At 67.4% G+C, this 56581-nt stretch carries 52 protein-coding genes and 1 tRNA gene (1 of these 53 cut by a window edge); 30 read left to right on the top strand and 23 right to left on the bottom strand.

The window, feature by feature from the left end:
• From DID96_RS16470 to DID96_RS16450, 5 genes are all read left to right on the top strand, one after another.
• A protein-coding gene (locus DID96_RS16470) for a hypothetical protein (protein WP_124600355.1) crosses the window boundary here: on the top strand, positions 1–107 show its end. Its footprint begins 289 nt before the window's first position; 107 of the gene's 396 nt are visible here — the last part of the coding sequence; its start codon lies beyond the left edge, outside the window; the stop codon is at positions 105–107.
• A 164-nt stretch (positions 108–271) separates the two neighbouring features.
• Positions 272–565, top strand: a complete 294-nt coding sequence (locus DID96_RS16465) for a hypothetical protein (protein ID WP_124600354.1) — start codon at positions 272–274, stop codon at positions 563–565.
• A gap of 129 nt (positions 566–694) precedes the next feature.
• Positions 695–1183, top strand: a complete 489-nt coding sequence (locus DID96_RS16460; protein WP_260463917.1) for an energy transducer TonB — start codon at positions 695–697, stop codon at positions 1181–1183.
• A 130-nt stretch (positions 1184–1313) separates the two neighbouring features.
• Complete coding sequence (locus DID96_RS16455; RefSeq protein ID WP_124600352.1) at positions 1314–2624, top strand: MFS transporter; 1311 nt, start codon at positions 1314–1316, stop codon at positions 2622–2624.
• A 118-nt stretch (positions 2625–2742) separates the two neighbouring features.
• Positions 2743–2922, top strand: coding sequence for a hypothetical protein (locus tag DID96_RS16450; RefSeq protein ID WP_124600351.1), 180 nt, complete (start codon positions 2743–2745; stop codon positions 2920–2922).
• 22 nt (positions 2923–2944) lie between these two features.
• Here DID96_RS16450 and waaC read toward each other — a convergent pair whose 3' ends face one another.
• Entirely contained in the window at positions 2945–3940 is a 996-nt protein-coding gene (waaC, locus tag DID96_RS16445) for a lipopolysaccharide heptosyltransferase I (RefSeq protein WP_124600350.1), read from the bottom strand.
• 177 nt (positions 3941–4117) lie between these two features.
• Between waaC and DID96_RS16440 the strand changes: the two genes are divergently transcribed.
• The gene (locus tag DID96_RS16440) at positions 4118–5656 is read left to right on the top strand and encodes a chloride channel protein (protein WP_124600349.1); all 1539 of its coding nucleotides are present in this window, start codon (positions 4118–4120) and stop codon (positions 5654–5656) included.
• Positions 5657–5772: 116 nt separating this feature from the next.
• Here DID96_RS16440 and DID96_RS16435 read toward each other — a convergent pair whose 3' ends face one another.
• The 5 genes from DID96_RS16435 to DID96_RS16415 form a co-directional block, all read right to left on the bottom strand.
• Positions 5773–6174 (bottom strand): YXWGXW repeat-containing protein, encoded by a 402-nt coding sequence (locus DID96_RS16435; RefSeq protein WP_124600348.1) that lies wholly within the window; start codon positions 6172–6174, stop codon positions 5773–5775.
• Between the two features lie 160 nt (positions 6175–6334).
• Complete coding sequence (minE, locus tag DID96_RS16430; RefSeq protein WP_010091676.1) at positions 6335–6589, bottom strand: cell division topological specificity factor MinE; 255 nt, start codon at positions 6587–6589, stop codon at positions 6335–6337.
• Positions 6590–6601: 12 nt separating this feature from the next.
• Positions 6602–7417: a septum site-determining protein MinD gene (gene minD, locus DID96_RS16425; RefSeq protein ID WP_124600347.1), complete on the bottom strand. Its 816-nt coding sequence runs from the start codon at positions 7415–7417 to the stop codon at positions 6602–6604.
• A 59-nt stretch (positions 7418–7476) separates the two neighbouring features.
• A complete protein-coding gene (minC, locus tag DID96_RS16420) occupies positions 7477–8256 on the bottom strand; it encodes a septum site-determining protein MinC (protein WP_124600346.1) in 780 nt (259 codons plus the stop codon).
• A gap of 140 nt (positions 8257–8396) precedes the next feature.
• A complete protein-coding gene (locus tag DID96_RS16415; RefSeq protein ID WP_409333781.1) occupies positions 8397–9044 on the bottom strand; it encodes a GNAT family N-acetyltransferase in 648 nt (215 codons plus the stop codon).
• 558 nt (positions 9045–9602) lie between these two features.
• On the opposite strand from DID96_RS16415, the gene DID96_RS16410 reads away from it, so the two are divergent.
• Entirely contained in the window at positions 9603–10763 is a 1161-nt protein-coding gene (locus DID96_RS16410; protein ID WP_124600344.1) for an alkane 1-monooxygenase, read from the top strand.
• 39 nt (positions 10764–10802) lie between these two features.
• Here DID96_RS16410 and DID96_RS16405 read toward each other — a convergent pair whose 3' ends face one another.
• Both DID96_RS16405 and DID96_RS16400 read right to left on the bottom strand, forming a co-directional pair.
• The gene (locus tag DID96_RS16405) at positions 10803–12344 is read right to left on the bottom strand and encodes a methyl-accepting chemotaxis protein (RefSeq protein ID WP_124600343.1); all 1542 of its coding nucleotides are present in this window, start codon (positions 12342–12344) and stop codon (positions 10803–10805) included.
• A 148-nt stretch (positions 12345–12492) separates the two neighbouring features.
• Positions 12493–13614 carry a LysR family transcriptional regulator gene (locus DID96_RS16400; RefSeq protein WP_260463916.1) on the bottom strand — a complete coding sequence of 374 codons (1122 nt, stop codon included), beginning with the start codon at positions 13612–13614 and terminating at the stop codon, positions 12493–12495.
• On the opposite strand from DID96_RS16400, the gene DID96_RS16395 reads away from it, so the two are divergent.
• Positions 13498–14388 carry an NmrA family NAD(P)-binding protein gene (locus DID96_RS16395; RefSeq protein ID WP_124600341.1) on the top strand — a complete coding sequence of 297 codons (891 nt, stop codon included), beginning with the start codon at positions 13498–13500 and terminating at the stop codon, positions 14386–14388. The two genes, DID96_RS16400 and DID96_RS16395, sit on opposite strands and share 117 nt — an antisense overlap.
• A gap of 72 nt (positions 14389–14460) precedes the next feature.
• Positions 14461–14961: a hypothetical protein gene (locus DID96_RS16390; RefSeq protein ID WP_124600340.1), complete on the top strand. Its 501-nt coding sequence runs from the start codon at positions 14461–14463 to the stop codon at positions 14959–14961.
• A gap of 124 nt (positions 14962–15085) precedes the next feature.
• Here DID96_RS16390 and DID96_RS16385 read toward each other — a convergent pair whose 3' ends face one another.
• Positions 15086–16003 (bottom strand): LysR family transcriptional regulator, encoded by a 918-nt coding sequence (locus DID96_RS16385; protein ID WP_124600339.1) that lies wholly within the window; start codon positions 16001–16003, stop codon positions 15086–15088.
• 149 nt (positions 16004–16152) lie between these two features.
• On the opposite strand from DID96_RS16385, the gene DID96_RS16380 reads away from it, so the two are divergent.
• Positions 16153–17337: an NAD(P)/FAD-dependent oxidoreductase gene (locus DID96_RS16380; protein ID WP_124600338.1), complete on the top strand. Its 1185-nt coding sequence runs from the start codon at positions 16153–16155 to the stop codon at positions 17335–17337.
• 190 nt (positions 17338–17527) lie between these two features.
• Here DID96_RS16380 and DID96_RS16375 read toward each other — a convergent pair.
• Both DID96_RS16375 and serS read right to left on the bottom strand, forming a co-directional pair.
• Positions 17528–17618, bottom strand: a tRNA-Ser gene (locus DID96_RS16375).
• 128 nt (positions 17619–17746) lie between these two features.
• Positions 17747–19048, bottom strand: coding sequence for a serine--tRNA ligase (gene serS, locus DID96_RS16370; protein WP_124600337.1), 1302 nt, complete (start codon positions 19046–19048; stop codon positions 17747–17749).
• A 253-nt stretch (positions 19049–19301) separates the two neighbouring features.
• On the opposite strand from serS, the gene DID96_RS16365 reads away from it, so the two are divergent.
• Positions 19302–19568 (top strand): DUF2164 domain-containing protein, encoded by a 267-nt coding sequence (locus DID96_RS16365; protein WP_124600336.1) that lies wholly within the window; start codon positions 19302–19304, stop codon positions 19566–19568.
• A gap of 43 nt (positions 19569–19611) precedes the next feature.
• Here the strand turns inward: DID96_RS16365 and DID96_RS16360 are convergent, their stop codons facing one another.
• From DID96_RS16360 to DID96_RS16350, 3 genes are all read right to left on the bottom strand, one after another.
• A complete protein-coding gene (locus DID96_RS16360; RefSeq protein WP_124600335.1) occupies positions 19612–20922 on the bottom strand; it encodes a replication-associated recombination protein A in 1311 nt (436 codons plus the stop codon).
• A 184-nt stretch (positions 20923–21106) separates the two neighbouring features.
• On the bottom strand, positions 21107–21796 hold the full coding sequence (gene lolA, locus DID96_RS16355) for an outer membrane lipoprotein chaperone LolA (RefSeq protein ID WP_124600334.1): 690 nt from the start codon (positions 21794–21796) through the stop codon (positions 21107–21109).
• Positions 21797–21842: 46 nt separating this feature from the next.
• Positions 21843–24152: a DNA translocase FtsK gene (locus DID96_RS16350; RefSeq protein WP_124600333.1), complete on the bottom strand. Its 2310-nt coding sequence runs from the start codon at positions 24150–24152 to the stop codon at positions 21843–21845.
• Between the two features lie 294 nt (positions 24153–24446).
• Here DID96_RS16350 and trxB point away from each other — a divergent pair, with 294 nt between their 5' ends.
• The 3 genes from trxB to DID96_RS16335 all read left to right on the top strand — a co-directional run bounded on the left by trxB (position 24447) and on the right by DID96_RS16335 (position 26927).
• Positions 24447–25409, top strand: a complete 963-nt coding sequence (gene trxB, locus DID96_RS16345; RefSeq protein ID WP_124600332.1) for a thioredoxin-disulfide reductase — start codon at positions 24447–24449, stop codon at positions 25407–25409.
• 128 nt (positions 25410–25537) lie between these two features.
• Complete coding sequence (locus DID96_RS16340) at positions 25538–26317, top strand: Smr/MutS family protein (protein ID WP_124600331.1); 780 nt, start codon at positions 25538–25540, stop codon at positions 26315–26317.
• Positions 26304–26927 carry a trimeric intracellular cation channel family protein gene (locus DID96_RS16335; protein ID WP_124600330.1) on the top strand — a complete coding sequence of 208 codons (624 nt, stop codon included), beginning with the start codon at positions 26304–26306 and terminating at the stop codon, positions 26925–26927. The genes DID96_RS16340 and DID96_RS16335 overlap by 14 nt, the downstream gene beginning before the upstream one ends.
• An 83-nt stretch (positions 26928–27010) precedes the next feature.
• Here the strand turns inward: DID96_RS16335 and DID96_RS16330 are convergent, their stop codons facing one another.
• The 4 genes from DID96_RS16330 to DID96_RS16315 form a co-directional block, all read right to left on the bottom strand.
• The gene (locus tag DID96_RS16330) at positions 27011–28129 is read right to left on the bottom strand and encodes an ABC transporter ATP-binding protein (RefSeq protein ID WP_124600329.1); all 1119 of its coding nucleotides are present in this window, start codon (positions 28127–28129) and stop codon (positions 27011–27013) included.
• A 110-nt stretch (positions 28130–28239) separates the two neighbouring features.
• Positions 28240–29097 carry a carbohydrate ABC transporter permease gene (locus DID96_RS16325; protein ID WP_124600328.1) on the bottom strand — a complete coding sequence of 286 codons (858 nt, stop codon included), beginning with the start codon at positions 29095–29097 and terminating at the stop codon, positions 28240–28242.
• On the bottom strand, positions 29087–30022 hold the full coding sequence (locus DID96_RS16320; RefSeq protein WP_124600327.1) for a carbohydrate ABC transporter permease: 936 nt from the start codon (positions 30020–30022) through the stop codon (positions 29087–29089). Before DID96_RS16320 ends, DID96_RS16325 begins: the two co-directional genes overlap by 11 nt.
• A 148-nt stretch (positions 30023–30170) precedes the next feature.
• Positions 30171–31418 carry an ABC transporter substrate-binding protein gene (locus tag DID96_RS16315; protein ID WP_124600326.1) on the bottom strand — a complete coding sequence of 416 codons (1248 nt, stop codon included), beginning with the start codon at positions 31416–31418 and terminating at the stop codon, positions 30171–30173.
• Between the two features lie 438 nt (positions 31419–31856).
• On the opposite strand from DID96_RS16315, the gene zwf reads away from it, so the two are divergent.
• The 3 genes from zwf (at position 31857) to DID96_RS16300 (ending at position 35992) form a co-directional block, all read left to right on the top strand.
• Positions 31857–33326, top strand: a complete 1470-nt coding sequence (gene zwf, locus DID96_RS16310; RefSeq protein WP_124600325.1) for a glucose-6-phosphate dehydrogenase — start codon at positions 31857–31859, stop codon at positions 33324–33326.
• 79 nt (positions 33327–33405) lie between these two features.
• Positions 33406–34086 carry a 6-phosphogluconolactonase gene (pgl, locus tag DID96_RS16305; protein ID WP_124600324.1) on the top strand — a complete coding sequence of 227 codons (681 nt, stop codon included), beginning with the start codon at positions 33406–33408 and terminating at the stop codon, positions 34084–34086.
• On the top strand, positions 34064–35992 hold the full coding sequence (locus tag DID96_RS16300; protein WP_124600323.1) for a bifunctional transcriptional regulator/glucokinase: 1929 nt from the start codon (positions 34064–34066) through the stop codon (positions 35990–35992). Before pgl ends, DID96_RS16300 begins: the two co-directional genes overlap by 23 nt.
• Before the next feature lie 132 nt (positions 35993–36124).
• Here DID96_RS16300 and DID96_RS16295 read toward each other — a convergent pair whose 3' ends face one another.
• Positions 36125–37342 (bottom strand): Bcr/CflA family multidrug efflux MFS transporter, encoded by a 1218-nt coding sequence (locus DID96_RS16295; protein ID WP_124600322.1) that lies wholly within the window; start codon positions 37340–37342, stop codon positions 36125–36127.
• Positions 37343–37635: 293 nt separating this feature from the next.
• Between DID96_RS16295 and DID96_RS16290 the strand changes: the two genes are divergently transcribed.
• The 5 genes from DID96_RS16290 (at position 37636) to DID96_RS16270 (ending at position 43597) form a co-directional block, all read left to right on the top strand.
• Positions 37636–38088, top strand: coding sequence for a hypothetical protein (locus tag DID96_RS16290; protein ID WP_124600321.1), 453 nt, complete (start codon positions 37636–37638; stop codon positions 38086–38088).
• A 232-nt stretch (positions 38089–38320) separates the two neighbouring features.
• Entirely contained in the window at positions 38321–39604 is a 1284-nt protein-coding gene (gene hemL, locus DID96_RS16285) for a glutamate-1-semialdehyde 2,1-aminomutase (protein ID WP_124600320.1), read from the top strand.
• Positions 39605–39619: 15 nt separating this feature from the next.
• On the top strand, positions 39620–40741 hold the full coding sequence (ribD, locus tag DID96_RS16280) for a bifunctional diaminohydroxyphosphoribosylaminopyrimidine deaminase/5-amino-6-(5-phosphoribosylamino)uracil reductase RibD (protein ID WP_124600319.1): 1122 nt from the start codon (positions 39620–39622) through the stop codon (positions 40739–40741).
• Between the two features lie 14 nt (positions 40742–40755).
• Positions 40756–41391, top strand: coding sequence for a riboflavin synthase (locus DID96_RS16275; protein ID WP_124600318.1), 636 nt, complete (start codon positions 40756–40758; stop codon positions 41389–41391).
• 622 nt (positions 41392–42013) lie between these two features.
• Entirely contained in the window at positions 42014–43597 is a 1584-nt protein-coding gene (locus tag DID96_RS16270) for an isocitrate lyase (protein WP_124600317.1), read from the top strand.
• Positions 43598–43716: 119 nt separating this feature from the next.
• Here DID96_RS16270 and DID96_RS16265 read toward each other — a convergent pair whose 3' ends face one another.
• Complete coding sequence (locus tag DID96_RS16265; protein WP_124600316.1) at positions 43717–44907, bottom strand: GGDEF domain-containing protein; 1191 nt, start codon at positions 44905–44907, stop codon at positions 43717–43719.
• A 424-nt stretch (positions 44908–45331) separates the two neighbouring features.
• On the opposite strand from DID96_RS16265, the gene DID96_RS16260 reads away from it, so the two are divergent.
• The 5 genes from DID96_RS16260 to DID96_RS16240 all read left to right on the top strand — a co-directional run bounded on the left by DID96_RS16260 (position 45332) and on the right by DID96_RS16240 (position 49470).
• The gene (locus DID96_RS16260) at positions 45332–45838 is read left to right on the top strand and encodes a DUF1993 family protein (protein WP_124600315.1); all 507 of its coding nucleotides are present in this window, start codon (positions 45332–45334) and stop codon (positions 45836–45838) included.
• Positions 45839–46047: 209 nt separating this feature from the next.
• Complete coding sequence (ribBA, locus tag DID96_RS16255) at positions 46048–47193, top strand: bifunctional 3,4-dihydroxy-2-butanone-4-phosphate synthase/GTP cyclohydrolase II (protein ID WP_124600314.1); 1146 nt, start codon at positions 46048–46050, stop codon at positions 47191–47193.
• 54 nt (positions 47194–47247) lie between these two features.
• On the top strand, positions 47248–47763 hold the full coding sequence (gene ribH / locus DID96_RS16250; RefSeq protein WP_010091647.1) for a 6,7-dimethyl-8-ribityllumazine synthase: 516 nt from the start codon (positions 47248–47250) through the stop codon (positions 47761–47763).
• Positions 47760–48197, top strand: coding sequence for a transcription antitermination factor NusB (gene nusB, locus DID96_RS16245; RefSeq protein WP_124600313.1), 438 nt, complete (start codon positions 47760–47762; stop codon positions 48195–48197). The genes ribH and nusB overlap by 4 nt, the downstream gene beginning before the upstream one ends.
• Before the next feature lie 76 nt (positions 48198–48273).
• Positions 48274–49470: a pyridoxal phosphate-dependent aminotransferase gene (locus DID96_RS16240; protein WP_124600312.1), complete on the top strand. Its 1197-nt coding sequence runs from the start codon at positions 48274–48276 to the stop codon at positions 49468–49470.
• A gap of 194 nt (positions 49471–49664) precedes the next feature.
• Here the strand turns inward: DID96_RS16240 and DID96_RS16235 are convergent, their stop codons facing one another.
• Positions 49665–50771 carry a transglycosylase SLT domain-containing protein gene (locus DID96_RS16235; protein WP_124600311.1) on the bottom strand — a complete coding sequence of 369 codons (1107 nt, stop codon included), beginning with the start codon at positions 50769–50771 and terminating at the stop codon, positions 49665–49667.
• 594 nt (positions 50772–51365) lie between these two features.
• Here DID96_RS16235 and DID96_RS16230 point away from each other — a divergent pair.
• Positions 51366–52922, top strand: coding sequence for a UbiD family decarboxylase (locus DID96_RS16230; protein ID WP_124600310.1), 1557 nt, complete (start codon positions 51366–51368; stop codon positions 52920–52922).
• Positions 52923–52992: 70 nt separating this feature from the next.
• On the opposite strand, the gene DID96_RS16225 is transcribed toward DID96_RS16230, so the two are convergent.
• Together DID96_RS16225 and DID96_RS16220 are read right to left on the bottom strand one after the other, a co-directional pair.
• Complete coding sequence (locus tag DID96_RS16225; protein ID WP_124600309.1) at positions 52993–53961, bottom strand: threo-3-hydroxy-L-aspartate ammonia-lyase; 969 nt, start codon at positions 53959–53961, stop codon at positions 52993–52995.
• 146 nt (positions 53962–54107) lie between these two features.
• On the bottom strand, positions 54108–54407 hold the full coding sequence (locus tag DID96_RS16220; protein ID WP_124600308.1) for a hypothetical protein: 300 nt from the start codon (positions 54405–54407) through the stop codon (positions 54108–54110).
• Between the two features lie 433 nt (positions 54408–54840).
• Here DID96_RS16220 and DID96_RS16215 point away from each other — a divergent pair, with 433 nt between their 5' ends.
• Positions 54841–55770, top strand: coding sequence for a Rossmann-like and DUF2520 domain-containing protein (locus tag DID96_RS16215; protein WP_124600429.1), 930 nt, complete (start codon positions 54841–54843; stop codon positions 55768–55770).
• Between the two features lie 77 nt (positions 55771–55847).
• A complete protein-coding gene (locus DID96_RS16210) occupies positions 55848–56411 on the top strand; it encodes a YggT family protein (protein WP_124600307.1) in 564 nt (187 codons plus the stop codon).
• The last annotated feature ends 170 nt before the right edge of the window (positions 56412–56581 follow it).

Raw genomic sequence — 56581 nt, 5'->3', positions numbered from 1 at the left:
ACTCCGACCCGACGACGCTGTCCGTCGTCGCGCGCGTGGAACTCGACCGGGGAACGTACCCGGTGATCATCGTCGTGCCGAGAAAGAACGTGCAGTGCGTGCAGTAACGCAGGCCGCGACGACCGCCTGACTGCCGCCGTCCGGCTCGCGCCGAACGTGACTCCGGTTGCGCCGCCATCGCCTAGAATTCGGATCAGAACGGCGACACGAACGCCGCCGCGAACCCGAAGCCGCGCGAATCCACCCGTTCACGCGGCGCATGGAGGCCGTCATGTCCGAACAGTCGACACCTACCCGCCACGTCGATTACGAAGGCTTCGAGATCCACGTCGTGCCGGGCCCGATGCCGGGCGACGACACGCGCTTCACCTATACAGGCTACGTCTGCCATCCGGGCGCGAATCCCGCGCTGCCCGGTCATGCGGTGCCGTTCCATGCGGACGGCGAAGAAAGCTTTGCGACGCTCGACGAGGCGGCCCACGAAGCCGTGCACATCGGCAAGAGCATCGTCGACGGCACGCATCCGGACCTGTCGGTACTGTCGCTCGTCACGCACGGATATTGAAGCGACGCGCCGATTCACCGGCATCATCAGCAGACGCAGCGTCGCGCAACGCGCGCTATGCGTTTGTCCCGATGTCGGGTCACCCGCGCGCGACTATCATTTTTATATCGTGTTCTTCGGCGCCGCTCCATGTCCGCCCTTCCCGTTCCGAGCGTCGTACGGCTGCGCGTCGCCGCGCTGGCCGCCGTCGCCATGCTTTCCGCCTGCACGATTACGCTGCCCACGCCGCATGCGATCCTGACGCTGCCGTCGATCACGCGCAGCGCGAACCTCGACCAATATCGCACCGAAGTCGCCGAGCGCGTCGCCGAACGCAATCCTTCAGGGATGCTGCACGGCACGCCGCAGGCGATGCTGCGCTCGCTCGTCGTGCTCGCGTTCACGCTCGATCGCGACGGCCAGATCGTGCACGCGTCGGTATACCGCAGCAACGGCGACAGCGAAGCCGAAGCGCTCGCGCTCGAGTCGCTGCGCCGCGCCGCGCCACTGCCGCCGCCGCCCGCGAAGCTGCTCGACGGCAAGGGCCAGATCGAGCTGATGGAAAGCTGGCTCTTCAACGACAACGGCAAATTCCAGCTGCAGAGTACGGCGTCCGCGCAAGCGCAGTCGATCGACTGAGCCCCTCACGCCGCGTCATTGCCGGTGCGCGGCGCCGCTGGCTATAATTTTCCGCATTCGCGCGGCCATCTCGCCGTGCACGCGTTCGCGCGCCTCACCGAACATCCCCAAAAACAAACCGGAGACACTCATGTCCGCATCCCCACCGGCCGTTGCGCACGCAACCGATTCGGCCGGCGCGCTCAGCCACACGCGCATCGTGTTCGCAAGCTTCATCGGCACCGCGATCGAATTCTATGATTTCTACGTGTACGCGACCGCCGCCGCGCTCGTGATCGGCCCGGTGTTCTTCCCGCACGGCTCCGCGACCGCGCAGGCGCTGTCCGCGTTCGTCACGTTTGGCATCGCATTCATCGCGCGGCCGATCGGCGCGTTCCTGTTCGGCCATTTCGGCGACCGCATCGGCCGCAAGTCGACGCTCGTCGCGTCGCTGCTCGTGATGGGCCTGTCCACCACCGCGATCGGCCTCGTGCCCGGCTACGACGCAATCGGCACGCTCGCGCCGGTGCTGCTGTGCGTGCTGCGCTTCGGCCAGGGGATCGGCCTCGGCGGCGAATGGGGCGGCGCCGCGCTGCTCGCGACCGAGAACGCGCCGCAAGGCAAGCGCGGCTGGTTCGGGATGTTTCCGCAGCTTGGGCCCTCGGTGGGCTTCCTGATGTCGAACGGGCTGTTCTTCGCGCTCGCGCTGTCGCTGTCCGATGCGCAGTTCCGCAGCTGGGGCTGGCGCATCCCGTTCCTCGTGAGCGCGGTGCTCGTCGCGCTCGGGCTGTACGTGCGGCTCAAGATCGCCGAAACGCCCGCGTTCCAGGCCGCGCTCGACCGCAACGAACGCGTGCGCGTGCCCGTCGCGACGCTCGTCACGCAACACTGGCAGCCGACGCTGCTCGGTGCGCTCGCGATGGTCGTCTGCTACACGTTGTTCTATATCTCGACCGTGTTCTCGCTGTCGTACGGCGTCGCCACGCTGCATATCCCGCGCCAGAGCTTCCTCGGCCTGCTGTGCGTCGCGGTGGTGTTCATGGGGCTCGCGACGCCGCTGTCGGCCTGGGCGTCGGATCGCTTCGGCCGCAAGCCGGTGCTGGTCGCGGGCTCGAGCGCCGCGCTGCTGTCCGGCTTCGTGATGGCGCCGCTGCTCGGCAGCGGCTCGATGCCGCTCGTCGCGCTGTTCCTGACGCTCGAGCTCTTCCTGATGGGGGTGACGTTCGCGCCGATGGGCGCACTGCTGCCGGAGCTGTTCCCGACCCACGTCCGCTATACGGGGGCCGGCGTCGCATACAACCTCGGCGGGATCCTCGGCGCGTCGATCGCGCCTTACATCGCGCAGCTGCTGGCCGCCCGGGGCGGCCTGTCGTGGGTCGGCGGCTATGTGTCGATCGCGGCGGCGATCAGCCTGCTCGGCGTGCTGATGATGCGCGAAACGCGCGACACGTCGCTCGTCTGACCCCAGGGCAGCCCCGGTTGTGTGCCGGCCGGCGGTGCCTATACTCGAACTGAGCTGGAACTGAGCTCCAACCGAGGCGCGCCGGCGGGCGCGCCGCGATCGTCAGGGAGCCACCGCGATGAACATCCGCCTCGACAACGCCGATCTCGTCGTGACCCTCGCGCTCGCGCTGGGCGGCGCGTTGCTGCTCGCGATCCGCTTCCGGCCGAAGACGTGGCGCGGGCTCGTGCTCGAGGCGCTGCTCGCGAACGCGGCAGCCATTGCCGCCGTCCTGGCCGTCGAAGCGCTGCTCGCCTGACCGCGCGGCGGCGCCGCGCCGTTCAGGCCGCTACCGGCGTGCGCTGCACGTAATCGGGACCGACCGCATCGATCGCTGCCAGTGCTTCGTCGACACTCGGCGCGGCGCCCGGTTCGCCGATCGACAGTGCGTGGGGCGCGCCGCCGATCCCGCAGTGGTGACGCGACGTCGCCACGAAGATCATCACGGTCGGCCGCCGCAGCGCGTGCGACATGTGTACGAACCCCGTATCCACGCCCACCACCAGCGCAGCCCGGCCGATCGCCGCACCGAGCTCGCGCACCGACATCGCGGGCAGCACGATCGCACCGGGGGCACGCGCGGCGATGTCCTGCGCATCATCACGCTCGGCCGGCGAACCCCATGGCAGCAACACGCGCACGCCGCGCGCCATCATCTGCGTCGCGAGCGCCGCCCAATGCTTGGCCGGCCATTTCTTGTCGACGTTCGACGTCGCATGGAACAGCAGCATGAATGGCGCGCCATCGGTGACCGTGGCAGGCAGGCTCACATCGCTCGGCGCGACGACTCCGTGGTCCGCAATCCCTTGCGGTTCGTAGCCGAGCGCCTCGCCCGCGCTCACGCGCATCCCGTGCCAGGCATCGCAGTCCGGCCGCGGGCCGAAGCGGTGCGAGTATGCAAAGCGCGCGCCCGCCTCGCCGAGATCCCGGGTCTGGTAGCCGACCCGGCGCCTGGCGCGCGCAAGGACCGAAATGATCGCGCTCTTGTACACGCCGTGCAGGTCGATCACCGCGTCGTAGCGGTGCGCGCGCAACGCGCCGATCGACGACGAAATCGCTTTCAGGTCGCCTGCATTGCGCAGTTTCTTGAAGCGGCGCAGTGGCGCGCACAGCACGCTGCTCACGCCCGGGTGCCAGCGCACCACCTCCGCACACGACTCGTCGACGGCCCAGTCCACCGTCACGCCGGGAAATGCGCGATGCAGGTCGGCGACGACGGGCAACGTCTGGACGACATCGCCGAGCGACGTCACTTTCACAATGAGGATCCGTTTCACGGTAGTCAGAATTTCACGAGAGAGAACGGCCATTTCGGCATACTAATAACGATCGCGCAGCATTTGCATTACATCCAGATTACATTTGCAACGAAATGCGTCGTCGTCGTGAAGGATAGTTGAACGCAGCCGGCCACGGTTCTTTTTTATAATCGATTCTTTGCCGACGGCGCGCCGATGCAACGCACTGCCCTGTTTTCCACCGTCACCCGCCGCACCCAGCGCATCTGGCGCCAATACGGGATCTTCTGGCTCGGTGCGATCGCCGTCGGCCTCACCGCCGTGCTCTATGCGCGGCTGATCGACTGGGGTTACGAGTCGTTCCGCTCGCTGCAGCAGCATGCGCCCTGGCTGCCGCTGCTGCTGACCCCGGCGATCGCCGCCGGCTCCGTGTGGCTGACCCGCCGCTTCTTCCGCGGCGCGGAAGGCAGCGGCATCCCGCAGGTGATCGCGACGCTGCATGCGCGCCCGAGCCAGTTCGGCGCGCGGCTGCTGACGCTGCGCATCCTGTTCGGCAAGATCCTGATCTCGTTCCTCGGCATCCTCGGCGGCTTCACGATCGGCCGCGAAGGACCGACCGTGCAGGTCGGCGCGTCGCTGATGTTCAACCTGCGGCGTTTCTATCCGCGCTCGAACGCGCAGATCGAGCGCCAGCTCGTGCTCGCGGGTGCGGCGGCCGGCCTGTCGGCCGCGTTCAACACGCCGCTCGCCGGCATCGTGTTCGCGATCGAGGAACTGACCCGCAGCTTCTCGTCGCGCGCAAGCGGCGTGCTGATCACGGCGATCATCATCGCCGGCGTCGTCGCGCTCGGGCTGAACGGCAACTACACGTACTTCGGCACGATCGACGTCGGTCCGCATTTTCCGAAGCTGCTCGCGCTCGCCGTGCTCGTCACCGCCATCGTCACGGGCATCGCGGGCGGGCTGTTCTGCTGGGTCTTGCTGAACGTCGGCCGCTGGCTGCCCGCGCAGCTGCTCGGGCTGTACCGCGAACGGCCGATCAGGTTCGCCGCGCTGTGCGGCTTCGCGATCGCGGTCATCGGCCTCGTGTCGGGCGGCACGACGTTCGGCAGCGGCTATGCGGAAGCGCGCGGCCTGCTCGACGGCCGCGAGCACCTGTCGGTGTTCTATCCGTTCCTGAAGATGGCGTCGATGGTCGCGTCGTACCTGCCAGGCATTCCGGGCGGGATCTTCGCGCCGTCGCTGTCGATCGGTGCCGGGTTCGGCAACCTGCTGCACCTGGTGTTCGGCGACATGCCGCTGCCGATGCTGATCGCGCTCGCGATGGTCGGCTACCTCGCCGCCGTCACGCAATCGCCGATCACGTCGTTCGTGATCGTGATGGAGATGATCAACGGCCACGCGCTCGTGATCTCGCTGATGGCGGCCGCGCTGATCTCGAGCCGCGTGTCGCGCTTCTTCGCGCCGCCGCTGTACGAGACGCTTGCGCAGCGCTATCTCGCGCCACCCGCGCCCGTGGCAGCTGCGGCCGCCGCGGCCGCGGCGACCAGTACGGGCCGCCCGGCATCCGGCGTCACCGAGCCGCAGGACGCGGACGCGGCGCCCGCCGATCCGCTCGAAACGCTGCACGACGAGACCGGCGGCGAATCGGCCGGGCATGGGTCGGGCGAACGTGCGCAGGACGGCGACGCGACGGTCGCGGCAAACGCGGCAAACGCCGTTGCAACGCACGCCGCCCCGCGCGACGCTCAATAGATGACCACCGGCGCCGGCCGGTAGTACACGGGCCGCGCCGGCACGACGACGCAGCCGGCGAGCGTGATGGCGACGAGCGCGATCACGAAGACGGTCTTTTTCATCGCACGCCTCCGTTACGCCCAGTGGCCGCGGGTCCAGAACCAGTTCGGACCGCGCTGGTCCCAGTGGCCCGGCACCCAGTGCATGCCGATCCGCTCGGCTTCCCAGTGGCCACCGATCCACACGTACTGGCCATGATCCCAGTGCCAGTGGCCGCGCTCCCATACGTAACCGACTCGCGCGTCCGGCACGACTTCGTAGCGCACGGGCGGCGGCGCGTTCGGCGCGACGACGACGATCTCTTCGGTGCGCGCGGCGACCGGCTCGGCGATCACGACTTCGCCCGGCCGGGTGACGACCGGCGTCGCAACGAGAATTTCGTCCGCGCGCGCGGCGAGCGGTGCGGCAAAAGCGGATACGCCGGCAGCTGCGGCGGCGAACGCGAGAACAACGCGACGAATCGATGAGACAGCCATTCCAACCTCCTGATTGAACAAGCAACGCGAGCGTATTCGTTCAATGCGGGAGCAGGGGTTACGGCCGACAGGCGCCGTGTTACGGCGTGCCCGAAAGTGCAACAGGGCGTAAGACGCGCACGGCGGCGAGCGCCGCCGTGCGGAACGGGAACGATGCGGGTCAGGCTTGCGGAATCTCGATCTTCACTTCGAGCACTTCGAGATCGTCCTGGCGCTCGAGGCTCACGCGGATGTCATCGTTCGAAATCTGCACGTACTTCGAGATCACGGCGACGAGCTCCTTCTGCAGCGCCGGCAGGTAGTCGGCCGGCGGTTTTCCGCCTACCCGCTCGTGCGCGATGATGAGTTGCAGGCGCTCCTTCGCGATCGACGCGGATTTTTTCTTCTCACCGAGGAGAAACGACAGAATGGACATGGGCGGCCTCCGTTACTTGCTGCCGAAGAGGCGCTGCAGCAGGCCCGGCTTCTGGTATTCGGTGAAGCGCAGCGGCTTGTCTTCGCCGAGGAAGCGCCCGACGATGTCCTTGTACGCTTCGGCGACGTCGGTGCCGTCGAGGTGCACGGCCGGCAGGCCCTGGTTCGACGCATGCAGCACCGCTTCCGATTCCGGCACCACGCCGATCAGCTTGATGCGCAGGATCTCGCTGATGTCCTCGAGCGACAGCATCTCGCCTTCGTTGACGCGCTTCGGGCTGTAACGCGTGATCAGCAGGTGCTCCTTGATCGGATCCTTGCCTTCGGCCGCGCGCTTGGTCTTCGACGACAGGATGCCGAGAATGCGGTCCGAATCGCGCACCGACGACACTTCCGGGTTCGTCACGATCAGCGCCTCATCCGCGAAGTACATCGCGTGCAGCGCGCCGGCTTCGATGCCCGCCGGCGAGTCGCAGACGATGTACTCGAAATCCATGCCGGCCAGGTCGTTCAGCACCTTCTCGACGCCTTCACGCGTCAGCGCATCCTTGTCGCGGGTCTGCGACGCCGGCAGGATGTACAGGTTCTCGCACTTCTTGTCCTTGATCAGCGCCTGGTTCAGGTTCGCTTCACCCTGGATCACGTTCACGAGGTCGTACACGACGCGACGCTCGCAGCCCATGATGAGATCGAGGTTGCGCAGGCCGACGTCGAAGTCGATCACTGCCGTCTTGTGGCCACGCAGCGCAATACCGGACGCGAAGCTCGCGCTCGTCGTCGTCTTGCCAACGCCGCCCTTGCCCGAAGTCACCACGATGATTTTTGCCATTTACCCTATACCCTGTGTTCGTCAATGAGAGCCGATCGATCCGGTGTGCGCCGCGTGCTTCACGTCAGGCGCAGCGGTTCGATCATCAGTTTTTCCTCTTCGAGCCGGATCTGCACCGATTTGCCGAGCACGTCGGCAGGCAGCGGGTTCTCGGTTGTTCGATAGATGCCCGCGATCGAAATCAGTTCCGGCTCGAGACACGTGCAGAAAATGCGCGCGTCGTGATTGCCGTGCACGCCCGCGAGTGCGCGGCCGCGCAACGGCGCGTAGATGTGGATATTGCCTTCCGCAATGATCTCGGCGCCGTTACTGACCGGCGCGAGCACCACGAGGTCTCCTTTCGCGTAAATCTGCTGCCCCGAACGCAACGGCTTGTCGATCACGAGCGTCTGGCCGCCGGCCTGCAGCGGCGCCGGAGCAGGCTCCTGGGCCGCTGCAGGGGCCGGTGCAGGGGCCGCGACGGCAGCCGCCTCGGCGACGGGCGCATGATCCAGGTCGCCGGAGGCCTTCGCCGACGGCGCGCGGCGGTCGCGCGCCTCGAGCAGCGGCAGCCCCGCTTCGCCTGCCCAGCCCTGCGACGCCAGCGCGACGACGCCTACCGGGCGCATCCGCACGTCGCTCAGCATCTGGCGGATGTCGGCCAGCGCCACGCGTTCGCCGTCCGCAAGACGGCGGACGTCGATCGCGACGACATCGTCGGCAAAAAACTCGGGAGTCGCTTCGAAGCGCTTGACCAGCTCGGAGCGCAACGCGTCGAGATCGGTCGTCTTCACGGTGAACAGCAACGTATCGACCGTACCGCTGCGCAGTTCGAAGAATGGCGATTTTTTAAGCGACATGGACACTCTGCAAAAAATTTTTGCGTATTTTACAGGCGTCCACGCGACGGGCCATTAATTTTGGGGCGTCGCGCAACAGGCGTCGTGTAACAGGCGTCGCGCTTCGGGGCTGGGTGGCCCGGCGGACGCCGCCCCGCACGTCAGTGTTTCACCCGCGACACGAACAGCGTCTTCATCGCGCCGGGCATCCGCGCGATCGGCGCATGCTCGCCGGTGTTGCCGAAGCCGGCGCGCTCGTAGAAGCGGATCGCGTTACGGTTCGCGTCGGCGATCCATGCGTAGATGTCCTGCGCGCCGCGTTCGGCGAGCCACGCGCTCGCCGTCTCGACGAGCAGCAGGCCACCGCGCAGGTGGCGCACCGCGTGCGCGACCCACAGCTCGCTGACGAATGCGCGATGCTCGGGCGTATTGTCGAAATACGCGCCGATCATGCCGGCCGGATGGCCTTCGGTATACAGCAGGAACGTCGTCGACTGATCGGACGTCGCGCGCTGCGCGGCAATGGCCGCCGCCGCGTCGGAATCGACGTTCAGCAATTCGGCCTCCGGCGCTTCGCCGGGCGCGTAGGGCTCGCGCAGCGATGCGGCGCGGAGTTCGCGATACACGCCGCCCTGGTCGGCAACGATACGACGAACGGTCAAGATCGAACTCATGCAGGCACAGCCCCCTTCGGACAGCAAGTTACTAGCTTCAACCGAAAGCGGGGTATGAGTCAAATCGTTATTTTCAAATGCCGGCGCGAATCGAAAGGCAACAGGCGTTGCAACCGCCCGGTTGCGCCATCGCACGCGCCCTGCTGTGCATATGCAACATCGCTGCCAGACCGTGCGCCGCGGCCATCAACGGCTCGTATCAGCGCTGGCCCGCCGGCCGGGCACCTTGACTGACGGGCGCGTCAGCGCGACGCGCCACGCACGTTCAGCCGGCCGCGCCGAAATTCCATGCAGGACAGTCGATCGGATATCGAACGAAACGCGATTCGCGTCAGCGATTTTATTGCGACGCAACATTTGTTGCTTGGCACACACACCGGACGCACGGGTTAGGAGCCGCCCCGTTTTCGTCTGACGAACGTTCCGTCCTGGCCAGGGGAAATCGCGCTTCCTGTCTGTTTCAATCACCGCGTGCGCGCCCTTCCCCGCCCGCGCCGCCGGCACCCCGCCGTTTGGAGTTTCCCGCCTAGCGCGCGGGTTGAAATTGGTCGGACGCGAATCGTATAACTGGCAGACGCGGGTCACGATCCGGGGCCAAGACCCGGTGTCGCGCGCATGCGGCGCGGACCAACGATGGATTCGAACCGCTTCGTATCGGGCCGGGCGCGAAGTCCGGCCGACAGGAGGGAGACAATGGCAATGACCGACGGATCGGCGTCGAGCTGGTCGGATGGCAAGCGTTACCTGTGGCTGCTCGGCGCGCTGACGATCACGCTGCCGATCCTGGCGGCCCAGCTCGCGCTGTCGACGGGCCTGCACGTGTTCTGGTGGTTCGGGCCGCTGTTCGCGTTCGGCGTGATCCCGATCCTCGATACGCTGATCGGCGACGATCGCGACAATCCCCCGGACGAAATCGTGTCCCGGCTCGAGAAGGAGCGCTACTACCGGTTGATCGTCTATCTCGCGACGCTCGTCGAATACGTCGCGTTCTTCGTCTGCGCGTGGATCGTCGCCACGCATGCGCTCGCGTGGTACGACTACGTCGGCTTCGCGCTGTCGCTCGGCGCGGCGACCGGCATCTCGATCAATACCGCGCACGAACTCGGGCACAAGACCAGCCGCTTCGAGCGCTGGCTCGCGAAGATCACGCTCGCGCCGGTCGCGTACGGGCACTTCTTCGTCGAGCACAACCGCGGCCATCACGTCCGTGTCGCGACCATCGACGATCCGGCGAGCGCCCGCTTCGGCGAATCGTTCTGGGCGTTCCTGCCGCGCACCGTCGTCGGCAGCATCCGCTCCGCATGGCATCTGGAACAGACCCGCCTCGCGCGGCTCGGCAAGTCGCCATGGACCTGGCGCAACGAGGTCCTGCATGCGTGGGCGATGACGGTCGTCGTATGGGGCGTCGCGATCGCGCTGTTCGGCAAGGTCGTGATTCCGTTCCTGCTGATCCAGGCGGCATACGGCGCGTCGCTGCTCGAGGTCGTGAACTATGTCGAGCATTACGGGCTCGGACGCCGGAAGCTGCCGAGCGGCCGCTACGAGCGCTGCACGCCGCAGCATTCGTGGAACAGCAACCACGTCGTGACGAACCTGTTCCTGTACCAGCTGCAGCGGCATGCCGACCATCACGCGAATCCGACCCGGTCGTACCAGGCGCTGCGCCATTTCGACGATTCGCCGCAGTTGCCGGCCGGTTACGCGACGATGATCCTGTTCGCCTACATCCCGCCGCTCTGGTATCGCGTGATGAACCCGCGCGTGGTCGCGCACTACGGCGGCAACATGGCGCAGTCGAACATCAAGCCGTCGATCCGTCAGAAGGTGCTCGCGCAGTACGCGGCGGCGGGCTGAGGGTGCGGCGGGTCGGGGGTTCGGGTGGCGGCACCCGGCTCACGCCGCCACCGTGTCGGGCAGCCTGAACACCGCTACCGCGTGCCGCAGCGCCCGCGCCTGCTCCGCGAGCGCCTGCGTCGCCGCCGACGCCTGCTCGACGAGCGCCGCATTGTGCTGCGTCGCGGCGTCCATCTGCGTGACCGCGACGTTGACCTGCTGGATCCCGCCGCTCTGCTCCTGCGCTGCCGACGAAATCTCCGCGACGATCGCCGTGACCCGCCGCGCCGCGGCGACGATCTCGTGAATCGACTCGCCCGCGCGGCCGATCAGTGCCGCCCCGGCGCCGACGCGCCGCGTCGACTGCTCGATCAGCCCCTTGATCTCCTTCGCGGCGGCCGCGCTGCGCTGCGCGAGCGTGCGCACTTCGGATGCGACAACGGCGAAGCCGCGGCCCTGCTCGCCCGCACGCGCGGCCTCGACCGCCGCGTTCAGCGCGAGGATGTTGGTCTGGAACGCGATCCCGTCGATCACCGCGATGATCTCGCCGACCTTCGCCGCGCTGTCGGCGATCCCGTTCATCGTGTCGACCGCCTGCGTCATCACGCCGCCGCCGGCCGACGCGATGCCGGACGCGTCGTCGGCAAGCCGCGCCGCGTGCTGTGCGTTTTCGGCCGACTGCCGCACGACGCCCGTCAGTTGCTCCATGCTCGCCGCGGTTTCTTCCAGCGACGCGGCCTGCGCTTCGGTGCGCGCGGACAGGTCGTGATTGCCCGCCGCAATCTCCGCACTCGCTGCCGCGACCGCTTCCGCGTGCGTGCGGACCTCGAGCACGACGCCCGACAGGCTCGCGCGCATCGTCTGCAATGCGCGCAGCAATTCGGCGATCTCGTCGCGGCCGCTCGCATCGACTTCGCGCGTCAGGTCGCCAGCGGCCACCGCCTTCGCACACGCGACGGCCGCATCGAGCGGCCGCAGGATCGCGCGGCTGAACAGGAACGCCCCGAGCATCGCGATGCCCAGCACGACGAGCATCAGCACGATGCTCGCGGCGGTCGCGTGCCGTGCGTCGCGGCTCGCTTGCGCGGACACCGCGGCGCTTTCGTCGGCGATGGTCTTCGCGGCGCGCTCGAGCAGCGCGGCCGGCTCGCGATCGACGCCCGCGACCGCCGCGTCACCGGCCGCCGGCTCGAAACCGGCTGCCGTGAACGCGTCGAAACCGCGCCGGTAGCCGTCGCCCATCGCCGCATGCGCGCGCATGAACTGTTCGACGAGCGTGCGGCTTTCGCCGGGCGGCAATTGCCTGTCGAGCTGCGCGGCAAGCGTGTCGACCGTGCGCTCGCGCGTCTGGAACGCGCTCCAGTACTTGTCCAGCTTGTCGGGCTGCTTGCCGCGCAGCAGCGTGTCCTTCCATTCCTGGACCTGCAGCTTGAACTGCACGAGGGTGGCCGACACGAGCCGTTCGTTGGCGACGTTCGTCCGCACGTCGTTTGCGAACGTATCGATCGAGCGATTGAGGATGTGAATGCCATACAGCGCGCCGGACAGCATCAGCAGCAGCGCAACGGCAAATGCGAAGGGGATCTTGTAGCTCAGCTTCATGGGGCCTTGAATCGACAGGGGGCGGCGTCGCGACGTGGACGCATGACGCCAAGCCCTGTTAACGGCGCGCAAACTGACGGCTTAAAGCAGAGGAAAACGATTGGCGCGATTGGTCACGAGCCGCGTGCGGGAACCTGAACGATCGGCATCAGCCGCGTTCCTGGGCGATGTCCATGATCTGGCGACGCAGCCATGCATGGGCAGGTGCGTCGTGCGTTCGCTCGTGCCAGATCATGGACGGCGAGACCGCGTCCAGTGCCAGCGGCAACGCGACGATTTCGAGCGGCGCGGCGGACGCCATGCGCGCGGCCAGACGCCTCGGCAACGTGAGAACCAGATGGCTCGCGGCCACGATCATCGGCGCAACGAGGAAATGAGGCAGGCGCACGGCAACCGTTCGACGCAAGCCCAGCCGGGCCAGTGCGGTGTCCACTTGCGTGCTCCCCTGGCCCGTGATGGTCACCAGCACGTGCGACAGCGCAGCGAAGCGCTCCGGCGTCAGCTCGACGGACAGGATCGGGTGGCCGCGGCGGACGACGCAGACCAGATCCTCGTCATACAGCTTGCGGCGATAGAAGCCTGCGGACAGCATGTCGTCGGCGTACACGCCGAGGGCGACGTCCGCCTCTCCCCGCGCGATGGCCTCCACGTTGGTGCCGCGCCGGACCGGGATCTCCAGCGTCACGCCAGGCGCGGCCTGCTCCAGCCGCGCGACCAGGCCGGGCATCATCATCAGCGCCATGTGATCGATGCTGGCGATCCTGAAGTGATGCCGCGCGGTAGCCGGATCGAACACGGCGGGCGCAACGATGTTGCGCACGTCCTCCAGCAGCCGCTCCACGATGGGCGCCAGCGCGAGCGCCCTGGGCGTGGACTCCAGCCCTTTCGGCGTGCGCACGACCACGCGATCCTTGAGCAACTCGCGCAGCCGGCCCAGCGCGCGGCTGGCAGCCGGCTGGCTCAAGCCGAGCCTGGCGCCGGCGCGCGTGACGCTATGCTCGTCGAGCAGCGCGCCGAGGAATTTCAGCAGGTTCAGGTCGACCGAACGAAGATCCACTTCATGCATGGCGAAGATGCTACTCATGCATTTGAGAAATGACAACGCGAAACATATGATGATTCTCACCAAAACCTTGGAGCGGTGGTGAGAAACATGACATACGTTGTCACTGGAGTTACGGGGCGGACCGGTGCGGTTGCCGCTCGCACGCTGCTGGCCGCTGGCGAGCGCGTGCGGGTAGTCGTGCGCAATCCAGCCCACAGCGAGCACTGGGAGCGCCTGGGGGCGGAGGTAGCCGTGGCCGACCTGACCGACGCAGCGGCATTGACCCGTGCTTTCTCCAGAGCCCGGGGCGCCTACCTGGTCAGCCCGCCGAGCTATGCGCTGAAGGATATCTACCGCTACGTGGAACGGGTCGCCGACGCGGCCGCGCAGGCCGCCGAAGCGGCGCGCCTGCCGAAGCTCGTGCTGCTGTCCTCGGTCGGCGCGGACCAGGCGAGCGGCATCGGTGTGATCGCGAACAACCGGACGATGGAACAGCGCCTCAGCCGACTGGACATCCCGATGGCCTTTCTGCGTGCCGCCTATTTCATGGAAAACTGGGCCGGGATGGTCGATTCCGTACTGAACGAAGGGATCTTGCCCAGCTTCCTCGCGCCGCTCGACCGCGCGATCCCGATGGTGGCCACGCGGGATATCGGCCGGGTGGCGGCCGAGACCTTGCGCGAAGACTGGAGCGGCACCAGGACCGTGGCGCTGGAAGGGCCGGCACAATACAGTCCGAACGAGATTGCCGCCGCCTTCGAACAGGCGCTCGGCCGCCCTGTCCGGGCCGTCATCGTCGAAGAATCTTCGTGGCGCGGCGCGCTCGCGCAGGGCGGCCGGTTCTCCGAAACGGCGCTCGCCGGATTCATCGAGATGACTCGCTCCCTCAACAACGAGCACATCAGCTTCGCCAGCGACACGGGCACCACCCACGTGGCAGGAAGCGTGCCGTTTTCAGAGGTTGCGCCGGTACTGCTCGGCCTGCGCCCGGCCCCGTAACCTCCCGACCGGCCCGGCGCCGACCTCCGTGGCCCGTCGGTCCGGTGCTTTCCGTTCTTCCGGAGTCTTGAAGTGAAACCCTATCTCGCAATCGGCGCCCTCACCGGGCTGGTCATGGCGGCCGGCGTGGCGAACGCCGATGCGAAGGCGTCGGCGATCGCAGCAAGGATGCTGCAGCCCTACGCGGATCTGGGCAAGCTCAAGCCATTTTCGGGATCGGAGGAGATTCTGCCGGGGATCGTCGGCGCGGTGCATCCGGGGCATACGCCGGGCAGCGCCATCTACACGCTCGAGAGCCAGGGCCAGAAGATCCGCTTCATCGGCGACGCGATTCATTCGCTCGTGCAGTTTGCCGATCCTTCGATCACCGTTGCATTCGATACGGATTCCGGGCTGGCCGAGGGGGTGCGTGAAGACGCTTTCGCGCAAGCCGCCTCCACGCACGAATGGATTGCCGCGCCTCACCTGCCCTTCCCCGGCATCGGGCATATCCGTCGGGCCGACGCCGGCTACGATTGGGTGCCCGTCAGCTACGAAGATCGTCCGCTGGCATTGCTGCCTGCGCAAAAGTAGTCGGGCCACCGCGGAGCCGCGTCCTGGTATGCGCGTCGTCCTCACGGCGAACACGGTCGGACTTTAAAAACGGGCGCCCGCCCCGGGCGCCGATCGCGACCGGCACGAAGCGCGCATTTCCGCGTCAAGCGGCTGTCGGCATGCCGTCGAGGCGGGTCAGTATCAGGTCCAGCAATGCGCGGATCTTCGCGGACACGAAGTTGCGGTTGCTGTAAACCGCAAGCAACTGCAGCGGTGCTGCGTTCATCTCCAGCGGCACGCGTACGAGACGACCGTCGGCGAGTTCGGCGCGGCAGCTGCGTTCCACAAGTATCGCGAAGCCTATGCCATCCAGCGCGGCGGTGCGTGCCATCTCGCCACTGTTGACACGGTATCGGCTTTGCACCGGGATCTTGCGGGTTGTGCCGTCCGCGTCGACGAACTGCCACGGGCGCCCCTTCAGCGTGCTCAGCGTCGTGATGCACGGCAGCTTGCACAGTTGCTGCGTGTCGCTCGGCAACCCCGTCCGCGCGACGAGCGCCGGCGACACAACCACGACGCTCGGCAGGTCGGCGAGCGGACGCACGATCAGCGTACTGTCGTCCACCGCACCGCGATTCACGATGATCGCGAGGTCGACATCGTCGCGCAGCGCCGCGACGCCCGCGAAGCTCGTGTCGCAATCGATCTCGATCGCCGGATGCCGCTGAGCGAACTCGGAAATGATCGGGCCGAACACACGGGGGCCAATCTCGCCGGGCAGGCAGAGCCTCAGTGCGCCGCGCAGTTCGGTCTGCTGCGACGTGAGTTCGCATTCGGCCAAAGCAAGCGCGTCGAGCATCGGCTTCGCTCGCTGGTGCAGCAGCCGGCCCAGGTCGGTCAGCCGCAGATGCCGGGTGCTGCGTTCGAGCAGGCGCACGCCAAGCCGCGCTTCGAGCTGCGACACGTAGCGGCTGACATTGGAACCCGGTAGCGACAACACGCGCGCAGCACCGGAGAAACTGCCCTCATCGACCACCGATACGAATACGCGCACCGCGTTCAGATCCAGCTTGCTCCGCATGATTATCCCGTTTGAGGTCATAAAATTTTCCGTATCCGGCATCTAATCCCGCTTTTGATCGTAATTTACGATCGCCGACGGGTAAACACACGGGCAACCGAACCGTGTCGTCACTGAACAGCCGACTGGCAAATGGAATGGAGCGAACGATGGACATAGCGATTCTCGGCGCGGGCATCGCGGGCGCGAGCGCGGCACTGACGCTGTCGCTGCGCGGGCACCGTGTGCGGCTTTACGAGCGCCGGCCGGAGGCGGCAACGATGGGCGCCGGCGTGGTCCTGTGGCCGAACGCGGGCTTCGTGCTGTCCGAGCTCGGCCTCTCGGCCGAGGTCGCGGCGGCCGGCGGCCGGCCATGTGCGATGCGCAAGCTCGATCGGCAAGGCTGCGCGCTCGGTCATGTGGACGTTCGCTATCTCGATCGGCTGATGGGCTTTCCGACCCGTTCGATCCTGCGCCGTGATCTGCAGTCGATCCTGCTTCGGCAACTGGCGGCGCGTGGTATCGAGATCAGCTATGGCGCGGGCGCGCGGACGATCGAAGCCGGCCCGGGTGGCCTGGCGACCGTGCGTCTGGACGACGGACGATCCGTTCGCGCCGACCTGATCATCGGCGCCGACGGCCGCAAGCAGTCTGTCGCGCGGCGTTACGTCTGCGGCGACAACGCACCGGTCTACCAGGGGTTCGTCAACTGGATCGGCGTTGCACGAAGCGCGGTGCCGCTGATGGACGTGATCGCGATCTGCGACTACTGGGGGATCGGCGAGCGCTTCGGCATCGTGGCGCTGGATCCGCATACCGCGTACTGGGCGGCGGCGGCAGCCGACGCGAACGAGGCCGACGACGTGCCGGAACCCGATGCGCGGGCAGTCGTCGAGCAACGGTTCGCTTCGTGGCCCGCGCCGATCGACGCGGTGATCCGCGCAACGCCGGCGCAGGATGTCCGGAAGATCCGGGTGTACGACCACGATCCGCTCGACGTCTGGCACCGCGACAACGTGCTGTTGATCGGCGACGCTGCGCACGCGCCGCTACCGACGTCGGGCCAGGGTGCTTGCCAGGCGTTCGAGGACGCGTGGCATCTGGCCGGATGCATCGGCGGCGGCGACATCGATCTGCCAGCCGCGCTGACGTTGTTCGGTGCGCGGCGCCACGCAAAGACCGCACGCATTACGACGCATGCACGAGACTTCGCTCGCATGCTGTTCACGACCGATGCCCGTGCATGCCGCGAACGCGACGCAAGCGCGCAGCGCGCCGATCCGATCGCCGACACCGAAGCGCTCGCCAGAGCATGGGGTGCCGGCCTGCCACTGGCCGGCGCGGCCACTGGTTGACGCCCGCCCAGCGATTTGCCGCGCACGAACGCAACGACACCGTACCCGACATCATTTCGTTCACCGAAGAAACCCGCACCCATGACTGTCCCGAGCCACACTTCAACGATCGCAGTTCGCCCCGCCCCGCCCCGCCGTGCCCACAAACGAAAAACCCCTTAATCCTTCCGGATCAAGGGGCTTCGTATTTTGGCGGAGAGGGTGGGATTCGAACCCACGGTACGGGGAAACCGTACGCCTGATTTCGAGTCAGGTACATTCGACCACTCTGCCACCTCTCCTTCCTTACTGCATTTCGCGGTTGGTCGTTTCCGCGAAAGAAAAGATTATAGAACGATCTCTTCGAAACTTCCAAGCCCTTTTTGCAAATTTTTTTGCGGGGGCTTCGGAGGCTTGCCGACGCGCGATCTTACGACGCCTGTGCCGGCGCGTCGATGCGCTCCAGACCGCCCATGTACGGACGCAGCGCGTCGGGCACCGTGACCGAGCCGTCGGCGTTCTGGTAGTTCTCGAGCACCGCGACGAGCGTGCGACCGACCGCGAGGCCCGAGCCGTTCAACGTATGCACGAGTTCCGGCTTGCCCTGTGCGTTGCGGAAGCGCGCCTGCATCCGGCGCGCCTGGAACGCCTCGGTGTTCGAGCAGCTCGAGATCTCGCGGTATGTGTTCTGCGCGGGCAGCCACACTTCGAGGTCGAACGTCTTCGCGGCCGAGAAGCCCATGTCGCCCGTGCACAGCGTGATCACGCGGTACGGCAGGCCGAGCTTCTGCAGGATCGCTTCCGCATGGCCGACCATCTCGTCGAGCGCCGCGTACGACGTTTCCGGCGCGACGACCTGTACCATCTCGACCTTGTCGAACTGGTGCTGGCGGATCATCCCGCGCGTGTCGCGGCCGTACGAACCGGCTTCCGAACGGAAGCACGGCGAATGCGCGGTCAGCTTGATCGGCAGCGCGGAGCCTTCGACGATCGACTCGCGCACGGTGTTCGTCAGCGAGATCTCGGACGTGGAGATCAGGTATTGCGTGACCTTGTTCTCCTCACCGCCCTTTTCGACGCGGAACATGTCGTCCGCGAACTTCGGCAACTGGCCCGTGCCGTACAGGATCTCGGGGTTCACGATATACGGCGTGTACGTCTCCGTATAGCCGTGCTGCTGCGTGTGCGTGTCGAGCATGAACTGCGCGAGCGCACGGTGCAGGCGCGCGATCGGGCCGCGCAGCATCGTGAAACGCGCGCCGGCGAGCTTCGCGCCGGTTTCGAAATCGAGGCCGAGCGGCGTGCCGACGTCGACGTGATCCTTCACCTCGAAATCGAACTGGCGCGGCGCACCCCAGCGGCGCACCTCGACGTTGCCGCTTTCGTCGTTGCCGACCGGCACGCTTTCATGCGCGACGTTCGGCATGCCCAGCATCAGGTCGGACAGGCGTGCCTGGATCTCGCCGAGTTTCACTTCCGACGCCTTCATTTCATCGCCGATGCCGCCGACTTCGGCCATCACCGCCGACGTGTCCTCGCCCTTCCCCTTCATCGCGCCGATCTGCTTCGACAGGCTGTTGCGACGGGCCTGGAGCTCTTCGGTACGGGTCTGGATCGCACGGCGTTCCGCTTCGAGCGCGGAGAACGCAGCGACGTCGAGGGTGTAGCCGCGATCGGCGAGGCGCTTCGCGACGCCGTCGAGGTCTTTGCGCAGCAACTGGATGTCGAGCATGGGAGGACTGGAAATTCGTTGTGTAAGACGAGAATTCTAACGCACCGCGCGCCCGCCACGGCGTCGGCCTGACGGACGATGCCGCAAACGGGTGCCGCGTGGCAGTATCGCATTGCCGGGATGCGCGTCGCGTGCCGGCACGCCGCATTGCATGGCGCCCTGGCAAGTGCTGACGCGCCGGCTCGGGCCGACCGCGAAGCATGGGACCAGCGTCAGCACTCAAGGACTGACTCTGGTCGACATTGGAGAGCAGATGGCCATCGAACTGGACAAGGATGTGCGCGACCGCGCAATCGCCTCGCTGCAACGCTATTTCACCGAAAACATGGACGAGCCGATCGGCAACATCCAGGCCGGTGCGCTACTGCATTTCTTCGTCGAGGAGATCGCGCCCGCGATCTACAACCTCGCGATCGAGGATGCGCAGGCGCGCCTGCACGCGCGCATCGCCGAACTCGACATCGACTGCCACGAGGAGCCATTCGGCTACTGGAAGAAGCAGCCGGCACGCAAGCGCTGACTCTGGCAGCCGGCACCCGGGCCGGCCCGGTCCGCAACAGTCGCTAAGCCTTCTTGCCCGCCTCGCGGTCGAGTTCGCGCAGCCACGCGAGCTTGTCGGCGATCTTCGATTCGAGCCCGCGCGGCACCGGCTGATACCAGCGCGGCTCGCGCATGCCGTCCGGCAGATAGGTCTCGCCGGCCGCGTATGCATTCGGCTCGTCGTGTGCGTAACGGTATGCGTGGCCGTAGCCGAGCTCCTTCATCAGCTTGGTCGGCGCGTTGCGCAGGTGCACGGGCACCTCGCGCGACTTGTCCTGCTTGACGAACGCCATCGCCTGGTTGAACGCGTTGTAGCCCGCGTTGCTCTTCGCCGCGCACGCGAGATAGATCACGGCCTGGCCAAGCGCCAGCTCGCCTTCGGGCGAGCCGAGCCGTTCGTAGGTCTCGGCCGCGTCGTTCGCGATCTGCATCGCGCGCGGATCGGCCAAGCCGATGTCTTCCCATGCCATCCGCACGATGCGCCGCGCGAGATACTTCGGGTCCGCGCCGCCATCGATCATCCGGCAGAACCAGTACAGCGCGCCGTCCGGGCTCGAGCCGCGCACCGACTTGTGCAGCGCCGAGATCTGGTCGTAGAAGTTGTCGCCGCCCTTGTCGAAACGGCGCGCGTTCAGCGTCATCGCGCTGCTGACGAACTCGGCGTCGATCGTCGTCACGCCCGCGGACGCCGCAGCCGTCTGCGCCTGCTCGAGCAGGTTCAGGAAGCGCCGCGCGTCGCCGTCCGCATAGCCGACCAGCGTATCGACCGCCTTGTCGTCGAATGCGAGGCCGTCGAGCGCGATCTCCTGCGCGCGCTTCAGCAGCTGGCGCATCTCGTCATCGGTCAGCGACTTCAGCACGTAGACCTGCGCGCGCGACAGCAGCGCCGAGTTGACCTCGAAGCTCGGGTTTTCGGTCGTCGCACCAATGAAGGTCACGAGCCCCGACTCGACGAACGGCAGCAGCGCATCCTGCTGCCCCTTGTTGAAGCGGTGAATCTCGTCGACGAACAGGATCGTATGGCGGCCCGTACGGTTGAGCGTGTCCTGCGCGTGCTCCATTGCCTCGCGGATGTCCTTCACGCCGCCCAGCACCGCGGACAGCGCGATGAACTCGCAATCGAACGCGAGCGCGGTGAGCCGCGCGAGCGTCGTCTTGCCGACGCCGGGCGGCCCCCAGAGAAGCATCGAATGCGGCTTGCCCGATTCGAACGCGAGCCGCAGCGGCTTGCCTTCGCCCAGCAAATGCGTCTGGCCGATCACCTCGGCGAGCGTCTTCGGCCGCAACGCCTCGGCGAGCGGCCGGCGCGGCTCGACTTGAAACAGGTCGGACATGAACCCTCGCTCCACATCAAACGGTTGCGGCCGAACGCGGCCGCCGGACCCGCCATTATGACAGCCGCGCGACGGCGCCGCCGTGCCCGGTGCCCGGTGCCCGGTGCCCGGTGCCCGCGCCCGGAAACGACACGGGCCTGCCATCGCTGGCAGGCCCGTGCCGGAATCGGCGCGCGGGCGCCGGTCAGCCGGTGATCACGTCGGCGCCCTTCGGCACGACGAACTTGAACGTGTCCGACTTCAGCGGCGGGTTGGTCTGGATGTTCGTGAACGTCAGCAGCGTGACGTTGCCGAACACGTCGTGCAGCTCCATCGCGGCGAGCGTGCCGTTCCGGAAGCCGATGCCGATCCGCTGGAACTGCGTGTCCTGCGCCTTCGGCAGCATCTCGAGCCATTCGATGCCGCCCTTCTCGCCCGCATCGCGCAGCGTGTAGTTCTTGTCGAGGTCGTTGCTGCCGAACAGGATCGCGGCGGGGCTCGCGCCGAGCGCGCCGGTGAGCTTGCGCTCGGTGACCTGGTTCAGGTCGCGGTCGTACACGTACAGCTTCTCGCCGTCGGCCTGCAGCACCTGCTGGTATGGCTTCTGGTAGGTCCAGATGAACTTGCCCGGACGCGCGAACACGAACGTGCCGCTCGAATTGTCGGTGGGCTTCGGCGCCGCCTGCACGGCGCTCGCGCCCTTCGCCGGCGCCTTGACGATCTGCTGCGTGAATTCGCCCTTCGCCGAACGCACCTGCGACACGAAGGCCTTCAGTTGCTCGGTGCCGCCCGCGAACGCCTGCGTCGCCGCGAGCATCAGCGATGCGCCGGCGAGCGCCGCGCCGAGCCAGCGCCGCGTCGAACGAAGGGACAATGCGAACGAATGTTGCTGCATGGTGCGGTTTTCTCCCTGGGTGGCCGGCGCCGCGCGCGCCGCGGACTCATTCCGCGTCGCGGGCCGGCACAAGAATTTCGCGGTTGCCGCTCGACGACATCGCCGACACGAGCCCCGACTGCTCCATCTGCTCGAGCAGCCGCGCGGCGCGGTTGTAGCCGATGCGCAGGTGGCGCTGCACGAGCGAGATCGACGCGCGGCGGTTCTTGATGACGATCTCGACCGCCTGGTCGTATAGCGGATCAGACTCGCCGCCGCCTTCGCCGGTTCCCGCGCCGGCCGAGCCCTCGTCGCCGTCGGCGGTGCCGCCTTCGAGCAGGCCTTCGATATAGTTCGGCTCGCCCTGCTCCTTGAGCTTGTCGACGACGCGATGCACTTCGTCGTCGGCGACGAACGCGCCGTGCACGCGCACCGGCAGCCCGGTGCCTGGCGGCAGGTACAGCATGTCGCCCATCCCGAGCAGCGATTCGGCGCCCATCTGGTCGAGAATCGTGCGCGAGTCGATCTTCGACGACACCTGGAACGCGATCCGCGTCGGCACGTTCGCCTTGATGAGGCCCGTGATCACGTCGACCGACGGACGCTGCGTCGCGAGGATCAGGTGGATGCCGGCCGCGCGCGCCTTCTGCGCGATCCGCGCGATCAGCTCCTCGACCTTCTTGCCGACGACCATCATCAGGTCGGCGAGCTCGTCGATCACGACGACGATGTTCGGCAGCCGGCCGAGCGGCTCCGGATCCTCAGGCGTCAGGCTGAACGGGTTCGGGAGCTTCTCCTCGCGCTTCGCCGCTTCGTCGATCTTGTTGTTGTAGCCCGCGAGGTTGCGCACGCCGAGCTTGCTCATCAGCTTGTAGCGGCGCTCCATCTCGGCAACCGTCCAGTTGAGCGCGTTGCCCGCCTGGCGCATGTCGGTGACGACCGGACACAGCAGATGCGGAATGCCTTCGTAGACGCTCATTTCGAGCATCTTCGGATCGATCAGGATCAGGCGCACCTGCTCGGCGCTCGCCTTGTACAGCAGCGACAGGATCATCGCGTTGATCCCGACCGACTTGCCCGAACCGGTCGTGCCGGCGACGAGCAGGTGCGGCATCTTCGCGAGGTCCGCGCACACCGGCTTGCCGCCGATGTCCTTGCCGAGGCTGAGCGTGAGCGCAGACGGCGCGGCCGCGTACACCTCCGAGCCGATGATCTCGGACAGGTGCACGGTCTGGCGGCGCTGGTTCGGCAACTCGAGCGCCATGTAGTTCTTGCCGGGAATGGTCTCGACGACGCGGATCGACACGAGCGACAGCGAGCGCGCAAGATCCTTCGCGAGGTTCACGATCTGGCTGCCCTTCACGCCGGTCGCCGGCTCGATCTCGTAGCGCGTGACGACGGGGCCCGGATACGCGGCGACGACGCTCGCCTCGACGCCGAAGTCCTTCAGCTTCTTCTCGATCAGTCGCGACGTGAATTCGAGCGTGTCGGCGGAGATCGCTTCCTGCGCCTTCGGCGCCGGATCGAGCAGCGAGATCGGCGGCAGCGTCGAATCGCCGGGCAGGTCGGTGAAGAGCGGCACCTGGCGCTCCTTCTCGACGCGCTCGGACTTCGCGGGCGTGACGACCGGCGGCACGATCGTCACGGGCTCGTGATCCTCGATGCGCACGCGCTCTTCCTCGACCTTGCCTTCGCGGCGCACGGCCGCGGCCTCGCCGAGCTTGCGGTCGCGCTCGGCCTCGCGGCGCAGCTTCGCGACGTTGACGGCCGACAGGATCGCGCCGCCGACGCGCTCGGAGACCGACAGCCACGAAAAGCGGAAATACAGCGACAGCCCGATCGCGAGCGCGATGAGCAGCGCGAGCGTGCCGCCCGTGAAGCCGAACGCGTGCGACATCGCGCCCGCGACCGCCTCGCCGACGACGCCGCCCGGCGCGCGCGGCAGCTGCACCTTCAGCGACCACATGCGCAGTGCCTCGATGCCGTCGGACGCGAGCAGCACGAGCACGAACGACAGCACCTCGGTCAGCCAGCCGATCGGCCGCTCGGGCTCGTCGGCCAGCGTCTCGTGGCGGGTGATGCGGCGGTAGTTGGCGGCGATGCGCCGCCCGAGCGGCACGATCAGCCAGTAGGCCGACAGGCCGAACAGCAGCAGCACGATGTCGGCCGTCCACGCGCCGACGCGGCCCGCCCAGTTAGAGATGTGATCGACCTGCGCCGCGTGCGTCCAGCTCGGGTCGCGCCGGCTGTAGCTCAACAGGGCCATCACCAGAAATGCGCACAGCGCGACCTGGAGAATCCAGCGGATCTCCGTGAGGAGCTTCGACATCCGGTGCGGCAACGCCTGTGCCTGAGCGGAATAAGGAGCTTTTGCCATGAATGCGTATAAAGAAGACGGGCCGCGCATGCTGCGCGCCCGTCAATCGTTCGATCCCGCTTATTGTAAACGCAGCGCTGCCCGCGCAAGTGTAAATGACGGTTACATCGGGCCGCGCAGGTGGGGCCGCCCGCGCCAAACGCTATCGCCGCGATTGAAACTCTCGTTCGGCAGCGCACCAACAGGGCCTTTATAATGCGCGTCTGATACCCATCTACGGTGGCATCCCGGTCAACCCCGACCGTCCGGCGCGCTCACCCCGCCCGCCGCGGCCGCCTTTTACGGATTTCGCACATGTCCACGCCCAAACACGCCAAAGTCCTGATTCTCGGTTCCGGCCCCGCCGGCTATACGGCTGCCGTCTACGCGGCACGCGCCAACCTGTCCCCGGTGCTCGTCACCGGCATCGCGCAGGGCGGCCAGCTGATGACCACGACCGACGTCGAAAACTGGCCGGCGGACGCGAAGGGCGTGCAGGGTCCCGAGCTGATGCAGCGCTTCCTCGAGCACGCCGAGCGCTTCAACACCGAGATCCTGTTCGATCACATCCACACCGCGAAGCTGCACGAGAAGCCGATCCGCCTGATCGGCGACGCCAGCGAATACACGTGCGACGCGCTGATCATCGCGACCGGCGCGTCGGCGCAGTACCTCGGCCTGCCGTCCGAGGAAGCGTTCATGGGCAAGGGCGTGTCGGCTTGCGCGACCTGCGACGGCTTCTTCTATCGCGGCCAGAACGTCGCGGTGATCGGCGGCGGCAACACCGCGGTCGAGGAAGCGCTGTACCTGACCGGCATCGCGAACAAGGTCACCGTGATCCACCGCCGCGACAAGTTCCGCGCGGAGCCGATCCTCGTCGACCGCCTGCTCGAGAAGGAAAAGGAAGGCAAGGTCGAGATCAAGTGGAACCACGTGCTCGACGAAGTGACGGGCGAGGATTCGGGCGTGACGGGCCTGCGCATCAAGCACGTGCAGACCGGCGCGACGGAAGATCTCGCGGTGCAGGGCCTGTTCGTCGCGATCGGCCACAAGCCGAACACGGACATCTTCCAGGGCCAGCTCGAGATGAAGGACGGCTACATCCTGACGAAGAGCGGCCTGCAAGGCAACGCGACGTCGACGAGCGTGCCGGGCGTGTTCGCCGCGGGCGACGTGCAGGACAACATCTACCGCCAGGCGATCACCAGCGCGGGCACCGGCTGCATGGCCGCGCTCGACGCGCAGCGCTACCTCGAGAGCCTGCACGACCATAAGTAAGCCGCACGCGCCGGGCGCTACAATGGCGTCCGCTGCCGCGACGCACGCTTGCCGACAAGCCGCTGCCGACGCAGCGGCTTTTTTCATGACCGCGCGCTCCGCGCGCGTCTGCCTTGCGTGTGTGAATCATGGCGAAGAATCAACCCCATCCGAGCGATCCCGCGAAGCGGCAAGTCGCCGCCCGTCCCCAGCAACCCGCCCCGGCCGCGCCGCCGGCGGCGCCCGAGCCCGGCGCGCTGCGCGGCCAGGGCCTCGCCGGCCTCGGCACGCTGCGCACCGCGCTCAAGGGCGAAGCCGAGCGCCGCGAGCGCGAGCGCGTCGAGACCGCGAAGGCCGCGCGCCAGACCGAAGCCGACGCAAACCTGTTCCGCAACGAGATCGGCGCGATCCGGCCGCTCAATGCGCCGCCGCGCGCTGCAGCCGGCCGCGAGCCGCCCGCGCCCGTGCCGAAGCAGACGCAGCGCGACGAGGAAGCGGTGCTGAACGCGACGCTGTCCGACGAGTTCGATCCCGAGACGCTGCTCGACAGCGACGAGTCGCTGTACTACCACCGCCCCGGCGTGAGCCGCGACGTGGTGCGCAAGCTGAGGAGCGGCGCGTGGATCGTGCAGGCGCAGCTCGACCTGCACGGAATGCGCCGCGACGAAGCGCGCGACGCGCTCGCCGCGTTCATCCGCGAATCCGGCAAGAAAGGGCTGCGCTGCCTGCGCGTGATCCATGGCAAGGGCCTCGGCTCGGTCGGCAAGGAACCGGTGCTGAAAGGCAAGGTGCGCGCGTGGCTCGTGCAGAAGGAAGAAGTGATCGCGTTCTGCGAGGCGCGCGGCCACGACGGCGGCGCGGGCGCGGTGCTCGTACTGCTGCAGCCGCTTGCGGCGCCCGCCGATCGGGGGCCGCGTGCCGCACCCTAGGCTGACGCTCGCGATCACGATACTCGAAGCGATCGCGACGCTAGCGTTCGCGATTTCCGGCTTCATCGAAGCGCGCAAGAACCGGCTCGACTCGGTCGGCACGTTCGTCGTCGCGCTCGCGACGGCGTTCGGCGGCGGCACGCTGCGCGACATCCTGCTCGAACGCCGGCCGTTCTACTGGGTCGTGCACGACGACTACGTGCTGGTGATCTTCGCGCTGTCGCTGTGCGCGCCGTTCGTGCTGCGGATGCTGTCGCGGCTGTCGGCCGAACGGACGCTGCTCATTGCCGACGCGGTCGGCCTCGGCATCTTCAGCGTGTCCGGCACGTCGATCGCGCTCGACGCCGAGATGCCGCGCTTCATCGCGGTGATGATGGGCGTGATCACCGGCGTGGTCGGCGGGATCATCCGCGACGTGCTGTGCAACGACATCCCGCTGATCCTGCGCGACTCGCGGCCGTACGCGACCTGCGCGTTCGTCGGCTGCTGGTTCTATCTGCTGCTCGTGTGGCTGGACGTCGATTCGGTCTACAGCGTGCTGACGGCGACCGGCTTCATCCTCGTCGCGCGGCTCGTCACCTACAAGTTCGACGTGCGGCTGCCGCACTGAGCGCACAACCTCCCTACAAGCACAAGGGGCCGCCGGCCAGTTCAAAGCGGCCCCTTGCGCGTATCCGGCGCGGTGTGCCCGCGTTACGCGATCCGCTCCTCCGACGCCGGATCGAACAGCACCGCCTTCGACACGTCGAACAGCAGCGACAGCGTCTGCTCCGGCTGCGGATTGGCGGCCGGATGCACGCGGCTCACGATGCGCTTGCCGTTCACCTGCGCGAACACGTGCGTGTCGGGGCCGGTCGGCTCGGTCACGTCGACGCGCACGTCGAGCGGCTGCAGGTGCGACGCGTCGCCGTTGTGCGCGTGGCGCACGTCGGTGATGCGCTCCGGGCGCAGGCCGAGGATCACCTCGCGGCCGACGTGCGCCTTCAGCTTGCCCGCATCGAACGGCAGGTTCAGCGCGCCGCGCGCGACGCCCGTGTCGATCTCGAGCGCGACGCCGCTGCCCTGCTCCACGAGCCGGCCGTTGATGAAGTTCATCGGCGGCGCGCCGATGAAGCCCGCGACGAACAGGTTCGACGGCGAATCGTAGATTTCCTGCGGCGCGCCGAACTGCTGCACCACGCCGTCCTTCATCACCGCGATGCGGTCGCCGAGCGTCATCGCCTCGATCTGGTCGTGCGTCACGTAGACGATCGTCGTGCCGAGGCGCTGGTGCAGCAGCTTGATCTCCGCGCGCATCTCGATGCGAAGCTTCGCGTCGAGGTTCGACAGCGGCTCGTCGAACAGGAACAGCGCGGGGTCGCGCGCGAGCGCGCGGCCCATCGCGACGCGCTGCCGCTGGCCGCCCGACAGCTGGCCCGGCTTGCGCTCGAGCAGGTGCTGGATCTGCAGCATCTGCGACACGCGATCGACGATCTGCTGCTGCTCGCTCTTCGGCACCTTGCGGATGTTCAGGCCGAACGAGATGTTCTCGCGCACCGTCATCGACGGATACAGCGCATACGACTGGAACACCATCGCGATGTCGCGGTCCTTCGGCGACAGGTCGTTGACGACCTTGCCGTCGATCCGGATCTCGCCGCTCGTGACCGTCTCGAGGCCGGCGATCATGTTGAGCAGCGTCGATTTCCCGCAGCCCGAGCCGCCGACGAGAATCAGGAACTGACCGTCCTCGATGTCGATGTCGACACCCTTCAGGACGGGCACCCCGTTCGGGTAGGTCTTGTACACGTCACGGATGGAAAGGCTTGCCATGCTGTGAATCCTCTGTCTCGTGCAGCGCGTTCGTCGCGCCGCGTCGGTATCGTTTCGATGCGCCGCGCGTCGCGCGCGCGGCCGGTTCGTCGTCTCGTATAAAACCGCGCTCAGCCCTTCACCGCGCCCGCCGTCAGGCCGCGCACGAAGTAGCGGCCGGCGATCACGTAGACGAGCAGCGTCGGCAGCGCGGCGATGATCGCGCCCGCCATGTCGACGTTGTATTCCTTCACGCCCGTCGACGTGTTGACGAGGTTGTTCAGCGCGACCGTGATCGGCATCGAATCGACGCCGGAGAACACGATCCCGAACAGGAAGTCATTCCAGATCTGCGTGAACTGCCAGATCAGGCACACCATGAAGATCGGCAGCGACACCGGCAGCAGGATCTTCGTGAAGATCGTGAAGAAACCCGCGCCGTCGATGCGCGCGGCCTTCACGAGCTCGGCCGGCACGCTCACGTAGAAGTTGCGGAAGAACATCGTCGTGAATGCGATCCCGTACACGACGTGCACGAACACGAGGCCGGGAATCGTGTTGGCGAGACCGAGCATCCCCTGCAGGCGCGCCATCGGCAGCAGGATCACCTGGAACGGGATGAAGCAGCCGACCAGCATCATCGTGAACAGCGCGTCCGCGCCGCGAAAGCGCCAGTGCGTGAGCACGTAGCCGTTGAACGCGCCGACCAGCGACGAGATCAGCACGGCGGGGATCACCATCTGCAGCGAATTCAGGAAGAACGGCTTCATGCCGTCGCAGCGCACGCCCGTACACGCGCCGCTCCACGCCTTCACCCACGGATCGAGGGTCCAGTGCGACGGCGGCGTCAGCAGGTTGCCGGTGCGCAGCTGGTCGAGATCCTTGAACGACGTCGACAGCATCACGTAGATCGGGAACAGGAAGTACAGCGCGAACAGGATCAGGGCCGCGTAAATGACCGCCCGGCTGATAGTCATCTTAGGCTGCATTGCGGGTGCTCCTCGATTCCATATACATCAGCGGCACCAGCACCGCGACCACGGTCGCGAGCATCATCACCGACGATGCGGCACCGAGGCCGAGCTGGCCGCGGTTGAACGAAAACGTGTACATGAACATCGCCGGCAGCGACGACGACGTGCCTGGCCCGCCCGCCGTCAGCGCGACGACGAGGTCGAAGGTCTTGATCGTGATGTGGCAGAGGATCAGCAGCACCGAGAAGAACACCGGGCGCATGCTCGGGATCACGATCTTGCGGTAGATCGTCGGCAGCGTCGCGCCGTCGACCTGCGCGGCCTTGAAGATCTCGCTGTCGACGCCGCGCAGGCCCGCGAGGAACAGCGCCATCACGAAGCCCGTCGACTGCCACACGGCCGCGATCACGACGCAGAAGATCGCCTTGTCCGGATCGTCGAGCCAGCCGAACGAGAAGCTCGTCCAGCCCCAGTCGTGCATCACCTTCTCGAGGCCGAGGCCGGGGTTCAGGATCCACTGCCACGCGGTGCCCGTCACGATGAACGACAGCGCCATCGGATACAGGAAGATCGCGCGCAGCGCGCCTTCGTTGCGGATCTTCTGGTCGAGCAGGATCGCGAGAAACAGGCCGAGCGCGACGCAGATCGCGATGAACGGAATACCGAACCAGCCGAGGTTCGCGGCGGAGGTCCACCACACGTCGTTCTGGAACAGGTCCGAGTAACGGCCGAAGCCGTCGAATTCATAGTTCGGCAACAGCCGCGAATGGGTCAGCGACAGATAGCCGGTGATCAGGATGAAGCCGTAGATGAACACCACGGCGATCGCCACGCTGGGCGCGAGCACGAGCTTCGGAATCCAGCGGTCGGCGAAGGCCGACATCGGCGACGTGCGCCTGACGGCAGCGCCGGATCCGTTTCCGCTAAGAGGGGCAGCCACTTGATTCGACTCCTGGGACGAAAGTGACGCGGCCCGGCAATCCCGGACCGGCGTCGGGTACGGCGCGGGCCCGGACATCAGGCCCGTTTGCGGCGGATACGAAAACGCCCGGCAGGTGAAAGCGCTGCGGCCGGGCGTTCGTCGCGCGTTACTTCACCTTCGCGGCCTTCGCGAGCGCGGCGACCGCGCTCTTCGAATCCTGCTGCGAGTTCATGAACTTCGTCACGACGTCGGTGATCGCGCCGGCCGTCGCGTCGCTCTGCGCCATCCCGTGCGCGAGCGAAGGCACGAAGCCACCCGACTTGATCGCCGTCTGCTCGTCCGCATACGACTTCTTCGCGCAATCGTCGAACTTGTCCATCTTCACGCCGAGTCGCACCGGCACCGAGCCTTTCAGCAGGCTGAACTGCTCCTGAAAATCCGGCGACATGATGGTCTTCGCGAGTGCAAGCTGGCCCGGCGTCGCGGTGCTCTGGCCCTTCTGCTGGAAGAACACGAACGAATCGACGTTGAACGTGTACGCGTTCGCGGTGCCCGGCACTGCCGCGCAGATGTAGTCCTTGCCCGCCTTCTTGCCCGCGGTCTCGAACTCGCCCTTCGCCCAGTCGCCCATGAACTGCATGCCGGCCTTGCCGTTGATGACCATCGCGGTCGCGAGGTTCCAGTCGCGGCCATTGCGGCCGCTGTCGAAGTAGCCCTGGATCTTGCGCACGGTGTTGAACACGTCGAGCATCTGCGGCGACGTGAGCGTCGCCTGGTCGAGGTCGACGAGCGCCTTCTTGTAGAACGCCGGGCCCTGCGACAGCACGACGTCTTCCCACAGCGTCAGGTCCTGCCACGGCTGGCCGCCCATCGCGACCGGCTGGATGCCCGCGGCCTTCAGCTTGTCGGCGACCGCGAAGAATTCGGGCCAGGTGGCCGGCGCCTTCGCGCCGACCTTGTCGAGCGCGGCCTTGTTGATATAGAGCCAGTTCACGCGGTGCACCGAGAACGGCGCGCCGACGGTGTGGCCCTTGTACTTCATGATCTTGTCGATTTCCGGCGGCAGGTTCTGCTTCCAGTCGCCGGCGGCCTGGTCGATGTTGACGAGCACGCCCTGGTCGGCCCAGTCCTGGATCAGCGGGCCCTTGATCTGCGCGGCCGACGGTGCGTCGCCGCTGATCACCTTGGTCTTCAGCGCGGTCATCGCCGCTGCGCCCGCGCCGCCTGCGACCGCGAAATCCTTCCAGACGTAGCCCTGCTTCTGCAGGTCGTCCTTCAGCACGCCGACGGCCTTCGACTCGCCGCCCGAGGTCCACCAGTGCAGCACCGTCACATTCTCGGCCGCCTGCGCCGCCGCGGCGCCGGCCATCAGACCCGCGGCGCACAGCGCGCCCATGATCGCGCGAACTTTCATTACTTATCTCCTCCAGACTGAATCAACTCGTGTAGTTCCCGATGCGGGAACGGCTTCTTGGTGACGACTGGGAAATCGAGCCGCGAGACGCTGCGCGCGTACGGGGCCGACGACCGGCCGGGCTCTTACAGAAAGCGTGACTTGAGATTCAACGGCGTGTCTCCTCTTGTGTTTCTGGCCCGCCGCGACGCGGTACGAGCCTTGGGGCCGACGACTGGCGCACGATGCGCGTCATCAATGTCCGATACCATTCGGCACATGGCGCTCCCGACGAAGCACGCGCTGTTGCATCGACCGCGCTTCAATTTTTTCTTCGTCCGGGTGCTACCCCTTGCGGCGGATTGTAGTTAAACTACAATTCAGTGTCAAAAATATTTTTATCGCACTACGGCTCGCTTCACAGCTACTGCTTCACAGCACCCAACCGGGCGGAGACACATGCATACCGATTCCAGCTTTACCTTCGTACTTTTCGGCGGCACCGGCGACCTGTCGATGCGCAAGATCCTCCCGGCGCTGTTCGAAGCGCACCGTTCGAACATGCTGGCGGAGAGCGGCAGGATCGTCGCGGTCGCGCGTCACCAGGCCGATCTCGCCGAGTATCTCGAATGGGTCGAGGAACACGTGAAGCCGCACGCGGCGAAGGCGTCGCGCGGTGCGTTCGACGAGGCTGCGTGGAAAAGCTTCGTCGCACGCATCGTGTACGTGAAGCTCGATCTCGGCCGCGCGGAAGACTACGCACTGCTGCGCGACGCGGTCGACCCGTTGTCCGGCATCCGGGTGTTCTATCTCGCGACGGGCCCGTCGCTGTTCGTGCCGATCTGCAAGGCGCTCGCGTCGGTCGGCCTGAACCAGGGCGCGCGCATCGTGCTCGAGAAGCCGCTCGGCTACGACTTGCGCTCGTCGAACGCGATCAACGACGCAGTCGGCGAGATCTTCGCGGAAGACCAGATCTACCGGATCGACCACTATCTCGGCAAGGAGCCCGTGCAGAACCTGCTCGCGCTGCGTTTCGGCAATGCGCTGTTCGAGCCGCTGTGGCGCCGCGAATGGGTCGAGAGCATCCAGATCACGATCGCGGAGGAGCTCGGCGTCGAGGCGCGCGGCGACTTCTACGACAACACCGGCGCGCTGCGCGACATGGTGCAGAATCACCTGCTGCAGTTGCTGTCGATCGTCGCCATGGAGCCGCCGCATTCGATGGATTCGGATTCGGTGCGCGACGAGAAGCTGCGCGTGCTGCGGGCGCTCAAGCCCGTCGATCCGCGCGACATCGGCAAGGTTGCGGTGCGCGGGCAGTATCATGCGGGCGTGATCAAGGGCGCGCAGGTGCCGGCCTATGCCACCGAGCCGGGCGTGAAGCCCGACAGCCCGACCGAGACCTTCGTCGCGCTGAAGGCGGAGATCGAGAACTGGCGCTGGGCCGGCGTGCCGTTCTTCCTGCGCACCGGCAAGCGGCTCGCCGATCGCGTCGCCGAGATCGTCGTGAACTTCCGTCCGGTGCCGCATTCGGCGCTTGGGGCCACGGCGCTGCGCCCCGGCGCGAACCGCCTCGTGATCCGCCTGCAGCCGAACGAGACGATCCGTCTGTACTGCCTCGCGAAGCAGCCCGGCGAAGGGATGAACCTCGCGAGCGTGCACCTCGACCTCGCGTTCGACCAGTTCTTCAAGGAAGGCCAGATGGAGGCGTACCAGCGCCTGTTGCTCGACGTGATCAACGGCCGTCTCGCCCTCTTCGTGCGCCGCGACGAACAGGAAGCCGCGTGGCGCTGGGTCGAACCGATCCTGAACGAATGGGCGCGCTCGCTGAAGCCGCCTAAGCCGTATGCTGCCGGCACGTGGGGGCCGGCCGCGGCAAGCGCGATGCTCGCGCAGCACGGCACCTGCTGGCTCGAAGAAGAGAACTGATGCAAGCGGCGGGCGCGGCATACACGGCGCCCGCCGTCGCCCCACACTATTCAACAGACAATAGCAGTCCGGAGGAGATGTGATCGAGATCCACGCTTTCGACACCCAGGAAGCGCAAAGCCAGGCGCTCGCGCAGGCGGTCGGCGACGCGCTGCGCGCGGTGCTCGCCCGCCCCGCGCGCGCGACGCTCGCGGTGTCCGGCGGCACCAGCCCGCGCCCGTTCCTGCAGACGCTGTCGCACGCGGCGCTCGACTGGTCGCATGTCGACGTCACGCTGGTCGACGACCGCTGGGTGCCGGAAGACGACGCGGCGAGCAACGCGCACCTCGTGCGCGACACGCTGCTGCAGCATGCGGCCGCGCCCGCGGCCTTCCTGCCGCTCGTCGATACGCGCGCCGCGCTCGACGCGCATGTCGCCGCGCTGAACGCGAACCCCGCGCACCGCGTGCCCGACGTCGCGGTGCTCGGGATGGGCGAGGACGGCCACACCGCGTCGATCTTCGCGGACGCGCCCGAATGGGACCACGCGATCGCGACCGCCGAGCGCTTCGTCGCCGTGCATCCGGGCGCGGCGCCCCACGCGCGCGTGAGCTTTTCGCTCGATGCGCTGAAGCGCATCGACCGGCTGTTCCTGCTGATCGCGGGCAGCCGCAAACGCGAGGTGCTCGAGGCCGCCGCCTCGTCGCTGCAGCGCAACGCCATTTCGCAACTGGCCAACGACAAGGGGACTCGACTCGATGTCTACTGGTGCGCAAAGTAAAGTCGCCGCCGCGGGCCAGCATGCCGACGGCCCGCGCCTGCTCGCGGACGTCGGTGGCACCAACGCGCGCTTCGCGCTGGAAACCGGCCCGGGCGAGATCACGCAGATTCGCGTCTACCCTGGCGCCGAGTATCCGACGCTCACCGACGCGATCCGCAAATACCTGAAGGACGTGAAGATCGCCCGCGTGAACCACGCGGCGATCGCGATCGCGAACCCGGTCGACGGCGACCAGGTCACGATGACCAATCACGACTGGAGCTTCTCGATCGAGGCGACGCGCCGCGCGCTCGGCTTCGACACGCTGCTCGTCGTCAATGATTTCACCGCGCTCGCGATGGCGCTGCCGGGCCTGACCGATGCGCAGCGCGTGCAGATCGGCGGCGGCGCGCGCCGCCAGAACAGCGTGATCGGGCTGCTCGGGCCCGGCACGGGGCTCGGCGTGTCGGGGCTGATCCCGGCCGACGACCGCTGGATCGCGCTCGGCAGCGAAGGCGGCCACGCGTCGTTCGCGCCGCAGGACGAGCGCGAGGATCTCGTGCTGCAGTACGCGCGCAAGAAGTTTCCGCACGTGTCGTTCGAACGCGTGTGCGCGGGGCCCGGCATCGAGATCATCTATCGCGCGCTCGCCGCACGCGACAAGAAGCGCGTCGCGACGAACGTCGACACCGCCGAGGTCGTCGAGCGCGCGCATGCGGGCGATGCACTCGCGCTCGAGACGGTCGAATGCTTCTGCGGGATGCTCGGCTCGTTCGCGGGCAGCGTCGCGCTGACGCTCGGCGCGCTCGGCGGCGTGTACATCGGCGGTGGCGTCGCACTGAAGCTCGGCGAACTGTTCACGCGCTCGTCGTTCCGCGCGCGCTTCGAGGCGAAGGGCCGCTTCACGCACTACCTCGAGAACATCCCGACCTACCTGATCACCGCCGAATACCCGGCGTTCCTCGGCGTGTCGGCGATCCTCGCGGAGCAGTTGTCGAACCGCTCGGGCGGCGCGTCGTCGGCCGTGTTCGAGCGGATCCGCCAGATGCGCGACGCGCTGACGCCGGCCGAGCGCCGCGTCGCCGACCTCGCGCTGAACCACCCGCGCTCGATCATCAACGATCCGATCGTCGACATCGCGCGCAAGGCCGACGTCAGCCAGCCGACCGTGATCCGCTTCTGCCGCTCGCTCGGCTGCCAGGGGCTGTCCGACTTCAAGCTGAAGCTCGCAACGGGCCTCACCGGCACGATCCCGATGAGCCACAGCCAGGTGCATCTGGGCGACACCGCGACCGATTTCGGCGCGAAGGTGCTCGACAACACGGTGTCGTCGATCCTGCAACTGCGCGAGCACCTGAACTTCGAGCACGTCGAGAACGCGATCGAGATCCTGAACGGCGCACGGCGCATCGAGTTCTACGGGCTCGGCAACTCGAACATCGTCGCGCAGGACGCGCACTACAAGTTCTTCCGCTTCGGGATCCCGACGATCGCGTACGGCGACCTGTACATGCAGGCCGCGTCGGCCGCGCTGCTCGGCAAGGGCGACGTGATCGTCGCGGTATCGAAGTCGGGCCGCGCGCCCGAACTGCTGCGCGTGCTCGACGTCGCGATGCAGGCCGGCGCGAAGGTGATCGCGATCACGTCGAGCAACACGCCGCTCGCGAAGCGCGCGACCGTCGCGCTCGAGACCGATCACATCGAGATGCGCGAGTCGCAGCTGTCGATGATCTCGCGGATCCTGCATCTGCTGATGATCGACATCCTCGCGGTCGGCGTCGCGATCCGCCGCGCGTCGCCGAATGCGGAGCTGAGCGAGGCCGTCGCGCAGGCGAAGGCGCGCGCGAGCGACGACGAGTCGTCCGACGTGCTCGACTGGCTGAGCCACGGCGCGTCGCCGGCAGCGCGGGACGCGGCGCGGGACTGACGCGCGGCGCCGAAGCGCGGGCAGGCCGCCGGGTGCGCACCCGGCGGCTTCTTTTTCATTGCGACGGCTCTGCAAAACAAAACGCCACCGGCGCAGCGCGCAAGGTGGCGTTTCCTTTTGCGTCGGCCCGATTCAGGCGCCCGCTTTCACCGGCCACCCATGCCAGCGCAGCACGAGATAGCGGCCGACAAAGCACAGCACGCCCGCGATGCCGATCGTCACGCCCATCGCGAACGGCGTGCCGTCCGCAAGTGCGCCGATCGCGACGCTCGCCAGCGCGCCGAGCGCAAGCTGCATCGCGCCGAACACGGCCGCCGACGCGCCCGCGTTGTGCGGATAGCGATGCATCAGGTCGGTCGTGCAGTTCGCGGACAGGATCCCGACCACGCCCACCACGAAGAACAGGCACGCGACGATCGACCACAGCCCGCCCCACCCCGTCAGCGCGACGAGCGCGACCGCGAGCGACGCGATGCTGCTGACGAGCGACGCGGCCGCGATGATGCGCAGCGAGCCGACGCTGCCGACGAGCCGCGTGTTCGCGAAGTTGCCGATCATGATGCCGACGACGTTCAGGCCGAACAGCAACCCGTAGTGCTGCGGCGACACGTGGAAATACTCGATGTAGACGAACGGCGTGGCCGTGATGTACGAGAACATCGCCGCGAACGCCATCCCGCCGCACAGCATGTGCCCCCACGCGACGGGATCGGACAGGATCCGCCCGTACGACGCGAACGACGCGAGCACGGCCGCGCTCTTGCGCCGCTCCTTCGGCCAGGTCTCGGGCACGCGCAGGTACGCGGTGACCGCGCACAGCGCGCCGAATGCGGCGAGCACGACGAACACGCCGCGCCAGCCGGCGAAGCGCAGGATCTGCCCGCCGATCAGCGGCGCGAGCAGCGGCCCGACCGCGGTGACGATCGCGACCATCGACAGCACCTTCGCCGCATCGGTCGGCTCGTGCGCATCGCGCGCGATCGCCCGCGCGAGCACCGACGCGGCGCCCGCGCCGAGCGCCTGCAGGAAGCGCACGACGATCAGCATGTCGATCGAGCCCGCGACGAAGCAGCCGACGCTCGCGAGCGTGAACAGCACGATGCCGCCGAGCAGCACGGGGCGGCGGCCCCACGTGTCGGACAGCGGGCCGTACAGCAGCATGCCGATCGAGAAGCCGGCCATGAAGCTCGTCAGCGTGCGCTGCGCGGCGCCGGGGCTGACGGAGAAGCCGGCCGCGATCGACGGCAGGCTCGGCAGGTACATGTCGGTGGCGATCGGCCCGCAGGCGGCGAGCGCGCCGAGCAACAGGATCAGCCGGGCATCGGGCCGGCGCCGGACGACGTGGGACATGGGAATCCGGAAAAAGGTGCCGGCGCACTTCGGGTCGCGCACACGGCAGTGAGGACAGGGCGGCGGCAGCCGGAGGCGGCGCCGTCGAACATATGATTGTACGCGCAACCGTTTCAGGCGGTCCGCGCCAGAAATCGATGCGCGGTCGATGCGCGGTCGATGCGCGGTCGATGCGCGGTCGATGCGCGGTCGCTGCCGTCCGGCACGGAACGACGCGCCGCGCCGCGCCGCCGTGCGCCGATTGGATTAAGCTTGCTGCCCTTGTCTGAACAATCCTGCTGCCGACCGATCCGATGACCGCCTTCCTGCTGATCTGGAGCCCCAAGAAATGGCCGTGGCCCGAGCTGCCCGACGTCGCCGCGCGCGTGAAGGCCGGCGAGGCCGTGCACGACGTGTGGGGCTGCGGCTTCGCGCGCAGCATCCTGCCGGGCGACCGCGTGTTCCTGCATCGCGTCGCGAAGGAGCCCAAGGGCGTGTTCGGCTCCGGCTACGTGACGCGCGCGCCGTACGAGGTGCCCGATCCATCGACCAAGCGCGGCTACCGCCTGTGCATCGACTTCGTCTACGACTGGCTCGTCGACGGACACCAGGAAGTCGTGATCCCGCGCGACGCGCTGCGCGTCCATCCCTACTCGGTGCAGACGTGGGATGCGCAGACTTCCGGCACGTCAATCAAGCCGATGGTCGAAGGGCCGCTCGAGAAGCGCTGGGCCGAGCTGACCGGCAAGCGCAAGCCGCCGCGCTAGCGCCCGTTCGCACGCACCGCCCCGAGCGCACGCACACCGTTCTCGCGACGCGCGTCCGCCCGTCGCCGCCCTGCCGGCTCCGGAAACCTCCACGCGCCGAATGGACGCAGGCCGCCCACGGGCTTGCCGCGCGCGCCTCCGGTACGTCTCCGGTACAATCGGACGGATCGTTCCGCCCAGGCGCCGCGGCCCGTGCACAGGCCCCCGCGCCGTTCTCTCGCAGGTTTCGCCCATGTCCAACAATCAGATCCTCTTCGAACGCGCCCAGAAAACCATCCCCGGCGGCGTCAACTCGCCGGTTCGCGCGTTCCGTTCGGTCGGCGGCACGCCGCGCTTTGTCGCACGTGCGCAAGGCCCGTATTTCTGGGACGCCGACGGCAAGCAGTACATCGACTACATCGGCTCGTGGGGCCCGATGATCGTCGGCCACGTCCATCCGGAAGTGCTCGCGGCCGTGCAGCGCGTGCTCGCCGACGGCTTCTCGTTCGGCGCGCCGACCGAGGCCGAGATCGAGATCGCCGAGGAAATCTGCAAGCTCGTGCCGTCGATCGAACAGGTGCGGATGGTGTCGAGCGGCACCGAGGCGACGATGAGCGCGCTGCGCCTTGCGCGCGGCTTCACGGGCCGCAGCCGCATCGTCAAGTTCGAGGGCTGCTATCACGGCCACGCGGACAGCCTGCTCGTGAAGGCCGGCTCGGGCCTGCTGACGTTCGGCAACCCGACCTCCGCCGGCGTGCCCGCCGACATCGCGAAGCACACGACCGTGCTCGAATACAACAACGTCGCCGCGCTGGAAGAAGCGTTCGGCGCGTTCGGCGACGAAGTCGCCGCGGTGATCGTCGAGCCGGTCGCCGGCAACATGAACCTCGTGCGCGGCACGCCGGAATTCCTGAACGCGCTGCGCGCGCTGTGTACGAAGCACGGCGCGGTGCTGATCTTCGACGAGGTGATGTGCGGCTTCCGCGTCGCGCTCGGCGGCGCGCAGGCGTACTACGGGATCACCGCCGACCTCACCTGCCTCGGCAAGGTGATCGGCGGCGGGATGCCGGCCGCCGCGTTCGGCGGCCGCCGCGACATCATGGCCCACCTCGCGCCGCTCGGCGGCGTCTACCAGGCCGGCACGCTGTCGGGCAACCCGATCGCGGTCGCCGCGGGCCTGAAGACGCTGCAGCTGATCCAGGCGCCGGGCTTCTACGACGCGCTCACTGCGCAGACCAAGCGCCTGGCCGACGGCCTCGCCGCCGAGGCGCGCGCGGCCGGCGTGCCGTTCGCGGCCGATTCGATCGGCGCGATGTTCGGCCTGTACTTCGCCGAGCGCGTGCCGGCGAGCTTCGCCGAAGTCACGCAGAGCAACATCGAGCGCTTCAACCGCTTCTTCCACCTGATGCTCGACGAGGGCGTCTATTTCGCGCCGTCCGCATACGAAGCCGGCTTCGTGTCGAGCACGCACGACGACGCGGTGATCGACGCGACGCTCGCCGCCGCACGCCGCGCGTTCGCCGCGCTGGCGGCCTGACCCGGGGCCGCGCGGATGTTCTCGGACACCGATTTCGCCCACATGCAGCGCGCGCTCGCGCTGGCCGCGCGCGGGATGTACACGACGACGCCGAACCCGCGCGTTGGCTGCGTGATCGTCAAGGACGGCGACGTGATCGGCGAAGGTTTCACTCAGCCGGCCGGCCAGGATCACGCTGAAGTGCAGGCGCTGAAGAATGCGCGTTCGCGCGGCCACGACGTCGCGGGCGCGACCGTTTACGTAACGCTCGAGCCGTGCAGCCACTTCGGCCGCACGCCGCCGTGCGCGAACGCGCTGATCGACGCGCGCGTCGCGAAGGTCGTCGCCGCGATGGAAGACCCGAATCCGCAGGTGTCGGGGCGCGGCCTCGGCGTGCTGCGCGACGCGGGCATCGACGTGCGTTGCGGGCTGCTCGCGCATGAAGCGGGCGAGCTCAACATCGGCTTCGTGTCGCGGATGACGCGCGGCCGCCCGTGGGTGCGGATGAAGACCGCCGCGTCGCTCGACGGCCGCACCGCGCTGCCGTCCGGCGAGAGCCAGTGGATCACCGGCGACGACGCGCGGCTCGACGGCCATGCGTGGCGCGCGCGCGCGTGCGCGATCCTCACCGGCATCGGCACCGTGCGCGAGGACAACCCGCAACTGACCGTGCGCGGCATCGACACACCGCGCCAGCCGCTGCGCGTGCTGGTCGACAGCCGGCTCGAGCTGCCGCTCGACGCGCACCTACTCGAAGGCGCGCCGCTGCTGATTTTCTGCGGCCGGCTCGACGACGCGGGCGAAGCGCGCGCGACTGCGCTGAAGGCGCGCGGCGCGGAAATCGTGCCGCTGCCGAACGCGTATGGCAAGGTCGACCTGCCGGCGCTGCTGATGACGCTCGGCGCACGCGGCATCAACGAACTGCACGTCGAGGCCGGCCACAAGCTGAACGGCTCGCTGCTGCGCGAGCACTGTGTCGACGAACTGCTGGTCTATCTCGCGCCGAGCCTGCTCGGCGCCGACGCGGCCGGCATGTTCGACCTCGCCGCGCCGGCGAGCCTCGACGCCCGCGCGCGGCTCACGTTTCACCACATCGAGCGGATCGGCGACGATCTGCGGATCCTGGCGCGCTTCGCGCCGCCCACCGCCTCTCATTGAACGGAATCGTCACGATGTTTACCGGAATTGTCGCGGCTGTCGGCCGCATTGAATCGATCGAACCGCTCGGCGCATCGCCCGATGCCGGCGTGCGCCTGGCCGTGCAGGCCGGCGGGCTCGACCTCGCCGACGTCGCGCTCGGCGACAGCATCGCGATCCAGGGCGCGTGCATGACGGTAATCGAGAAGACCGACGCCGGATTCGACGTCGAAGTGTCGCGCGAGAGCCTGAACCGCACGGTCGGTCTCGCGGAGCCCGGCGACGTCAATCTGGAAAAGGCGCTGCGCGCACACGACCGGCTCGGCGGACACATCGTGTCGGGCCACGTCGACGGGCTCGGCACCGTGTCGCACTTCGCGCCGGTCGGCGAGTCGCACGAGCTGCGCATCGTCGCGCCGCGCGAACTCGGCCGCTATCTCGCGTACAAGGGCTCGATCACGGTCAATGGCGTAAGCCTGACCGTCAACGCGGTCACCGACCGCGCCGACGGCTGCGAATTCTCGATCAACCTGATTCCGCATACGGTCGAGGTCACGACGCTGCGCCACCTGAAGGCCGGCAGCCTCGTCAATCTCGAAGTCGACATGATCGCGCGGTACGTCGAAAGGATGCTGTCGACGTCTCAGGATGACCAAAAGCCGTTGAAATAACGCGACTTTCGGCTGATCGGCCATATAGGGTCATCTCGTAGCATCCAGCTTCAGCCAGCTTCAGCCAGTGTTACGTGACGGTATGCTTGACCGCATATCGTCATTTCCGGCGCCAAGTACAGGGTCAAGGCGCCAGAAAGTAGCTTTCCCTGCACGCTCAACCCGGCTGCCTGCCGCGCCGTCTTCTTCCCGAGTAGCCGCTGCAGTTCCTTGATTTCCGTGAAGGCAGCGGCCAGCCCGGATGCAGGCACGACCGATTCACCCCCGCCTTGTCCGCCGTCAGGCGGCCGTCCTGTCTACACAATTACTCCCCCAGCCATCGCGGCTCGAGCCATCCGTGCTTGCCCCCTGCCTCCAGCACCCGAAAGCGCGTTTCACATTGCGGAACTCACGCCGGGTTTCCGCAGCACCGTCTTTTCGCCGCTTGAAAACATGTTTTACATCGCAAAAATAGCGATCTATCTCATTGAAAAATAAGAAAAAATAATGTCTTATGTCTTATATAAGACATCACCGAAACGCATCAAGGCGGCGTTACTATTTGGTCATGCAGTTCGCTTCGACAAACGCAGCGGCACGCTCAAGCATCTTTTCAAACGCGCTTTCTTCTCAGGAGATTCACATGGCCCAGTATCAGGACGACATCAAGGCAGTTGCCGGTTTGAAAGAGGCACACGGCAGCGCGTGGGATGCGATCAATCCCGAATATGCCGCTCGCATGCGTGCCCAGAACAAGTTCAAGACGGGCCTGGACATCGCCAGGTACACCGCGAAGATCATGCGCGCCGACATGGCCGCCTACGATGCCGACCCGGCCAAGTACACGCAGTCGCTGGGTTGCTGGCACGGCTTCATCGGCCAGCAGAAGATGATCTCCATCAAGAAGCACTTCAACAGCACCGAGCGCCGCTACCTGTACCTGTCCGGCTGGATGGTGGCCGCGCTGCGCTCCGAGTTCGGTCCGCTGCCGGACCAGTCGATGCACGAAAAAACCTCCGTCAGCGCGCTGATCCGCGAGCTGTACACGTTCCTGCGCCAGGCCGACGCCCGTGAACTGGGCGGCCTGTTCCGCGAGCTGGATGCTGCCAAAGACGCTGCTGCCAAGGCCGCCATCCAGCAAAAGATCGACAACCACGTCACCCACGTCGTGCCCATCATCGCCGACATCGACGCGGGTTTCGGCAACGCCGAAGCAACCTACCTGCTGGCCAAGCAGTTCATCGAAGCGGGCGCATGCTGCATTCAGATCGAAAACCAGGTGTCCGACGAGAAGCAGTGCGGCCACCAGGATGGCAAGGTCACCGTGCCGCACGAGGACTTCCTGGCCAAGATCCGTGCCGTCCGCTACGCGTTCCTGGAACTGGGCGTGGACGACGGCGTCATCGTGGCCCGTACCGACTCGCTGGGCGCCGGCCTGACCAAGCAGATCGCCGTGACCCACACGCCGGGCGACCTGGGCGACCAATACAATTCGTTCCTCGATTGCGACGAAATTTCGGCCGACGCACTGGGCAACGGTGACGTCGTCATCAAGCGCGACGGCAAGCTGCTGCGTCCGAAGCGCCTGCCGAGCAACCTGTTCCAGTTCCGCGCCGGCACGGGCGAAGCGCGCTGCGTACTGGATTGCATCACGTCGCTGCAAAACGGCGCCGACCTGCTGTGGATCGAAACCGAAAAACCGCATATCGCCCAGATCGGCGGCATGGTCAGCGAGATCCGCAAGGTCATCCCGAACGCCAAGCTGGTGTACAACAACAGCCCGTCGTTCAACTGGACGCTGAACTTCCGCCAGCAGGCGTATGACGCGCTGAAGGCCGCAGGCAAGGATGTGTCGGCATACGACCGCGCGCAGCTGATGAGCGTGGAATACGATCAGACCGAACTGGCGGCGCTCGCCGACGAAAAGATCCGTACGTTCCAGGCCGACGCGTCGCGCGAAGCCGGTATCTTCCACCACCTGATTACGCTGCCGACCTACCACACGGCCGCACTGTCGACGGACAACCTGGCCAAGGAATACTTCGGCGACCAGGGCATGCTGGGTTACGTGGCTGGCGTGCAGCGCAAGGAAATCCGCCAGGGCATCGCCTGCGTCAAGCACCAGAACATGTCCGGCTCGGACATCGGTGACGACCACAAGGAGTATTTCAGCGGCGACGCGGCCCTGAAAGCGGCGGGTAAAGACAACACGATGAACCAGTTCTGATACCCGTAGTACCACAAGCGAAACGCCAACCCGTAAGGGTTGGCGTTTTTTTTATCCGGCCTGGTCTTCGCGCCCGTCATGCACGCGTGTGACGGCGGCAGGTCGCGACGACCTTCCCTTCAGGCGACGCGTTGCCTGGATTCAGCCGCGACGCCCGCGCGCTGCGCCGGCGCGACGATCACGCGGTCGCGCCCGGCCGCCTTCGCCGCATAGAGCGCGGCATCGGCGCGGGCCATCAGCTGCGACAACGGCTCGTCGGTGGCGCGCTCGGCCACGCCCGCGCTGAACGTGAACCCGATGCCGCCGCTGCTCGCAGCCGCTCCCGCGGCGCGCGCCAGCGACGCACGCAGGCGCTCGATCGCGCGCGTCGCGTCGGCGGCAACCGTGTCCGGACAAAGCACCGCGAACTCTTCGCCCCCGAGCCGCCCGAACAGGTCGCACGGCCGGATGCCGACGGACACGACCGCGGCAAAATGCTCGAGCGCGTGATCGCCCGCCGCATGTCCGTGGCGATCGTTGATGGTCTTGAAGTGGTCGAGGTCGACGATGACGAGCGACAGCGGCGCACCCGTGCGCGCCGCGCGCCGGCAGCACTGCTCGGCCTGGTCGAGAAACGCGCCGCGCATCAGCGCGCCGGTCAGGCCGTCGATGGTCGCGAGCCGCTCGAGACGTTCGGCCATGCGGTCGTGCGCGAGCATCACGACGCCCATCGACAGGCACAGCAGGCTCAGCACGCCGAGCGCGATGAACACGACGTTCAGCGGCGCCGGATGCAGCGGCGACGTGTCGGCGCGCTGCCCGAGCGCGAACGCGGCGCCGCGCGCGAACTGGACGATTGCCCCGGCGATCGCGACCACCCACACGAACCCGTAAGCGAATGCCGGACGGTGCACGGGCCGCCGCCGATAGGCAAGCCAGCCGATCGCGACGCGGACGTACACGGCCATCGCGGACACGAGCACGACGCGCAGGTTCGGCAGCGATCCGGCCAATGCGCAGCCGACGAGCGCAGCCGCCAGCAGCGTCGCAGCAGCCAGCTCGGCACGATGCACGGGCCGCACGCCGAAGAATTGCCGGAAGCCCTGCAGGATCGCGAGCGTTGCGCAGACGTACAGCGTACCGGCGACGGCGATGACCGCCGGCGACGACGGCGCGGCGAGCAACGCGCCGACCGCCATCGCGAGCAGCGCCTGCGACGCGAGCCAGCGGCGCACGCCCGGCACGTCGGCGCGCCACAGCGAGCCGAGCACCGCCGACGTCGCGACGCAGTTGATCAGCAGGACGAGCAGCAGAACGGCGGGAGTCGACATGTCCGGGGAGCATCCGATCGAGATCGCCAAACGCCGGCGCATGCGCCCCCGCCGGCGCGCCATGCAATGCGCGCAGCCGGCGCCCGGCAGGGGCCGGCCGTGCCGCGCAACATGCGCGGAGCCGGCCGCCCGATGGCCGTTGGCACGGGCACGACGCATCACGCCCGACGTTTTGGAGTATCCGCCCGGAAGGCGGATGTGCTGCGCGCATTCTAACCGGTACGCGCGGCCGGTCGCGACTCGTCCGTCCGGCCAGGCGCAAATGCTGGCCTTGTCCGTTCGGCCGGCGACACGCACGCGCGATGCCGCCGCGCTATGATGCTGCAGCGGCAATTCCGCCGCCTCATTGCATGATGCGTGCATCACGCGCCGAGGCACGTCGCGTGCCGGCGCGCGCATGATCGTCCCCTTCGAGGAACCGTCCATGTCCATTTCGATGTATCAGGCCTCGGTGCCTGTCCTGATCCGCGGCCTGACCAACCTGCAGCACATTCTTGGCAAGGCGCAGGCGCATGCGGCCGCGAGGCAGATCGACCCGTCGGTGCTGATCGGGGCCCGCCTGTACCCGGACATGCTGCCGCTCGCGCGCCAGGTCTACATTGCGACCGACACCGCCAAGGGCTGCGCCGCGCGGCTCGCGGGGGTCGAGATCCCGAGCTACGCGGACGTCGAGCAGACGTTCGACGAGCTGCACGCACGCCTGCAGAAGACCATCGACTACCTGAACGGCTTCGACGCCGCGCAGATCGACGGCTCGGAAGCGCGCCAGATCGTGCTGAAGATGCGCGTCGGCCCGCTCGAATTCACGGGCCAGTCGTACCTGCTGGATTTTGTGCTGCCGAACTTCTTCTTCCACGTGACGACCGCGTACGACATCCTGCGTCACAACGGCGTCGAACTCGGCAAGCTCGATTTCCTCGGGCGCCCGTGACGACAGTGAACATCGGACGATGAACCACGCGGGCCGGCGCACCGTACGACGGCGCGAACGCTCCGCCTGCGCTGCCGGCCGGAACGGCCCCGGGGCCGGTTGCACCGGCGTTTGCGGCGCGCGGTACAGCGGCTGCCGCCCGCGCGAGCCGAAACCCGGCCCGGCTGGCGTAAAATACGCACTTTCCTATTTCTCGCCCCTCCCCCTTTATGACGCTCGCCTCCACGCCCGAGATCATTGCCGAGCTGAAAGCCGGCCGGATGGTGATCCTGGTTGACGAAGAAGACCGCGAAAACGAAGGCGATCTGGTGATCGCCGCCGAATTCGTCACGCCGGAAGCGATCAACTTCATGGCGAAGTACGGCCGCGGCCTGATTTGTCTGACGTTGACGCAGGAACGCTGCAAGCAGCTACACCTGCCGCTGATGACGTACCGCAACGGCACGCAATACGGTACCGCGTTCACGGTCAGCATCGAAGCCGCCGAAGGCGTGACGACCGGGATTTCCGCCGCCGACCGCGCACACACGATCGCCACGGCGGTCGCGCACGACGTGCGGCCCGAGCAGATCGTGCAGCCGGGCCACGTGTTCCCGATCATGGCGCAGCCGGGCGGCGTGCTCGTGCGCGCGGGCCACACCGAGGCCGGCTGCGACTTCACCGCGCTCGCGGGCCTCACGCCCGCCGCGGTGATCTGCGAGATCATCAAGGACGACGGGACGATGGCCCGCCTGCCCGACCTGATCGAGTTCGCCAGGGAACACGGCCTGAAGATCGGCACGATCGCCGACCTGATCCACTACCGCAGCCGCACCGAGTCGATCATCGAGCGCGTCGCCGAGCGCACGATGCAGACCGCGCACGGCGCGTTCCGCGCGGTGCTGTACCGTGACCAGCCGACCGGCTCGCCGCACATCGCGCTGGTGCGCGGCACGCCGTCGCCGGACGTCGATACGCCGGTGCGCGTGCACGAGCCGCTGTCGGTGCTCGACCTGCTCGAAACCGGCGTGTCGACGCACTCGTGGACGCTCGACGCGGCGATGCGCGAGATCGCGCAGCGCGACCACGGCGTGATCGTGCTGCTCAACTGCGGCGACACGAAGGATCACCTGGTCGACGTCTTCAAGGCGTTCGACGAGGAAGAGAAGGCTGCGGTGCTGAAGCGCCGGCCGGTCGATTTCAAGACGTTTGGCATCGGCGCGCAGATCCTGCGCGACGTCGGCGTCAGCAAGATGCAGGTGCTGTCGAATCCGCGCAAGCTGGGCAGCATGTCCGGCTACGGCCTCGAAGTCACGGGCTTCATCCCGATGCCCGGCGCCGAAGCCAAGGCCTGCGGCTCGACGCCGCACGCGTAACCCATTACGGCGCTTTCGCCTTATAACCGCTTATCCACACCACGGACCAAGATCATGGAAATCGGACAATACCAACCGAATCTCGAGGGCGACGGCCTGCGTATCGGCATCGTGCAATCCCGCTTCAACGAGCCCGTGTGCAACGGCCTCGCGGACGCATGTGTTGAAGAGCTGGAGCGCCTCGGCGTCTCCGGCGAAGACGTGCTGCTCGTGTCGGTGCCGGGCGCGCTGGAAATCCCGCTCGCGCTGCAGAAGCTCGCAGAAAGCGGCCAGTTCGACGCGCTGATCGCGCTCGGCGCGGTGATCCGCGGCGAGACCTACCACTTCGAACTCGTGTCGAACGAGAGCGGCGCGGGCATCACCCGCATCGGCCTCGACTTCAACCTGCCGATCGCGAACGCGGTGCTGACGACCGACACCGACGAACAGGCCGTCGCGCGCATGACCGAAAAGGGTCGTGACGCGGCGCGCGTCGCGGTCGAGATGGCCAACCTGACGATGGCGCTCGACCAGCTCGGCGACGAGGAAGACGAAGAAGAAGACGAAGACGACGAAGAGGAGCGCGCATGAAGAAGAGCGCCCGCCGACAATCGCGCGAACTGGCGACGCAAGGCCTGTATCAGTGGCTGCTGTCGAACGCGTCTTCAGGCGAGATCGACGCGCAACTGCGCGGCGCGCTGGGTTACGACAAGGCTGACAAGGACCTCCTCGACGCGATCCTGCACGGCGTGATCCGCGAGCACGCAACGCTCGCGGAAGCGCTCACGCCCTGCCTCGACCGTCCGATCGACCAGCTCTCCCCGATCGAACGGGCGGTGCTGCTGATCGCGACGTTCGAGCTCACGCACCACCTCGAGACGCCGTACCGCGTGATCATCAACGAAGCAGTCGAGCTGACCAAGACGTTTGGCGGCTCCGACGGCTACAAGTACGTGAACGGCGTGCTCGACAAGCTCGCCGCGCAACTGCGCCCCGCCGAAACGCAGGCGCGCCGCAACGGCTGATCCTTCGCGGGCGCGCATGCGCCCGTGTTTTCGCGTCTCCGCTTTTCGTATGACGCTCCCCTCTTCCGACCGACCGATGAATACCACCGCCGATTCGCTCGTCACGCTCGCAGCGCGCGTCGACGCGATCCAGCCGTTTTACGTGATGGAACTGATGAAGGAGGCGCAGCGGCTCGAAGCCGCCGGCCGCGACATCATCCACATGGGCATCGGCGAGCCGGACTTCACCGCACCGGAACCGGTCGTCGAGGCGGCCGCGGCCGCGCTGCGCCGCGGCGTCACGCAGTACACGAGTGCGCTCGGCATCGCGCCGCTGCGCGACGCGATCGCCGCGCACTATGCACGCGCGTACGGGCTCACGATCAGCCCGGAACGGATCGTCGTGACCGCGGGCGCGTCCGCTGCGCTGCTGCTCGCGTGCCTCGCGCTCGTCGGGCGTGACGACGAGGTGCTGATGCCCGACCCGTCGTATCCGTGCAACCGGCACTTCGTCGCGGCGGCCGAAGGCCGCGCGGTGCTCGTGCCGAGTGGCCCGGCCGCGCGTTTCCAGCTCACCGCGGACGACGTGCGCCGGCTGTGGGGCGACAAGACGCGTGGCGTGCTGCTCGCGTCGCCATCGAACCCGACCGGCACGTCGCTCGAACCCGAAGAGATGAAGCGGATCGTCGAGGCCGTGCGTGCGCGCGGCGGCTTCACGATCGTCGACGAGATCTACCAGGGGCTCAGCTACGACGCGCCGCCCGTGTCGGCGCTGTCGTTCGGCGACGATGTCGTCACCGTCAACAGCTTCTCGAAGTACTTCAGCATGACCGGCTGGCGGCTCGGCTGGCTGGTCGTCCCGCCGGCGCTCGTCGGCACGTTCGAGAAGCTCGCGCAGAACCTGTTCATCTGCCCGTCGGCGCTCGCACAGCACGCGGCGCTCGCGTGCTTCGAGCCGGAAGCGCTCGCCATCTACGAAGCGCGCCGCGTCGAATTCAAGCGGCGCCGCGATTTCATCGCGCCGGCGCTCGAACGGCTCGGCTTCACGGTGCCCGTGATGCCCGACGGCGCGTTTTACGTGTACGCGCACTGCGGCGACGTCGCGCATCCGGCAGCCGGCGACAGCGCGGCGCTCACGCAGGCGATGCTGCACGACGCCGGCGTCGTGCTCGTGCCGGGGATGGATTTCGGCGTGCATGCGCCGCGCGACTATATCCGGCTGTCTTATGCAACCGCCTACTCGCGGCTCGAAGAAGCCGTCGAGCGGCTCGCGACGCTGTTCGGGCAACGCTGACCGACCGGCCACTCGGCCGGCCGACGGCACAACGACTTCGGCGCGCGCGGGCCGCCCCGGACACCGCGCGTCGACTTCAGCGCCCCCGCGCGCCGCGTCCAGGCAACAAAAAAGCACCCTCGCGGGTGCTTTTTCATTTTCTCCGAAGCGAATTCGCGTGAATTCACACGCGCATTCGCACGCGCATTCAAACGTTACGCGCCCAGCTCCGAATGATCGCCATGCGGCTGCTTTGCAGTGTCGACGCTCGCGTCGTCCTGCTGCGGCGCCTTCGGCGCGGCCGTCTTTGCGGACAGCGGCTGCGCAGCCTCGAGCGACACGTGAACGCGCTTCGCACCGCCCGCCGCGGCCGCAGTCGCCGCGGCCGTGACCATCTTCGGCGCCTGCGGTGCATTGACCGGCACGCTGCGGCCGTGTGCGACGTCGCGCAGGCGTCCGCGCTCGGCCATCACCTTCGCGCCGTACGTATTGTCGTCCGGGTTCGTCGAGCCGTTGTACATGCGCAGGCCGGTGGCGAGCGAGCCGCCGCGCGCGATGCAGTCCTTCAGCACGAGCGCGCCGACCTGGATGTTCGCGAGCGGATGCAGCGCGGTGTCGGTGCCGCCGAAATACTCGAACTTGTCGGAATGGACCTTCGACATCACCTGCATCAGGCCTTGTGCACCGACGCCGCTCTCGGCGTACGGGTTGAAGCCCGATTCGATCGCCATCACGGACAGCAGCAGCAGCGGATCGAGGCCGACGTCGTGACCGGTCTGGAACGCAGCCTTGACAAGCTGGCCGACCGGCTCCTGCGCGACGCGGTAGCGGCGCGACAGATAGGTCGCAACGAGCGCTTGCTGGCGGTTCGACGCGAGCGTACGGTCGTCGCGCGCGTCGGCGGGCAGGCGCTGCGCCGGGATCAGCTTCGCGAGCGTGACGGGCGACTGGCCGTTGCGGCCTTCGTCGACGTCGTTCTGCACCGCGGCATCCGACGCGACGTCGAGACCGACCGCGAGCGCGTCGGTCTCCGGACCGTCGTCCTGCTGCGGCTGCACGCCGGCGGGCGCGAAATTCGGCAGCGGATGACCGGTCAGCAAGCGGGCCGGACCGGCCTGCACGGCCGCGGACACGACCGGCATCAGCTTCGCGGCGAGCGTGCCGCGTGCGGTCGGCAGCAGCCACAGGGCAAGCCCGATCGCAACAGCGAGACAGCCTACGACGCTGAATAAATGGTGACTGACACGCGTCCCACGACGCAGCACGGCACGGAACACGTGCGTGTGCCGCTCATTGGGACGCCACGATAACCAAGCGTTCATTCAGATCTCCCATGAACATGATTCGTGCGGCTCGCTCAGCTCGATGGCGAGACAGAATGCGCGCCGCGGAATCACGACGCCGCACGTCTTGGTCGAGACGGCAGGCATCGGAGAAACGGTATAAGTACCGTTCGAGGCCACGGCTAGACAAGGCCAGCGCCTTCATATCCATATGAAGGCGGGCATACGCGGTGGCACTCACGCAAAAAACCAGCGTCTGGAGGCGCTGGCTGTGACTACGACAAGAACCGTCGATGAGCCGTGCAGGTTCCGGCCGACGGTGACGCGCTGCGTCAAAGGATCGGTGATTGGCGGCTCGAAGCCTTCTACCCTGCAACCAATGTCAGCGGATTCTAACAGGGTTTTATAGATCGTCAACACTATAAAACCTCAAAATCATAACAAAAAGTAATATTCAGAGACCCTTCAGAACCGCGAGGCCCCAGCCGTGGCGGGTTTGCGCGTCGTCAACTTTTTTCACAAGCGGGCAGCGGAGCGCCGGGCCGGGTAAAATCGGCGGTCAATTCGGGGCCGCAGCCGGCCGCTGCGCCCGCCCATCGCCGTCCCGCCATGCGGGCGGCCCGGACCTTGTTCATGAAATACAAAGACTTACGCGATTTCATCCAGCGCCTCGAGGCGCTCGGCGAGCTGCGGCGCGTCACGCAGCCCGTGTCGCCCGTGCTCGAAATGACCGAGCTGTGCGACCGGGTGCTGCGCGCCGGCGGCCCCGCGCTGCTGTTCGACGCACCGCCCGCCTACGGATTCCCGGTGCTCGGCAACCTGTTCGGCACGCCGCGGCGCGTCGCGCTCGGCATGGGTGTCGACGCGGGCGACGACGCCGCGCTCGGCTCGCTGCGCGATCTCGGGCGCCTGCTGTCCGCGCTGAAGGAACCCGATCCGCCGAAGAGCCTGAAAGACGCCGGCAAGCTGCTGTCGCTCGCGAAGGCCGTGTGGGACATGGCGCCGAAATCGGTGTCGTCGCCGCCGTGCCAGGAAATCGTCTGGGAAGGCAACGACGTCGACCTGCACAAGCTGCCGATCCAGACCTGCTGGCCCGGCGATGCCGGGCCGCTCGTCACGTGGGGCCTGACGGTCACGCGCGGGCCGAACAAGCCGCGCCAGAACCTCGGCATCTACCGCCAGCAGCTGATCGGACGCAACAAGCTGATCATGCGCTGGCTCGCGCATCGCGGCGGCGCGCTCGACTTCCGCGAGTTCGCGCTGCGCAACCCGGGCAAGCCGTATCCGGTCGCCGTCGTGCTCGGCGCCGATCCGGCGACCACGCTCGGCGCGGTGACGCCGGTGCCCGATACGCTGTCCGAATACCAGTTCGCGGGCCTGTTGCGCGGCAGCCGCACCGAGCTCGCGAAGTGCCTGACGCCCGGCGTCGACACGCTGCAGGTGCCGGCGCGCGCGGAGATCGTGCTCGAAGGCTTCATCTACCCGCAGGAGGGCGCACCGGCGCCCGCCCCCGCCGGCGCGCCGCCGCGCCCGGCGAACACGCCGTCCGCCGCGTACGAGCATGCGCTCGAAGGGCCGTATGGCGACCACACCGGCTACTACAACGAGCAGGAGTGGTTCCCGGTGTTCACGGTCGAGCGGATCACGATGCGCCGCGACGCGATCTACCACTCGACGTATACGGGCAAACCGCCCGACGAACCCGCGGTGCTCGGCGTCGCGCTGAACGAGGTGTTCGTGCCGCTGCTGCAGAAGCAGTTCACCGAGATCACCGACTTCTACCTGCCGCCCGAGGGCTGCAGCTACCGGATGGCCATCGTCCAGATGAAGAAGAGCTACGCGGGCCACGCGAAGCGCGTGATGTTCGGCGTGTGGAGCTTCCTGCGGCAGTTCATGTACACGAAGTTCATCGTCGTCGTCGACGAGGACGTGAATATCCGCGACTGGAAGGAAGTGATCTGGGCGATCACGACGCGCGTCGATCCGGTGCGCGACACCGTGATGGTCGACAGCACGCCGATCGACTACCTCGACTTCGCGTCGCCCGTCGCCGGTCTCGGCTCGAAGATGGGGCTCGACGCGACCAACAAGTGGCCGGGCGAGACGTCGCGCGAATGGGGCCGCCCGATCGAGATGGACGCGGCCGTGAAGACGCGCGTCGATCAGCTGTGGCGCGAACTCGGCCTGTGAGTGCACGCGGTCTGAACGGGCGCGCGCCAGGCCGGGTTCCTGCGCGCTCCGCCCTGACCGCCCGCTGCACTCAACCGGCCAGGAACGCCGCGTAGCGCGCGAGATCGACGTTGCCGCCGCTCACCAGCACGCCGACCCGCTTGCCTTCGACCGGCAGCACGCCGTCGAGCACCGCGGCGGCGGCGAGACAGCCGGTCGGTTCGACGACCATCTTCATCCGTTCTGCGAAGAAACGCATCGTGTCGACGAGCTGCGCGTCGCTGACCGTGACGATCTGCTCGACGAGCCGCTGAATGATCGGGAAGTTGTACGCACCGAGATGCGTCGACGCGGCGCCGTCCGCGATCGTGCGCGGCGCCGCGATGTGCACGACCTCGCCGCGCGCGAGCGACTGCTGGCCGTCGTTGCCGGCTTCCGGCTCGACGCCGACGATCCGGCAGCCCGGCGACAGCGCGGCGGCCGACAGCGCGCTGCCCGCGAGCAGCCCGCCGCCGCCGAGGCACACGACGAGCAGGTCGAGCGGCCCGGTTTCCTCGATCAGTTCCTTCACGGCCGTGCCCTGCCCGGCAATCACATGCGGATGGTCGTACGGCGGAATCAGCGTCATCCCGCGCTCCTGCGCGAGCCGCGCGCCGATCTCCTCGCGGTTTTCCGTATAACGATCGTAGGTGATCACCTCGCCGCCATAGCCACGGGTCGCTTCGAGCTTTGCGGCCGGCGCGTCGAGCGGCATCACGATCGTCGCGCGGATGCCCGCGAGCTTCGCCGCGAGCGCGATCGCCTGCGCGTGGTTGCCCGACGAATACGTGATCACGCCGGCGTTGCGCTGCTCGGCGTCGAAATGGGCGATCGCGTTGTACGCGCCGCGGAACTTGAAGGCCCCCATCCGCTGAAAGTTCTCGCACTTGAAGAACAGCGACGCGCCGGTGCGTGCATCGGCGGTGCGGGATGTCAGGACAGGCGTGCGATGTGCGGCGCCGTCGAGACGGGCGGCAGCGTCGATCACATCGTCGAAGGTCGGAGCGGGCAGGACGGGCATCGGATTCGGTTGCGCGGGGACGAGGAACGGAATGGCATTGTCCCAGCTTCGCCGACCGCTGACGAGCCGCGCCAACAAAAAACGGCGCAGCTCCCGTAGGGACGCTGCGCCGTTCGCCACGCGCGGTCAAGCCGCGCGGGAATCAATCAGCGACGCCAGTAGCCGCGGCCGTAGTAGCCATGATGATGCCAGTACGGGCGGCCGTAATAGCCATACCCGCCATAACCGCCCACGACCACGGCGGGCGGCGGATAGTAGACGGGCGGCGGCGCATACACGACGGGCGGAGGCGGTGCGTAATAAACGGGTGGCGGAGCCGCATAGACCGGGTACGCCGGTGCGACCGGGATACCAATGCCGACCCCGATCGACACGTGAGCCTGCGCAGCGCTTGCGGCACCCAGGCCCAGCGCGGCGGCGGCGATGAACGGAACGAGCTTTTTCACTTCGATTCTCCTGCTGGAGCGGTATTTTGTGCGCTCCTGTCGGCAACGGCAGGCATGCACGTCGCATGCAAGCAATGTAGCGAAAACCCGGAATACACGTGTCGAGCATTTGTTGCAAATTGCAATCGCTCGCCCGTGCGGGCCACGTGCCGCGCGGCGCGGCCGCTCGCAGGAAGGCGTCGCGGGTCGCGTGAATCCGTCCGACCTGACGGCTGCCGCATACTCGCGCGGTCAGTCTTACCGATTCGCGGAAACGCCGTGTGCGGTCGCTCGTAATCAACGATTACAAATTTGAGACAGGAAGCCGACGGTCCGGGGTCCACCGGCAACCGGACGACCCCGTGGGGTCGGATCGCTTGGCCCGACCTTGCCGTGACCGCTCCGCCATTCCTGCGATACTGACGGTCTCCCGGATTTCACCTTGCCCACCGTCATGTCCGTTCCCGACACCCCTCGTCTCGGCTTCATCGGCGCCGGCCGCCTCGCGCGCTGCGTCGCGCAGCGTTTCGCGCAGGCAGGCTTCCCCGTCGTCGCGATCGCGAGCCGCACGCCGGCGTCGGCTGCCGCCCTCGCCGCGCGCATCGACGGCTGCCGTGCTGTCGCGACGCCGCAAGACGTGGTCGATGCAGCGGATCTGATCTTCCTGACCGTCCCCGACGGCCACCTCGCCGCCACCGCCGCCGCGCTGCGGTTCGACGCGTCGCGCGCCGCGCAGCAGGCGCTCGTGCATTGCAGCGGCGCGTCGGACATCGACCTGCTCGATCCGGCGAGGCGCCAGGGCGCCGCGACCGGCGGTTTCCATCCGCTGTACCTGTTCGGCGGCGACGACGCCGATCTCGCCCGCATCGACGGCTGCTCGGTGACGCTCGAGGCCGATGGCGCGTTGCACGCGGCGCTCGCGCGCCTCACGGCCGCGCTCGGTTGCCACCCGCTGTCGATCCCCGCGGGCGGCCGGATGCTCTACCACGCGGCCGCGCACTATGCTGCGAGCTTCGCGCTGTGCGGGCTCGCCGAAGCGGTGAACCTGTGGCGCTCGCTCGGCTTCGACGAAGCCGCCGCGCTGCGCGCGCTGCTGCCGATGCTGGCCGGCACGATCGAGACGGCGCGCGACAAGGGGCTCGCGAACGCGCTGTCGGGCCCCGTGTCGCGCGGCGACACGGGCATCGTCGAACGCCAGCTCGCGCTGCTCGAAGCGCGCGGCGGCGATCACGCAACGCTGTACGCGCTGATGACCCGGCGGGCGGTCGCGCTCGCGGCGCAGCGCGCGACGCCGCCCGAATCGCTGCCGGCGCTCGCCGACGCAGTCGAGGCGGCGCTCGCCCGTGCGACAGCGGGTGCCTCCCCCTCGCACGACGAGGCGTGATAAGGTGTCGGCCGATGCGCCGCCATCCGGCGTTGGCGGCCGCACGCTACCCGACTGTATAAAAAAGGATGCCAACGATGTTCGGCGAGATCGCCCGTTTTCTGCTCAATACCGTCTTCACGCTGTTCGGCGCCGCGCTGCTCCTGCGCGTCTGGATGCAGGCCGTGCGCGTGCCGCCGTACAACCCCGTCACGCAGGCCGTGCTGCAGGCGACCAACTGGATCGTGCTGCCGCTGCGCCGCGTGATCGCGGGCGTGCGCGGGATCGACTGGGCGTGCATCGTCGCCGCACTGCTGACCTCGCTCGTGTACGTCGTCCTGATGATCGTGATGGCGGGCGTCGATCCGACCGCGCTGGCCGCGACGATCGTCGTCGTCGCGCTGCTGACCGTCGTCAAGTGGGCGCTGAACCTCGTGATCTGGATGACGATCCTGATGGCGCTGCTGTCGTGGCTGAACCCGCGCTCGCCGGCGATGCCGATCCTGTACCAGCTCACCGCGCCGTTCCTTAACCCGCTGCGCCGCGTGATCCCGAATCTCGGCGGCCTCGACCTGTCGCCAATCCTGCTGTTCGTGATCGTGCAGGTGCTGCTGATGATCGTGACGCGCGCCGCCGTGTCGCTGACGCTGTTCGGGATCTGACACCGGCGAACCTGCAAACGCGTCGCCGGCTAGCCTGCATGGCCTAGGAGTCTGGGCGGCAGAAGTCAATTCCTGGTCATCGGGCAAGGGAGGTGGCGCGTTATGAGCAGATGAGCGCGAATTACCTCCCCTATGAGCCGCAGCAAATGCTGCTGCTACCTGAAGCCCTG

Origin of the sequence: Burkholderia sp. Bp8963, from assembly GCF_003854275.1 — a bacterium.
Lineage (GTDB): Bacteria > Pseudomonadota > Gammaproteobacteria > Burkholderiales > Burkholderiaceae > Burkholderia.
Note: the sequence above shows the minus strand (reverse complement) of the source record. Positions and strands in the feature narration are given on the sequence as shown.

Excerpts from the sequence above, each read along its gene's own strand:
- DID96_RS16465 (WP_124600354.1), top strand. The coding sequence starts at position 272 with ATGTCCGAACAGTCGACACCTACCCGCCACGTCGATTACGAAGGCTTC.
- DID96_RS16460 (WP_260463917.1), top strand. The coding sequence starts at position 695 with ATGTCCGCCCTTCCCGTTCCGAGCGTCGTACGGCTGCGCGTCGCCGCG.
- DID96_RS16455 (WP_124600352.1), top strand. The coding sequence starts at position 1,314 with ATGTCCGCATCCCCACCGGCCGTTGCGCACGCAACCGATTCGGCCGGC.
- DID96_RS16450 (WP_124600351.1), top strand. The coding sequence starts at position 2,743 with ATGAACATCCGCCTCGACAACGCCGATCTCGTCGTGACCCTCGCGCTC.
- DID96_RS16440 (WP_124600349.1), top strand. The coding sequence starts at position 4,118 with ATGCAACGCACTGCCCTGTTTTCCACCGTCACCCGCCGCACCCAGCGC.
- DID96_RS16435 (WP_124600348.1), bottom strand. The coding sequence starts at position 6,174 with ATGGCTGTCTCATCGATTCGTCGCGTTGTTCTCGCGTTCGCCGCCGCA.
- minE (WP_010091676.1), bottom strand. The coding sequence starts at position 6,589 with ATGTCCATTCTGTCGTTTCTCCTCGGTGAGAAGAAAAAATCCGCGTCG.
- minD (WP_124600347.1), bottom strand. The coding sequence starts at position 7,417 with ATGGCAAAAATCATCGTGGTGACTTCGGGCAAGGGCGGCGTTGGCAAG.
- minC (WP_124600346.1), bottom strand. The coding sequence starts at position 8,256 with ATGTCGCTTAAAAAATCGCCATTCTTCGAACTGCGCAGCGGTACGGTC.
- DID96_RS16410 (WP_124600344.1), top strand. The coding sequence starts at position 9,603 with ATGGCAATGACCGACGGATCGGCGTCGAGCTGGTCGGATGGCAAGCGT.
- DID96_RS16405 (WP_124600343.1), bottom strand. The coding sequence starts at position 12,344 with ATGAAGCTGAGCTACAAGATCCCCTTCGCATTTGCCGTTGCGCTGCTG.
- DID96_RS16395 (WP_124600341.1), top strand. The coding sequence starts at position 13,498 with ATGACATACGTTGTCACTGGAGTTACGGGGCGGACCGGTGCGGTTGCC.
- DID96_RS16385 (WP_124600339.1), bottom strand. The coding sequence starts at position 16,003 with ATGCGGAGCAAGCTGGATCTGAACGCGGTGCGCGTATTCGTATCGGTG.
- DID96_RS16380 (WP_124600338.1), top strand. The coding sequence starts at position 16,153 with ATGGACATAGCGATTCTCGGCGCGGGCATCGCGGGCGCGAGCGCGGCA.
- serS (WP_124600337.1), bottom strand. The coding sequence starts at position 19,048 with ATGCTCGACATCCAGTTGCTGCGCAAAGACCTCGACGGCGTCGCGAAG.
- DID96_RS16365 (WP_124600336.1), top strand. The coding sequence starts at position 19,302 with ATGGCCATCGAACTGGACAAGGATGTGCGCGACCGCGCAATCGCCTCG.
- DID96_RS16360 (WP_124600335.1), bottom strand. The coding sequence starts at position 20,922 with ATGTCCGACCTGTTTCAAGTCGAGCCGCGCCGGCCGCTCGCCGAGGCG.
- lolA (WP_124600334.1), bottom strand. The coding sequence starts at position 21,796 with ATGCAGCAACATTCGTTCGCATTGTCCCTTCGTTCGACGCGGCGCTGG.
- DID96_RS16350 (WP_124600333.1), bottom strand. The coding sequence starts at position 24,152 with ATGGCAAAAGCTCCTTATTCCGCTCAGGCACAGGCGTTGCCGCACCGG.
- trxB (WP_124600332.1), top strand. The coding sequence starts at position 24,447 with ATGTCCACGCCCAAACACGCCAAAGTCCTGATTCTCGGTTCCGGCCCC.
- DID96_RS16340 (WP_124600331.1), top strand. The coding sequence starts at position 25,538 with ATGGCGAAGAATCAACCCCATCCGAGCGATCCCGCGAAGCGGCAAGTC.
- DID96_RS16330 (WP_124600329.1), bottom strand. The coding sequence starts at position 28,129 with ATGGCAAGCCTTTCCATCCGTGACGTGTACAAGACCTACCCGAACGGG.
- DID96_RS16325 (WP_124600328.1), bottom strand. The coding sequence starts at position 29,097 with ATGCAGCCTAAGATGACTATCAGCCGGGCGGTCATTTACGCGGCCCTG.
- DID96_RS16315 (WP_124600326.1), bottom strand. The coding sequence starts at position 31,418 with ATGAAAGTTCGCGCGATCATGGGCGCGCTGTGCGCCGCGGGTCTGATG.
- zwf (WP_124600325.1), top strand. The coding sequence starts at position 31,857 with ATGCATACCGATTCCAGCTTTACCTTCGTACTTTTCGGCGGCACCGGC.
- DID96_RS16300 (WP_124600323.1), top strand. The coding sequence starts at position 34,064 with ATGTCTACTGGTGCGCAAAGTAAAGTCGCCGCCGCGGGCCAGCATGCC.
- DID96_RS16295 (WP_124600322.1), bottom strand. The coding sequence starts at position 37,342 with ATGTCCCACGTCGTCCGGCGCCGGCCCGATGCCCGGCTGATCCTGTTG.
- DID96_RS16290 (WP_124600321.1), top strand. The coding sequence starts at position 37,636 with ATGACCGCCTTCCTGCTGATCTGGAGCCCCAAGAAATGGCCGTGGCCC.
- hemL (WP_124600320.1), top strand. The coding sequence starts at position 38,321 with ATGTCCAACAATCAGATCCTCTTCGAACGCGCCCAGAAAACCATCCCC.
- ribD (WP_124600319.1), top strand. The coding sequence starts at position 39,620 with ATGTTCTCGGACACCGATTTCGCCCACATGCAGCGCGCGCTCGCGCTG.
- DID96_RS16275 (WP_124600318.1), top strand. The coding sequence starts at position 40,756 with ATGTTTACCGGAATTGTCGCGGCTGTCGGCCGCATTGAATCGATCGAA.
- DID96_RS16270 (WP_124600317.1), top strand. The coding sequence starts at position 42,014 with ATGGCCCAGTATCAGGACGACATCAAGGCAGTTGCCGGTTTGAAAGAG.
- DID96_RS16265 (WP_124600316.1), bottom strand. The coding sequence starts at position 44,907 with ATGTCGACTCCCGCCGTTCTGCTGCTCGTCCTGCTGATCAACTGCGTC.
- DID96_RS16260 (WP_124600315.1), top strand. The coding sequence starts at position 45,332 with ATGTCCATTTCGATGTATCAGGCCTCGGTGCCTGTCCTGATCCGCGGC.
- ribBA (WP_124600314.1), top strand. The coding sequence starts at position 46,048 with ATGACGCTCGCCTCCACGCCCGAGATCATTGCCGAGCTGAAAGCCGGC.
- ribH (WP_010091647.1), top strand. The coding sequence starts at position 47,248 with ATGGAAATCGGACAATACCAACCGAATCTCGAGGGCGACGGCCTGCGT.
- nusB (WP_124600313.1), top strand. The coding sequence starts at position 47,760 with ATGAAGAAGAGCGCCCGCCGACAATCGCGCGAACTGGCGACGCAAGGC.
- DID96_RS16240 (WP_124600312.1), top strand. The coding sequence starts at position 48,274 with ATGAATACCACCGCCGATTCGCTCGTCACGCTCGCAGCGCGCGTCGAC.
- DID96_RS16235 (WP_124600311.1), bottom strand. The coding sequence starts at position 50,771 with ATGAACGCTTGGTTATCGTGGCGTCCCAATGAGCGGCACACGCACGTG.
- DID96_RS16230 (WP_124600310.1), top strand. The coding sequence starts at position 51,366 with ATGAAATACAAAGACTTACGCGATTTCATCCAGCGCCTCGAGGCGCTC.
- DID96_RS16225 (WP_124600309.1), bottom strand. The coding sequence starts at position 53,961 with ATGCCCGTCCTGCCCGCTCCGACCTTCGACGATGTGATCGACGCTGCC.
- DID96_RS16215 (WP_124600429.1), top strand. The coding sequence starts at position 54,841 with ATGTCCGTTCCCGACACCCCTCGTCTCGGCTTCATCGGCGCCGGCCGC.
- DID96_RS16210 (WP_124600307.1), top strand. The coding sequence starts at position 55,848 with ATGTTCGGCGAGATCGCCCGTTTTCTGCTCAATACCGTCTTCACGCTG.